A 42,148-nucleotide genomic window follows, 5' to 3' on the forward strand; every position below is an offset into this window, starting at 1 on the left:
CTCCCCCCAGCCATGATCCCCACCTACCTCACCCACCTCACCACCCTCCCCCAACACCCCAACGGCAAGACCAACACCACCCAACTCCCCCCACCTGTAGCGGATTTTGAGGGGCCGGGGGCAGCGGGCGCGGAGCGCGTGGAACCGCGGGACGACGTGGAGCGGGAGCTTGCGCTGATCTGGACCGAGGTGCTCGGGACGCCCGCGTCGGTGGGAGTACGCGACGACTTCTACGCGCTGGGCGGCCACTCGCTGCTCGCGGTGCAGATCGTCTCCCGGGTGCGGGACACCTTCGGGGTGGAGCTGCCGTTGGAGCGGATGATCAGCGGCCGGCCCACGGTCGAGGCGCTCGCGGAGGCCGTCCAGGAGATTCAGCTCTCCGACACCGACGAGGCCGAACTGCTCGCCGCCCTGGCCGCCTTGTAACCATCGGTGCACGTCGAGCGGCCCCGGGTGTGTTCCGTTCCCCACCCGGGGCCGCTCGACGAAGAAGAGGTCCGGAGTCAGCCGCGTACGGTCAGACCCACCGCTGTGACGTCGGTCAGGTTGGCGCCCCAAGTGCCCCACGTCAGGTCCTTGGGAAGGGAGCCGGCGCCTTGCGGGAGGCCGCGCGAGTACGCGGTGACGCGCAGCGGGATCTCTCCCTTGCCGGTGACCTTCACCGTGATGTCGAAGCCGTCGGCGGGGATGCTGTAGAGGGCGAAGCCCCACTTCCATGGTCCGGCGGACGTGGGCCGGTTGGTGCCGCCCTTCACGTGGGCGCCGATGACATCGGCCCCGGCGACGGTGTGCGCGGAGGTGTCGGCGAACAGGCTCACGTACGACGTGCCCGGCTCGGGCTTGATGCGCAGACGTACTGTGCGGGCGCCGCCCTTGCCCGCCTTGCCGGACTTCACGGTGACGGTCGGCGCGGCCGGGCCACTGCCCGATGCGGCCGTCGCGATGTGCGCCTGGGTGGCGAGCCCGCCCGCGAGCGTGGTCGGGAAGGTGGGGAACTCGGCCCGGATGTCGGCGTGTTCGTAACCGGCGAGGGCACTTGTCCACTTCGGCGGGGCGTTGTCGGAGCTGATCCAGTGGCCCGTGCCGCGATCGGCGTCCCACGCGTAGGCCAGGTTGGTGTGGCGCGGGTGGTCCGCGTCGAAGGTGTCGAGGCGTACGCCGGTGAGGACGAGTGCGACTCCGGCCGCCAGGGCGAACCACGTGGTGGCCGGTGCGGTACGGCGCGGCAACAGGCCAAGGAGCGGTACGGACACCGTGGCGAGCAGCGCCATCACGGCCAGCGGCGCCACCGCGAGGGACAGGCCGAGGGTCGGGAAGACCAGCACGATCACCGGAAGGAGCAGCGGCAGTGCGATGAGGGCGCACACCGATACGGCCACCGTGCGCCAGGTGTCCCCGGACCCGGGCTCCGTGGTGCGCAGCGCGACGCACAGGGCCGCGCTGCCGAGGAGTACCGGCCAGGTGAACAGGTAGGCGGCGCCCGGGGCCAGGACGGCGGTGAGCAGTCCGAGGCCGGTGAGCCAGCCCCATCCGCCCAGGGCGAGTTGGGGGGCCGTCACCTTGCGGCGCAGCAGCAGGTACCAACCGAGGACGGCCGCCGCGGTCAGGGTCAGGAACGCGGCGCGGAACCACCCGGGGCGGTAGCTGTCGCCCATCGAGAGGTCGGCGTATCCGGGCCGTATGGCGCAGAGCAGCTGCCAGCCGCCGAAGCCGACCACGGCTGCGGCGAGCAGCGCGAGCGGGAAGGTCAGCGCGGCACGGCCGATGCCGCCGCGGGCCATACCGCGCCGCCCCGCGTACCAGACCGTGCCCGCGTAACCCGCCGCGGCGAGCAGGGCGAGCGGCAGGGCCAGGTAGCGCGGGTAGTGGACGAGCAGGCCGGTCACCGTGAAGTAGGTGTCGTCGCCGCCGTCGCGCAGCTTCGTGAGGTCACGTCCCGACAGGTCACGGGCGGCGGCCAGGGTGTTGTCACCCTGGCTCTGGATGCTCTCCGCGGAGAGGTTCGCGACCGAGTCGCCGGGCGTGTGGTAGCGAGCGGATCCGTCCACGAAGGCGAAGTTGAGGCCGCCGAAGCCCTCCTTCTTGAACTCGGAGAAGTCGGTGTCGTTCGGCAGGTACGTGTAGACCTCGTCGGCGAGGGACGTGGCGATGGGCCGGTCCGCGCCGCTCAGCGCGGACAGCGCGCCGCTGTTGCGGGGGCCCGACTCGAACATGATCGACGGACCGGATGTGCCGCGCGCCTCCAGGTTGAGGACGACCGTGTTCGCCGGGTCGAGCGAGCCGCCCGCCACGAAGGCGTGCGCGCCGAGCAGGCCGGGCTCCTCACCGTCGGTGAACAGTACGTCCACGGTGTTGCGTGCCGCCCCGCCGTCCGCCCGCAGGGCCCGCACCACTTCGAGGACGGCGGCCACGTTGGCGCCGTTGTCGGACGCTCCGGGTCCGGCCGGAACCGAGTCGTAGTGCGCCATCAGGAGCAGATGTCCGGCGTCGGCGCCCGCCGTGCCGGGGAAGACGGCATGGATGTTGGTGACCGTGGCCACCAGCGCGGTGCCCTCCTCGTCGCGGGAGACCGGCTGCGCCTGAGCCTCGACCTTGCCGCCGAGGTCGGTGAGGCGCCGGGTGAGGTGGTCGCGGGCCGAGGCCGACGCGGGGCTGCCGAGCGGGCGCGGTTCCTTGCCGATCACCTTCGCGTCCTTCAGGGCGCGCGCGGCGGAGAACTCGGTGGGCGATGCGTCGGCCGGCTTCGCGTCCGGCGGTTGCAGCGTCCACACGGACGCACCGGTCAACAGCGCGAACAGGGCGAGGACCACGAGCGCGGCCCGGCGCGCTTTCGATGGCGCCTTCGCGTTCGACGGTGCGTTCGTGCGCGCGGGAACGGGGGCACTAGCCCCGGAATTGGGCATGGTGAAGCACCAGTCTCTCCGTGTCTCGGAATGTTCGGCAATTCGGGCGATCGGCTCGGAACGCGTACTTCACCGGAATTATCGAGAGGCTCAAGGTGCCCTGTCGCTCCCATCTGACAAGGTGTTTCGCCGAGTTGACATAGTCCGGGCGGTCCGCAGGGGCGAATTGACAAAGTCCTGCCGCTGTTCTGGCGGCACCTCGTTCGCTGGCTAGCTTTACGTCGGTATTGAACTTCCCCGTCGAATGCAGAAGCCGGAGAAAAACAATGATCAATGCTGCCGTTGAGACCTACTGGGTCGTCGTCAACGACGAGGAGCAGTACTCGGTGTGGCCGACGGGCCGTGAGGTCCCGGAGGGCTGGCGGACCGTCGGGGTGACCGGCCCCAAGGACGAGTGCCTGACCTGGATCGACGCGAACTGGACCGACATGCGGCCGCTGAGCCTGCGCCGTTCCATGGGTGACGCTCCGGCCGCCTCCGCCTGACCTCTCCCGCCGACTCGCCCAACCGACCAACGAGGGGGAACGAGCTGTGATGGCCCATTGGCAGCAACTGCTCGATGAGCTACTGGCCCAGGGTGGATCCGCCCGTGGGCTCGAGATCGCCGGGGACGCCTGGAGCGGCAAAACCCGCCGCCTGGACGGACTCGCCCGCCGTGCCGCCAGCAGCGGCTGGTCCGTCGCCCGTGGCCGTCCGGGCCGACTCCAGGACTCGGCGCCGTTCGGGCTTTTCCTCGATGCCCTGGACGATCTGGTGACCGCGCGGGGCGGGGAGCTGCGCGCCCGGCTCGGCGATGAGGAGCAGGAGCGGCTCGCCGCCCTGTTCCCCTCGATGAGCCAGGGTGTGCCGCACGACCACCCCTCCTGCGACCTGTACCGCGAGTGCCGGGCCATCCGCAGCCTGATCCATGAACTGGCTTCAGAGGGCGGCCTGTTGCTGATGCTCGACGATCTGCACCGGGCGGACGCCGACTCGCTCGACCTGCTCGGCTACCTCCTTGAGCGGCCGCCCGCCGGGCCTGTGCTCATCACGGTCGCCCACCGCCCGCGCCAGCTCGACCACCGCACCCACACCCTGCTCGCCGACGCTGCCGCCCGCGGTTTCGCGCACCGCGTCGAACTGGCCCCGTACGCCCTGGACGACCCCGAGCTCACCGCGCTCGTGCCGCCGGGCGCCGACGACCGCACCCGGCGCACTCTGCTGCGGCGCAGCGGCGGCAATCCCGGGCTGCTGCTCGCGCTCGCCGCGACCGGCACCCAGGCTCCCTCCGCGGTCCCGGCCGAGCCGCCCGCCCGGGTGGCGGCGGCCGCGCTCGGTGACTTCCAGGGGCTCGGGCCTTCGGGGCGGGCCATGGTCGGCGCCGCCGCCGTGCTGGGTGAGGCCTTCGACTTCGCCATCGCCGCCGCCGTCGCGGGACTCGACGAGAGCGCCGCGCGCGCCGGGCTCGACGAGGCGCTCGCCGAGGACCTGGTGCGGCCCGTCGGCGAGGGGGCCGACTACTGCTTCCGGGACGCCGTCGTGCGGGCCGTCGCCTATCACTCGGCGGGCCGCGGCTGGCGCTCCGGCGCCCACGCCCGGGCCGCTGCCGCCCTGCGCTGCCACCAGGGCCCGGCCGAACTCCGTGCCCAACAGCTCCTCCACGCGGTCGAGGTGGCCGATGACGAGGACGTACGGGCCCTGGTGGACGCCGCTGAAGATGCGGCCCCGCGCGATCCCGACGCGGCCGTGCGCTGGGCCCGGCACGCCCTGCGGCCCGCAGTCACCGCCGACGTCGCGCTGCGGGCCCGCGCCCAGAGCGTGCTCGGCAGGGCGCTGCTGCACAGCGGTGAGTTCGAGGAGGGCGCGGCTGTCCTGCAACGCCTCCTCGCCCCCGGTGCGGACGTTCCGGCCGCGCAGCGCGCCGAGGCCGTCGCCTCGCAGGCACTGGCCCACCGCCTGATGGGGCGCCCGGAGGCGGCGCGCCACCTGCTGCACGCGGAATTCCCTTCCCTCACACGGTGCGAGGGCGACTGCGCACCTGCCGCCTCCGACGCCGAGGGCGCCGCCGCCAGGCCCGGTTGCTGCGCGCTCCGCCTCGCCATGACCGCGCTCGTCCTGGAGGCGGGCGGCTCGTGGAGCGGAGCCGACCGGGCCGCTCTCACCGCGCTCGGCGCCGCCGCTCCGCGCGATCCGTCCGCGCTCGCCGCCCTCGCCGCCACCGAGGCGCAGTTCGGGCGTATGTCCGTGGCCGGCGAGCACGCCGAGCAGGCAGCCGCCCTCGTCGACTCGCTCCCCGACGAGACGCTCGCCGCCCACCTGGAAGCCTTCCAGTGGCTGGCCGGGACCGAGCTGTTCCTCGGCCTGCCGCGCGCGGCCGAGACCCACCTGGAGCGGGCGGTCGCACTGGCCCGCCGCTTCGGGCAGGAGCACCTGGCGCCCCGGCTGCTCGTCGGCCTCGGCCAGGCGCGGCTGCGTCTCGGCTACTTCCCCGAGGCGCTCACCTGCGCGGATGAGGCCGAGCGCATCGCACGCGCCACCGGCGCAACGCCGATGCTGGCGCTCGCCGCGGGGCTGCGCGAGGAACTGGACCTGCTGCACGGAGTGGCCAGGCCAGCCCCTCAGGAGCCCGCGCCGCTGCTGCCCGAACTGAGCGGGCGGGAGCGGGAGATATCCGTCCTGGTCAGCCAGGGCCACACCAACCAGCGCATCGCCCACACCCTCGAACTGAGCCCGAAGACCGTCGAGACCTACCTCGCCCGCATCTTCAAGAAGCTGGGCGTGTGCTCACGGGCCGAGGTCGCCGCGATGGTCGGCCGCGCCGCACACCTGGTCACCCAGGAGCCAGTGCCCACCGCAAGGCCCGCCGCGTGAGGCGCCACCCGGTGCGCCTGGGCGGCCGAAACGACCGTGGAGAAGGGACGGCATCATGACAGCCGCGCCCGAGGAAGCCGAGCTGACCGGAGCGGTGACAGCATCCACCCGCCTCGGCGGACCCTTCTGGCGGCTGTGGACCACCACCTTTGTCGCCTCCTGGGGCGACGGACTGCGGCTCGCCGCGCTGCCGCTGACCGCCGCACTGTTCACCCGCGACCCGCTGCTCCTCTCCCTCGTGACCTTCGCGGGCCAGCTCCCCTGGGTGCTCGCCGGGACCTTCGCCGGGGCCTTCGTGGACCGGCACGACCAGCAGCGCGTCATGTTCTGGTCCGACGTCTCGCGCGGCGGGATCGCCGCCCTGTTCACGCTCGCCCTGTTCGCAGGGCACGGTCACATCGCGCTGCTCATGACGTTCGCCCTGGTGATGGGGGTGGTGGAGACCCTGCGCGACAGCGCCGCGCTCGCCCTCCTGCCACGCCTGGTCGCCGAACCCCTGCTCGACAAGGCCAACAGCCTGCTGCAGGGCGGCGCGATGCTCTGCGTGGAACTGGCCGGACCGCCGCTCGCCGCGCTCCTTCTCGTCTCCGGTACGTCCTTCCCGTACGCCGTCGACACGGCCACCTTCGTCCTTTCCGCGTTGCTGATCGCGGGCCTCGCCGGACGCGTGCCGCCGCCGCCCGCCCGTACCGCGAAGACCACGCTGCTCGCCGACGCGGGAGAGGGGATCCGCTGGCTGTGGCGGCACAAGGCGCTGCGGACGGTGTGCGCGCTGGTCGGCGCCTTCAACTTCGCGCTCAGCGCCGTCGTCGCGGTGGCCGTCCTGTACGCCTACGACGTGCTCGGCGTCGACAGCGTCGGCTACGGCCTGCTCATGGCCGTCATCGCGGTCGGCGGGGTGGTCGGCGTCACCGTCACCCCGGCGCTGACCCGCAGGCTCGGCCGCGAGCGCACCGTGCTCCTTTTCTGCGGGCTCGCCCCGCTCTCCTTCGCCGTCGCCGGCGCCACATCGCAGCCGCTGTTCGCCGCCGGCGTGCTGAGCACCGTCGGCATGGCGCTCGCCGTCATCACCATCGTCACCACCTCCCTGCGCCAGGTCCTCGTCCCCGCCCACCTGCTCGGCCGGGTCGGCAGCTCCTACCGGCTCGTCGCGGTCGGCATGTCCCCGCTCGGCGCCGTCGCGGGCGGCGCCACCGCCTCCTTCGCCGGTCTACGGGCCCCCTTCTACCTGGCCGCCGCCGTCCTCGCCGTGGCCTGGGCGTTCAGCCTCCCCGTGCTCTCCCGCACCCCGAAAGGAACCTCATGACCACCCCCAGGACCGCGCGCACCGGCCCGGCCGTGATCGCCATGTGGAGCCCCCCGCGCTGCCGCTCGACCGCCTTCGAGCGCATGATGATCGAGCGCGGAGACCTGACCGTCCTGCACGAGCCGTTCAACGTCCTCGCCAGCAAGGGCAGTTACGAGATCGAGGGCCGCGCCCTGCGGAGCGAGACCGCGCTCCTCGACGCGATCATCGAACTCGCCAGGACCGGCGGCCGCCCGGTCTACTTCAAGGACACCACCGACTTCCGGTACGCCGAACTGCTCGCTGACGCCCGGTTCACCACCGAGATCCAGCACACCTTCATCATCCGCGATCCCGCGGAGGCCATCGCCTCGCACTTCGCCCGGAACCCCGAACTCACCGTCGACCAGGTTGGGTTCGGCCTCTGCCACGAGATCTTCGAGAGCGTCCGCGCCGCCACCGGCACCGTGCCGGCCGTCGTCGACGCCGACGACCTGGTGGCCGACCCGGCAGGCACGGCAGCCGCGTACAGCCTGCACACCGGACTGCCGCACCGGCCCGACGCGCTCAGCTGGCAGGCGGGCGAGCGCGGCGAATGGCAGGTGTTCGAGGAGTGGCACCGCGACGCGGCGGCCAGCACCGGCATCCACACCCGCTCGGGCACGTACGCGGACACCGTGCACAACAACCCGCGCCTGGCCGCCCTGCACGCCGCCCAGCTTCCCTTCTACGAGGAGCTGCGCGCCCATCGCATCGGTGCCGACCGCATCGGTGCCGACCGCATCGGCGCGCGCCGAGGAGCCGCCGTATGACCAGCCGCTTCGAACAGCTCGCCGTGGACTGCCTGGAGCCGCGCAGGCTCGCCGCGTTCTGGTGCGCCGTCCTCGACTACACCGTGCACGAGGACCGTGACGGCGACCTCGTGGAGATCGGCCCCGCCGCACTCGCCCCGCTCGACGAACTGCGCCGCACCCCGGTCGCCCCGCAGATCGTCTTCGCCCGCGGCCACACCACGAAGATCCGCAAGAACCGGCTGCACCTGGACGTCTGTCCCATCGACAGCGATCAGGCGGCCGAGGTGAAGCGCGTCATCGCGCTCGGCGCCCGCCCCATCGACATCGGCACGGCCAAGGAAGCGAGCTGGACGGTGCTCGCCGACCCCGAGGGCAACGAGTTCTGCGTGCTGCGCAGCCTCGCGGCCGGTCACTTCGAGGAATAGAGGAGCGGTACGGGCATGAGCGGTTCATCCATCCCCTCGTCGGCGCGGGACGACCAGCGCCGTGCGGCGGCCGGTTCGCCCTGGCTGCGGACCTGGCACTCCGGCGGCCCGGCCAGGCGGCGTCTGCTGTGCCTGCCGCCGGCCGGTGGCGCCGCGCACGTCTACGGCCGGTGGGCGGCGCGCCTTCCCGCCGGGACCGAGGTGGTCGCCGTCGAGCTGCCGGGCCACGGCACGCGCGTCGGCGAGCGCCCGCTGACGCGGATGGCCGATGTCGTCACCGGCATCGAGACAGCGCTCGACGGCCTCCCCGAACTCCCGCTGGCGATCTTCGGACACAGCATGGGCGCGGTCATCGGCCTGGAACTCGCCCGTTCGCTGCGCCACCGGGGCGGCCACCCGGTGCACGCGGTGATCACCGCCGCATCGCCCGCCCCGTCGACGCCGCCGCCCGACCGCTGGGCGAAAGGCGCGGACACACCCGACGGGGAACTGCTCGCCCTGCTCGACCACTCCGGCAGCCTGCCGGACCAACTGCGCGAGCACACCGAGTTCCTGGACCTCTACCTGCCGGTGCTCCGCGCCGACCTGGAGATCCTCTCCGGCCACCGGGCCCGCCGCGAAGAACCCCTGCCGTGCGCGCTGCGCGTGTACCTGGGCGCCGACGACCCGCTGGTCACCGAGGCCGACGCATGGCCCTGGTCGCCCCGGGACATCGCGGGCGACCGCCGCCTCCGCGTCTTTCCCGGCGGCCACTTCTTCCTGCACGAGCACCCCGGCCCCGTCCTCGACGGTCTCGCCCGCGATCTCGCCCTCGTCACCCCCGGCGCCTGAGCCCAGGAGCAGCAGATGAACCCCCAAGCCCCACTCGCCGACACCCTGGCCGGGCTCACCCCGCAGCAGCGGGCGCGGCTCACGCTCGAACTGGCCCGCCGCAAGGCCGCGAAGAACCCGGCGATCCCCGCTCAGGCGCGCACCGCGGACGGCGAACAGACCTTCCCCGCATCGCCCGGCCAGGAGCGGCTCTGGTACCTCCACGCGCTGGAGCCCGACTCCACGGCGTACGTCCTGCCCATCGTCCTCCGGCTCGGCGGCGCCGTCGACACGGCCGCCCTGCAAGGGGCGCTCAGTAAGCTCGTCCGGCGCCACGAAGTGCTGCGCACCGTGTTCCGCGAGGATGCGGACGGCCTGATCCAGCAGGTGGTTCGGCCCCCGGACGAGGTACCGCTGCCGGTCACCGGGCTCGCGCCGGGAGTGAGCGACGACGCCCTCTGGGAGCGGGTGCGCGGTGAGACCGTCCACCCCTTCGACCTCGCCACCGGGCCCCTGGTGCGGGCCTCGCTGCTGCGCCGCACCCCGACCGAGTGGGTGCTTGTGCTGTGCGTGCACCACATCGTGGTCGACGGCTGGTCGCTCGGCGTCCTGGTCGGTGAAATCGCGGAGACCTACGCGGCCTGCGCCGAGCAGCGAGCCCCGCAGCTCCCTGAACTGAGCGTGCAGTACGCGGACTTCGCCGTCTGGCAGCGCGAGCGCCTTTCGGGCGAGCAGCCGGCGGAGCATCTGACGTACTGGCGTGGCCACCTCGGCGGCGCCCCGGTGCTCGACGTGCCGGGCGACCGGCCGCGCGCCGCCGAGCAGTCCTTCGCCGGTGACTCGGTGCCGCTGGAGCTGCCCGCGGCCCTGGTCGGGCGGCTGACCCGCCTTGCGGAGAGCGAGTCGGCGACCCTGTTCATGGGGCTGCTCGCCGGGTTCTCGGCGGTCCTCGGGCGCTGGGCGGGACAGCCGGACGTCGTCGTGGGCACCCCGGTCGCGGGCCGTACCCGTACCGAACTCGAGCCGTTGGTGGGCTTCTTCGTGAACACCCTCGCCCTGCGCGTCGATGTGGGGGGCGGCGCCTCGTTCCGCGAGGTGGTGCGGCGGGCCCGGCAGACCGCGCTCGACGGCTTCGCCCACCAGGAGGTGCCGTTCGAGCGCGTCGTCCAGGAACTCGGCGTCGAACGCGGCAGCAGCCACCCCCCGGTCGCCCAGGTGATGCTCGCGCTGCGCAACGTCCCCATGAACCCACCCACCCTGGGTGACCTGAACGTCGAAGTAGTCGAACTACCCCGCCCCGTGGCCCAGTTGGACTTGAGTGTCGAATTGGCGCCCACCCCGGAAGGCGGCCTGACCGGCGCCCTTGAGTTCTCCTCCGAGCTGTACGACCGCGCCACCGCCCGGCGTCTGGCGGCGGGCGTCGTCGCGCTCCTGGATGCGGCGGTGGAGGACCCGGAAGCCCCGGTGGCCCACCTCGACACGGTCGGCACGCAGGAGCGCGCGCAGCTGCGGACCTTCGGGGGCCGGGACATTGAGCCGTTCGCGCCCGCGTTGTTGCACGAGTTGATCGAGCGCCGGGTGGATGCGGATCCGGCGGCGGTGGCGGTGTGTGGTGATGGTTCGGGCGACAACTGGTCCTATTCGTATGGCGAGTTGGACGAACGTGCGAACCGGGTCGCGTGGTGGTTGCGGGCGCGTGGAGTGGGTGCCGAGTCGCTTGTGGGGGTGTGCCTGGAGCGCGGTCACGATCTGGTGCCGGTGCTGTTGGGGGTACTGAAGGCGGGCGCGGCGTATCTGCCGCTCGATCCGTCGTATCCGGCGGACCGGATCGGTCAGCTGGTGGCGGACGGGCGTCCGGCTCTGGTGCTGACATCGGCGGGTGCGGACGCGGTCCTGGCGGGTATGGCCGCCACGGATGCCGACATCGTCGTCCGCGTCGAGGACATCGCCGACGACCTCGCGCAGCAGCCCGCCACCCGCCCCGCCGTCCCCCTGCACCCCCTGAACGGGCTCTGCATGCTCTACACCTCCGGCTCGACCGGCCGCCCCAAGGGAACGCTGCTGCACCACCACGCCCTCACCAACCGGCTGCGCGGCATGGTCGACCAGTACCGCTTCCACGCCGGGGACCGGGTCCTCCACAAGTCGCCGCTCGGCTTCGACCCGCACCTGTGGGAGTGCTTCGTCCCGCTGATGACGGGCGCCCGCGTGGTGATGGCGGCGCCCGGCGGCCACCGCGACCCGGGGTATCTGCTCGACCTGTGCGAACGGGCCCGGATCACCTGCGCCGACGTCGTGCCGTCCATGCTGCGCGCGCTGCTCGGCCACGGCGGGCTCGACGCCCGCGCCGCGGGGCTTCGGCTCATGCTGTGCGGCGGCGAGGAACTGCCCCCGGACCTGGCGGCGGAGTTCGTACGCAGGCTGCCGGGTGCCGAGTTGCACAACATGTACGGGCCGAGCGAGACCACCATCGACGCGACCACCCACCACCTCACCGCCCCCGTCCCCGAGGGCCGCGTCTCGATCGGCCGCCCGGTCCCCGGCTCCCGGGTGTACATCCTGGATGCGGCCTTGCACGAACAGCCCGTCGGCGTCCCCGGCGAACTGTGCGTCGGCGGTGTGCCGTTGGCGCGCGGCTACCACGCCCGCCCCGGCCTGACGGCAGACCGCTTCGTGCCCAGCCCCTTCGAGGAGGGGGAGCGGCTCTACCGCACCGGCGACCTGGCCCGCTGGCGGCACGACGGCACGGTGGAGTACCTCGGCCGCCTCGACAACCAGATCAAGATCCGCGGTCAGCGCATCGAACCCGCCGAGGTCGAGGCCGCGCTGCTCGACCACCCCGCGGTCGACCAGGCCCTGGTCACCACGGAACCCGGCGCGGACGGAGCCGCCCAACTGGTCGCCCACCTCACCGGCACGGGCGCACTCGACGCCGCCGAGCTGCGCGGCTTCCTCGCCGAACGGCTGCCCGCCGCCATGCTGCCCGGCTCCCTGGTGCGCCTCGACGCCTTCCCGCTCCTGGCCAACGGCAAGGTCGACCTCAAGGCCCTGCCCACCGCACCGGGCGAGCGCCTCGTCACCGTGACGGCCTACGAGCCGCCCCGCGACGCGCTCGAAGAGGTACTCGCCGGGATCTGGGCCGATGTCCTGAAGGCCGAACGGGTCGGCGCGCAGGACGACTTCTACGACCTCGGCGGACACTCCCTGCTCGCCACGCAGGTGGTCTCCCGCATCACCGCGATGCTGCGCGTCGAGGTCCCGCTGCGCGCCTTCGTCGGGGTGTCCACCGTCCGCAGGCTCGCCGCCGTGGTGCGCCAGACCGCCCGGGGCGAGGGGCTCGACGTAGACCAGATCGCAGGCCTCGTCCTCCAGATCAGCGGCCTCGCAGCGGATGAGATCACGCAGCAGCTCAAGGACTGACCACCCCACGGCTCCACCACTTTGGAGGTACGACACCGATGGCCCTCGCGCCCTTCTCCGCCGAACAGCAGAAACTCCTCGATCAGCTCCTCGACGGCCAGGGAGTGGCCCGCCGGTCAAGCGCCATCGAGCGCCGCCCCGACCCGGCGGCCCCGGCCCCGCTCTCGTACGCGCAGGAGCGCCTGCACTTCTTCGACCGGATGCGGCCAGGATCGCCGCTCTACTCGATGACCGGCCTCGTCCGGCTGCGCGGCGCCGTGGACGTCACGGCCCTGGAAGGCGCGCTCGGCGATGTCGTGGCCCGGCACGAGGTGCTGCGCACCGTGTTCCGCTCGGACCAGGACGGCACGGTCCACCAGGTCGTGCGGCCCGCGACGCCCGTGACGCTGCCCGTCACAGAGGTCCCGGACGGCGGCGAGGACACGGACGCCGGTGAGGACGCGGTGCGCGAGCGGGTGCGGCAGGAGAACGAGCGCGGCTTCGATCTGGCCGAAGGCCCCCTGCTGCGCGGCTCCCTGATCAGGCTCGGCGACACAGAATGGGTGCTCGTACTGTGCGTGCACCACATCGTGGTGGACGGCTGGTCGCTCGGCGTCCTCGTCGACGAACTCGCCGAGACCTACGCGGCCAGGGTGGCGAACCGCCCGGACGAACTCCCCGAACTCCCCGTCCAGTACGCCGACTTCGCCCTCTGGCAGCGCGATTGGCTGTCCGGCGAACGCCTGGAGCGTCAGCTCGCCTACTGGCGCGGACAGCTCGACGGCGCGACGGCCCCGGAGGTCCCCGGCGACCGGCCCCGCCCCGCGGTGGACTCCTTCGCGGGCGACTCCGTACGCGTGGAGGTGCCGGCTCCCGTGGTCGCGGGCCTCACCCGCCTTGTGGAGGACGAGTCGGCGACCCTGTTCATGGGGCTGCTCGGCGCGTTCTCGGCGGTCCTCGGGCGCTGGTCGGGCCGCGGTGACGTGGTGGTCGGCACGGCCGTCGCGGGCCGTACCCGTACCGAACTCGAACCGTTGGTCGGCTTCTTCGTGAACACCCTCGCCCTGCGCGTCGACGTAGGGGGCGGTGCCTCGTTCCGTGAGGTGGTGCGGCGGGCCCGGCAGACCGCGCTCGACGGCTTCGCCCACCAGGATCTGCCGTTCGAGCGGATCGTGCAGGAGCTGAGCCCCGAACGCCACAGCTCGGGCCGCATCCCCTTCGTCAACCACATGCTGGTGCTTCACAACACGCCCTACCCCGAAGTCCGCCTGCCCGAGGTCACGTTCGAGGTGGTGCCGCAGCACACGGGCACCGCCAAGTTCGACCTGGAGCTGGAACTGACGCTCACCGCCGAAGGGTCGCTCGCGGGCGCCCTGGAGTTCTCGTCGGAGCTGTACGACCGGTCCACCGCCGAACGTCTCGTCGAGGGCGTGGTCGCCCTGCTGTCCGCCGCCGTCGAGAACCCCGACGCACCGGTCGACCTGCTCGACGTCATGGGCCGCGAACAGGACGCCCGGATACGTGAGTTCAGCGGACTCGGCGCGGCGCCGTTCGCCCCTGCGCTGTTGCACGAGTTGATCGAGCGCCGGGTGGACGTGGATCCGGCCGCGGTGGCGGTGTGCGGTGACGGTGTGGGTGAGGCGGGTAACTGGTCGTATTCGTATGGCGAGTTGGACGAGCGGGCGAACCGGTTCGCGTGGTGGTTGCGGGAGCGTGGAGTGGGCGCCGAGTCACTGGTGGGAGTGTGCCTGGAGCGCGGTCGTGATCTGATCCCGGTGCTGTTGGGCGTACTGAAGGCGGGCGCGGCGTATCTGCCGCTCGATCCGTCGTATCCGGCGGACCGGATCGGTCAGCTGGTGGCGGACGGGCGTCCGGCCCTGGTGCTGACCTCGGCGGGTGCGGACGCGGTCCTGGCGGGTATGGCCGCCACGGATGCCGACATCGTCGTCCGCGTCGAGGACATCGCCGACGACCTCGCGCAGCGGCCCACGACCCGGCCCGCAGTCACCGTCGACCCGCGCAACCCGGCCTACGTCCTGTTCACCTCCGGCTCCACCGGCCGCCCCAAGGGCGCAGCCAACTCCCACCACGCCATCACCAACAGGCTGCTGTGGATGCAGGACCGCTACCGGCTCGACGCCACCGACCGGGTGCTGCACAAGACGCCGATCGGATTCGACGTATCGGTGTGGGAGCTGACCTGGGCGCTGCTGACCGGCGCCCGGATCGTACTCGCCGACCCGGGCGGCCAGCGCGACCCCGAGTATCTGGCGCGGGCCACCGCGGCCGCCGGCATCACCACCGCCCACTTCGTGCCGTCCATGCTGAAGGTGTTCCTCGACACCGCGGAGGCGCTGGGTACCACCGGGGCCGTGGGCGCCGCGCTGCCGGAGCTACGGCGTGTGGTGTGCAGCGGCGAGGAGCTGACGCCGGAGGTCGCCGCCCGCTTCCAAGCGCTGTTCCCGCACGCCGAGCTGCACAATCTGTACGGGCCGACCGAGGCATCCATCGACGTCACCGCCCACCACGTCACCGCTCCGGTCACCGGCCGGGTTCCGATCGGCACCCCGATCACCGGGGCCCGTATCCACATCCTCGACGCGGCCCTGCGCATGCAGCCGATCGGCGTCGCGGGCGAACTGTGCATCGGCGGCGTGCCGTTGGCGCGCGGCTACCACGGCCGTCCGGGCCTGACGGCAGACCGCTTCGTGCCCGACCCCTTCGAGGCGGGGGAGCGGCTCTACCGTACCGGCGACCTGGTGCGCCGCAGGGCCGATGGCGCGGTGGAGTACCTCGGCCGCCTCGACAACCAGATCAAGATCCGAGGCCAGCGCATCGAACCCGCCGAGGTCGAGGCCGCGCTGCTCGATCACCACGCGGTCGACCAGGCCCTCGTCACCACCGCGCCCGACGCGGACGGCACACCCCAGTTGGTCGCCTACCTCACCAAGTCCGCGAAGCCCGCCGCCGCCGGGCACGATGCGCAGGTCGACCGGTGGAGCGAGGTCTTCGACCAGATCTACCGGGCCGGCGAGCAGCAGACGGCCGACCCGACCTTCGACATCTCCGGCTGGATCAGCTCGTACACCGGGGAGCCGCTCGGCGCGGACGAGATGCACGGGTGGGTCGACTCGATCGTGGACCGCGTGCTCGCGCTGCCGCACCGCCGGGTCCTGGAGATCGGCTGCGGCACGGGTCTGCTGCTCTTCCCCATCGCCCCGCACACCGAGTACTACCGTGCCGTCGACGTCTCCGAGGTCGCCGTGCGCGACCTGGCGGACAAGCTGCGTCTGCTGCCGCCGGGCTCGGGCGAGGTGGAGCTCGTGCACGGTTCGGCCGAGCAGTTCGACGGGGTGGAGGACAACAGCTTCGACACCGTGCTCATCAACTCGGTCGCCCAGTACTTCCCCAACGCCGACTACCTCGCCGACGTGCTGACGCGGGCGTTGCGCGTGGTCAGGCCCGGCGGCGCGGTCATCGTGGGAGACGTCCGCAACCACGCGCTGCTCGACACCTTCCACGCCTCGCTCCAGCGGACCGATGCCGACGGCGAGGAGAGCGAAGAGGGGGAGGAGTTCGAGCGGGCCGTCGCCGATCGGGTCGCGCAGGACGCCGAACTCGTCATCGACCCCCACTTCTTCACCGCCCTGGCCGGTGACCGTCCCGAGATCGAGGGCGTCTCCTTGCTCGCCAAGCGCGGCCACCACCGCAACGAGCTGGTCAAGTACCGCTATGACGCGGTCCTGCACCTCGCGGACGAGCACGACGAGCACGACGAGCACACGGCGGCCCAGTCGGCCCCGCCCGCCGACGCACCGGTCACCTGGCCCGCCGCGCCCGTCGCCGATCTTGCGGCGCGCCTCGACGCCGAACGGCCCGAGAGCGTACTGATCCCGGCCGTCGCGGATCAGCGGCTCGCCGCCGACCTCGAAGCCGCCCGGGGCGGCACCGCGCTCGACCCGGCCGAACTGGCGGTCGCGGTAGCCGACTTCGGGTACGAGGTGGTCCCGGCACTGCATCCAGAACGCCCCGGCCACCTCGACGTCCTGCTCACCCGCTCGGCACGGCGCGCCCTGCGTCCCGTACGCGACCTGCCGCTGCGGGCCCCCGACCGGGGCTGGGCCGCCTACTCCAACAACCCGATGGAGGCCGCCTGGCGCAGCTCGCTCGTACCGGAGCTGCGCGCCCACCTCCAGGACAGGCTCCCCGAGTCGATGGTCCCGCGGCACTTCCTGGTCCTCGACGCCTGGCCGCTGAGCGCCAACGGCAAGCTCGACCGCAAGGCGCTGCCCGAGCCGAGCGCCGGACGCGATGCCACCACCGCCGTGTACGTCGCGCCGCGCACCCCCACCGAGCGGGCCGTCGTCACGGTCTGGTCGGACGTCCTCGGGGTGAGCCGGGTCGGCGCCCTGGACAACTTCTTCGAACTGGGCGGCCATTCGCTGCTCGCCACCCGGGTCACCGCCCGGCTCGCCGACGCGTGCGGCACCGAGGTACGCCTCGGCGCCTTCTTCCAGCACCCGACGGTCGCGGCGCTCGCCGCTCACATCGACGAGGAGGCAACTCGGCAGGTCACCGTCCGCGCCCCCGTCCGCAGGGCCGACCGCAGCCGCTACCGCGGCACCCGTCAGGCCCCCGCTGCCACCCCCGTCCCCACCGAGGCGACGGCCTGAGAACCGGGCCGAACCCACCAGGAGAGTGACCACCACAGTGACGACGACGACCACGGCCGGGCCCGACACCGCGCTCGCCCCCCTGCCTCCACCCACAGTTCCCACTCCCTGCCACTGCACCTGCGGTGCCACGGTCTGGCTGACCGGCCTGCCGAGCGCGGGGAAGAGCACCATCGCGGGACTCCTCGCCGATCGGCTGCGCGCCGCGGGCCGCCGCGTCGAGGTCCTTGACGGCGACGAGATCCGCCGCTTCCTCTCGGCCGAGCTCGGCTTCTCGCGCGCCGACCGGGACACCAACGTACGAAGGATCGGCCTGGTGGCCGAGGTGCTCGCCGCCAACGGTGTGATCGCGCTGGTTCCGGTGATCGCGCCGTACGCCGACAGCCGCGCCGCCGTCCGGGCCCGCCACGCCGCCCGCGACGCCGCGTATCTGGAGGTGCACGTCGCCACCCCGGTCGAGGTGTGCGGCGCCCGCGACGTCAAGGGCCTCTACGCCCGGCAGGCGTCCGGCGAGCTGACAGGACTGACCGGCGTCGACGACCCGTACGAGATCCCCGAGCGCCCCGAACTGCGCCTTGACACCCACCGCAGGAGCGAACGGGAGTCGGCGGACGCGGTCTGGGCATTGCTGGCGGACAGGGGGCTGGTGTGATGACGACCCTGACGAGCGAGATGACGTCTCTGACGACGATCGCACCTCCCGCACCGCTGACCCACCTCGACGACCTGGAGTCCGAGGCGGTGCACATCTTCCGTGAGGTGGCGGGGGAGTTCGAGCGGCCGGTGATCCTCTTCTCCGGCGGCAAGGACTCCATCGTCATGCTGCATCTGGCGCGTAAGGCGTTCGCCCCCGCCGCGGTGCCGTTCTGCCTGCTGCACGTCGACACCGGACACAACTTCCCCGAGGTGCTCGACTACCGAGACCGCGCGGTCCTGCGGTCCGGCCTTCGGCTGCACGTGGCGTCCGTGCAGGAGTACATCGACGCGGGCAAGCTGCGCGAACGCCCCGACGGGACGCGCAACCCGCTCCAGACGGTGCCGCTGACCGAGGCGATACAGGAGCACCGGTTCGACGCGGTGTTCGGCGGCGGGCGCCGCGACGAGGAGAAGGCCCGCGCCAAGGAGCGGGTGTTCTCGCTGCGGGACGAGTTCTCGCAGTGGGACCCGCGCCGCCAGCGCCCCGAGCTGTGGCAGCTCTACAACGGCCGCCACGCGCCGGGCGAGCACGTCCGCGTGTTCCCTCTCAGCAATTGGACCGAGCTCGACGTCTGGCAGTACATCGCCCGCGAGGGAATCGAGCTCCCCGAGATCTACTTCGCGCACGAGCGGGACGTGTTCGCGCGCTCCGGCATGTGGCTGACCGCGGGCGACTGGGGCGGGCCCAGGGAGGGCGAGAAGGTCGAGCGGCGCCTCGTCCGCTACCGCACGGTGGGCGACATGTCCTGCACCGGCGCCGTCGACTCCGACGCCACCACGCTGGACGCCGTCATCACCGAGATCGCCGCGTCCCGGCTCACCGAGCGAGGCGCCACCCGCGCCGACGACAAGATGTCCGAGGCCGCCATGGAAGACCGTAAGCGCGAGGGGTACTTCTGATGACCACGATCGACCTGAGGACAGCCAACGACACCGTGCCGACACCGCCGGTCGCGGTCGCGCCCGCGCCTGCCGTCGACACCCTGCGCCTCGCCACCGCCGGGTCCGTCGACGACGGCAAGTCCACCCTGGTGGGCCGGCTCCTGCACGACTCCAAGTCGGTCTTCACCGACCAGTTGGAGGCCGTGGAGGCGGCCTCTCTCCGGCGCGGCCAGGAAACACCGGACCTCGCGCTGCTCACCGACGGCCTGCGGGCCGAGCGCGAGCAGGGCATCACCATCGACGTCGCCTACCGCTACTTCGCGACCCCGCAGCGCCGGTTCATCCTCGCGGACACCCCGGGCCACGTGCAGTACACCCGGAACATGGTCACCGGCGCCTCCACCGCCGAACTGGCGGTCATCCTGGTCGACGCGCGCAACGGCATCGTCGAGCAGACCCGCAGGCACGCCGCGGTCGCCGCCCTGCTGCGCGTCCCGCAGGTGGTGCTCGCCGTCAACAAGATGGACCTGGTCGGCTTCGAGGAGAGGGCGTTCGCGTCGATCGCCGACGAGTTCACCACGTACGCGGCGTCGCTCGGCATCCACGACGTGACCGCCGTCCCGGTGTCCGCGCTGCTCGGCGACAACGTGGTGGACGCGTCCGCGAACATGGACTGGTACGCGGGCACCACCGTCCTTGAACACCTGGAGACGGTCGCGGTGGGCGGTCGCGCCACCGAGGCCCCGGCCCGCTTCCCGGTCCAGTACGTCGTGCGCCCGCAGAGCCCCGAACACCGCGACTACCGCGGCTACGCGGGCCAGATCGCGTCCGGGGTGCTCCGGGTCGGCGAGCAGGTCACGGTGCTGCCCGCCGGGCGGACCAGCACCATCACCGGCATCGACGTCCTCGGCGAGCCGAGCGCGAGTGCCCGCGCCCCGCAGTCGGTGACCTTGCTGCTCGCCGACGACATCGACATCTCGCGCGGCGACCTGATCGCACCGAGCGCCTGCGCGCCCGCGGTCACCCGGGACGTCGACGCGACCGTCTGCCACCTCGCCGACCGGCCGCTCACGGTGGGGCAGCGGGTACTCCTGAAGCACACCACCCGCACGGTGAAGGCGATCGTCAAGGACATCCCGTCCCGGCTGACCCTGGCCGACCTCGGCCGCAGCCCCGATCCGGGGTCCCTGTCGGCCAACGACATCGGCCGGGTGGTGCTGCGCACCGCGGACCCGATCGCGCTCGACGCGTACGCCGACTCGCGTCGCACGGGCTCGTTCCTCCTGATCGATCCGGCGGACGGCACCACGCTGGCCGCGGGGATGGCGGGGGAGGAGGACCTCTCCACCGGCTGAGGACGAGCCGAGCTGCCTGTGCCCCGCCCGTGCCCTGATCGTGCCCTGACCGGGTTCGGGGCACGGGCAGGCGGCCGTCACTGCATCCGGTACTCCTGCTCGGGCCGCCCCGTCGTCCCGTACCGCAGGGTCATCCGCAGGAGGCCCGAGGAGACGAGCGAGGCGAGGTAGCGCTGCGCGGTGGCGCGTGAGACGCCGATCAGTTCGCCGACCTCCCCCGCGGACAGCGGCTTCGGAGAGTTCCGTACGGCGGTCAGCACCGCGTCGGCCGTCACGGTACGGGTGGTGGGCCGACGGTCGGGGCGGCGGCCGACGGTCTCCCGCAGTGCGCGGTACGTGCTCTCGACGGTGCTCTGGTCCACGGACTCCGCGTCCGTCAGCTGCCGGAACCGGGCGTAGCCCCGCAGCTTCTCCGCGAGCAGCTCCGGCGGGAACGGCTTGACCAGATACGCCAACGCGCCCGCCGACAGCGCGCGCCGCACCACAGGCCCCTCGGCCGCCGCGCTGAGAACGAAGGCGTCACAGTCCAGGCGGCGCAGCAGATCGATGCCGGAACCGTCGGGCAGATAGATGTCGACCAGGGCCAGATCGACGGCCGAACCGGCGGCCGCGAAGGCGTCGACGGCCTCCAGCGCCGCCGTCGCCGTGTGCGTGGTGCCGGCCACCCTGAAGCCGGGCACCTCTTCGACCAGCGAGGCGTGGATCCCGGCGACGCGGAAGTCGTCGTCGACCACGAGGACGGAGTACGGCTCTCGTTCGGCTGCCGCGCGGTCAGTCATCGTTGTCCCGCTTCCATGACATCGGGGAGCCGGGCCACGAACACCGCGCCGCCGGAGACCTGTTCGGGGGGCCGGTCGATATCCACGTCGGCCTCCGCGTCGGCCTGTGGGGGCCCGCCGGGTTCCGCGATGTATACGTCACCACCCCTGGTGCGGGCGATCTGGCGGGCCAGGGCGAGGCCGATGCCGCGTCCGCCGACGACCGAGGCGTGGTTCTTCGTGGACACGCCTTCCCGGAACACGTCGTCCTCATGAGGAACCGGATTGACCGGATTGACCGGGACACCGTCACCGGTGTCGGCGACGGTGATGAGCAAGGTGGTGTCCTCCGTCATGAGTTCCACTTCGACGAACTTCCGGGCCCGCTGCCCGTCCTTGGCGGCTTCGATCGCGTTGTCCACGAGATTGCCGAACACGGTGGTGACGTCGACGGGTGCGTCGAGGGTGCCGTCGACCCAGGTGGCGCCCCCGATGACCAGGGTCACCCCGCTCTCCCGCGCCTGTGCGGCCTTCGCCGACAGGAAGGCGCGCAGATAGGAGTCACGGACCGCGTCGATGCCCGGCAGCGCTTCGCCGAGCGGTCCCGTACCGAGGATCGTGTCGATGTACTCGGTGGTCTCGGTGAGGTGCCCGCCGTGGGCGAGCGCGGAGACGACGTGCAGCCGGTTGGCGAACTCGTGGCGCTGCGCGCGCAGCGCCGAGCTCATGGCCTGCACCGCGTCGAGCTGGCGGGTCAGGGATTCCACGTCGGTGCGGTCCTTGACGGTCAGGAGCGTGCCGAGATCGCGCCCGTCCCGGCGCACTTTGCGGGATGAGATCACCAGTACCCGCTCACCGACGGCGGTCATGACAGGACCGTGAGCGGGTCCGGGGCCGGGACTGCGCAGCGCATCGACCACCCGGGGAGTCAGCCCCAGTTCCTCCAGTTCTCCCAGATCACAGCCGGAGGCGGCGTCGGGCACGAGCAGCAGCCGACGCGCCTCGTCATTGACGACCGTGACCTTGCCCTCCGTGTCCAGGGCGAGGACGCCTTCGCCGATGCCGTGCAGGACCGCCTCCTGTTCCTGTACAAGGCCGGCCAGTTCCTCGGGCTCGAGCCCGAGGGTCAGCCGCTTCCACCGCCTGGCGAGGAGCGCGGACGCGGCGACGCCGAGCAGCAGGGCGACCACGAGCCAGCCGAGGCCACCGAGCAGGACGCGCAGGAACTGGGCCTGTACGGCGGACACGGCGAGCCCCGCGTTCGCCTCGCCGACGACCTCGGTGGTCGAACCGGGCGCGTACACGGGAACCTTCGCGACGACCTCTTCACCGAGGTGGGCGCGGTGCCGCGCAAGCACTTCGTTTCCGGCGAGCGCGCCGGAGGGATCGGTGCTCACCTTCCTGCCCAGCTGTGAGTGTTCCGGGTGGGCGAGCCTGATGCCCCGGTCGTCCGTGACGACGACGAACAGTGACCCGGTCCTGACCCGCGCGGCCTCTGCCACGGTCTGCGCCGTGCCCTTCGCGAGCGTCGCGCGCGAGGTGTGCGCCGCGCCGCTTCCGGGGCGGTCGTTGCCCGCGGAGAACTCGGCGGTGGCGCGCCTGACGGAGGGCTCGGAGGCGATCGTCCGGGCCACCGCGAGCGCACGCAGCTGGTACTCCCGGTCGAGCCGGTGCTCATTGGAGTACGCGAAGGCGGCGAAAGCCGCGGCGAGGGTGACCGCGACCACCGCGCACTGCAGGAGCAGCACCTGGGTCCGCAGCCGCAACCGGGTCCGCAGCCGGGGCCGTACTCGCCCCGGCGGTTCGACGATTCTCACCAGCCGACGGTAACCCCGGCGCGGACCGTGCGCAGAACGCTCAGATCAGGGGTTTCACGGGTTACGAGCACAACCTGGAGGCGCCGGGCGACCGGCCGATACGTTCCCGCCGGGACACAACGAGCCGCATATCAGGAGTTCTTCAATGACGATGGCACTCACTGCATCACGCATGCCCTCATGCCTGGCATCAGGCCTGCCCGCGGGCCCCGAAGACCGGTCGGGACGCCGACTGTGACGGGCCACACGTGGACGCTGTTGATCATCCTGGCGGCAGCCATCGCCGCGCTGATCACGCTGATCAACTCCCGGCTCCGGTTCCACCCCTTCATCGCCCTGATGACCGTCTCGGTCGGGGTCGCCCTGGCGGCGGGACAGCCCGTCGAGAAGATCGCCGAATCCCTGGAGTCGGGTGCGGGCGGCATCCTCGGCGACGTCGGCGTCACGCTCGCGTTCGGCGCGATGCTGGGGCGGCTGCTCTCGGCATCGGGCGCCACGGACAGGATCGCCCGCCTCATCGTCGACCGCGCGAGCGCCCGCTCGCTGCCCTGGTACGTGACGGGCGCGGCCTTCGTCATCGGCATCCCGATGTTCTTCGAGATCGGCCTCATCGTCCTGCTGCCGCTGATCTTCAGCGTGGCCCAGCGCCTGGAACGTACGCACAAGATCAACGGATCCCCGTACGTGTACTTGGCTGCGCCCGCGATCGGCGCCCTGTCCACCCTGCACGGCATGGTGGCCCCGCATCCCGGCCCGCTGGTCGCGGTGGAGGGCCTGCACGCGAATCTCGGCATGACCATCGCCGTCGGCCTGGTCTGCGCGATCCCCACGATCATCGTCGCGGGCCCGGTGTACGGCCGATGGATAGCCCCGCGCCTGGACGTGCGCCCCGACCCGGAGCTGATCGCCAAATTCACCGGCACCGGCACCGGCGAGGAACCGCGAGAGCAGAGTGCGAGCAAGGTCCGCACAGGCTGGGCTCTCGCCGCCGTTCTGGTCCCCGTGGTCCTGATGCTCCTGCGCACCATCGCGGAACTCGCGTACGACGAGTCCAGCGAGGTACGGCACGTACTGACCTTCACCGGTGAGCCGGTGATCGCCATGCTCATCGGCTTCCTCTTCGCACTGTTCGCCCTCGGATACCGCAGCGGCCTGTCGTCGGACTCGATCCGCTCCTCACTCGCGGACAGTCTGAAGGCCGTCGCGGGCATCCTGCTGATCATCGCGGGCGGCGGCGCCTTCAACCAGGTCCTGGAGGACTCCGGGATCGGTCAGGCCGTCGAATCCGCGGCATCCGGCATGCACATCAACGTGATCGTGCTCGGCTGGCTGATGGCCCTGCTCCTGTCCTTCTCCACCGGCTCCGCCACGGTGGGCATCGTCGCCGCGACGGGCATCCTCGCCCCTCTCGCCCAGGGCGGCAGCACTCTGCACACCTCGCTGCTGGTGGTGGCCATCGGCGCGGGTTCGATCGGCCTCAACTACGTGAACCACGCGGGCTTCTGGCTGGTGAAGGAGTCCTTCGGAATGACACTGGGCCAGGCCACGAAGTCACACACGGCCATCCAGACCATCGTGAGCGTCTGCGGACTGCTGATGGCGCTACTGATATCGACGCTGGCCTGACGACGAGAGTCTGGAGCCCGGCGAGGCTGTAGCGGTCCGCCGGAATGCGCCGAGCCCCGAAGAGCGGAACAGTGAAGAGCGTCGTCCATCGGGGGGCCGGAACCGAGGAGCGTGCGGATCGTGGCCAAGGGCAAGAAGCTCGACAAGGGTGACCAGGTCTCCTGGAGCAGCCATGGGCAGACCGTTCCGGGCAAAGTGAAGAAGAAGGTCACGGAACGCGCCGATGTGGCGGGCAGGACCGTCGACGCCTCGAAGGACGAACCGCAGTACGAGGTGGAGAGTGACAAGTCCGGCCGCAGAGCCGTTCACAAGCCTGAGTCCCTGCGCAAGAAGGGCAACGGTTCGTGAGCGGGACGAGCGACTCGAGTCGGCAGGACGTCATCGACGAGTTCGGTGAGGCCGTCAATATGGCGCCCCGCACCCTGAAGAAGTGGCTGACCACGGATGACTCGAAGAGCGTGGGTCAGGCGAAAGGCAACGGGGAGAGCGTGGGGCACGCGTCAGGGCGCCGTATCGTCGAACTGTTGGAGACGAAGAAGGCCGACCTCACGGACGCCGACATCGCGCACATGCGCAAGGTGGTCGGCTATGTGCACCGGCACCTCGAACAGCGGCCATCCGGTGACGTGACGGATACGCCCTGGCGGTACTCCCTCATGAACTGGGGCCACGACCCGGTGGACTGAGAGGCGGCGCTCCCCGTCGCCAGACCCTCGCCGCACCATCGCGACTCCCCGGGCGAGGGAAAGAACAGGCGGAGAGACGGAGAGGAACAGCACGTGGGTCAGACGGCGGGAGAGCCCGCCTCGGGAGAGCCGGAGCAGCAAGCGCTCTTCGGGTGGTCGGACGCCGCACCGGCCCAGGCCGTGCACGGTGCGTTCCGGGACAGCCCGCAGGCACGCCGAATGCTCGACGTACGGGAGGTCTACGCGGAACCGGCGGCCCTCGACTCGCCGCGCGGCCAGCAGATCATGGCCCGGCTGCCGGACGCGCGCGTGACCGAGGTCGCCAGTCACTGGAACATCCCCGCCCTGCACGGCAACGACGGCAACATCGGCCGGTGGGTCCGCATCAAGACCGAGACGCTCGTCCTCGGGGTCAAGCACACGCTCGCGACGCGCCCCAACGGCAGATCGGCCGACTGGATCGCCCCTGGCCCCTCCAACGGCTGCGCGATGGCCTGCGCCTACTGCTACGTCCCCCGCCGCAAGGGTTTCGCCAACCCCATCACGCTGTTCACCAACATCGAGGCGATCGTGGCCCACGTCCGGCGTCACGTACGGGCCCAGGGCCCCAAGACGGAACCCAACCAGTGTGATCCCGAGGCTTGGGTCTACGACATCGGCGAGAACGGTGACTGCTCCGTCGACGCCCTGGTCTGCGACAACACGGCCGATCTCGTCGCCGCGTTCCGCGGCCTTCCGACCGCCAAAGCCTCCTTCGCGACCAAGTTCGTCAACCCCGACCTGCTCGCACTCGACCCGCGGGGGCGCACTCGCGTGCGCTTCTCCCTCATGCCGGCCGACGACGCCCGCCTCCTCGACATCCGCACCAGCCCGATCGACGAGCGGATCGCCGCGGCAGCCGACTTCCTCGATGCCGGATACGAGGTCCACTTCAACCTCTCGCCCGTCGTCCTCCGCCCCGGGTGGCAGCGGGACTGGGCCGACCTGCTCACCCACCTCGACGACGTCCTGCCCGCCCGAGTGAAGGAGCAGGCGGCGGCCGAGGTCATCATGCTGACCCACAACGAGCAGCTCCACGAGGTCAACCTGGGCTGGCACCCCCGCGCCGAGGACGTGCTGTGGCAGCCGGCGGCACAGGAGACCAAGCGCTCCCAGAACGGCGCTGCCAACGTTCGCTACTCCCTGGAGATCAAGCAGCAGGCCCTGACGCGAATCCAGCAGCTCCTTGCGGCGCACACACCGTGGCTGCGTGTCAGGTACGCCTTTTGAGGTGAGGGCGCTCCCGACCGCGGCGGCGGGCCGGAGGCAGAGGGAGCGGGGCAGGTCCGGGCACCACCGTGTTGGTGAGCGTGCCGATCCCCTCCACCGTGAGGGTGACCGTGTCCCCGGGCTTCAGCGGGGGTGGCGTCTGTTCGCCTCGTACGCCCCATAGTTCCGCCAGGCAGCCGCCGTTGCCGCACGTGCCGGAGCCGAGGATGTCGCCGGGGCGGACGACCGTGCCGCGTGAGGCGTACGCGGTCATCTCCTCGAAGGTCCAGCTCATGTTGGAGAGGAGATCCTCGCCGATCACCTGGCCGTTGACCTCTGCGGTCAGGGCCAGGCGCAGGAAGCCGTCGGTGTCGCGGTACGGCTCCAGTTCGTCGGCGGTGACGAGGTACGGGCCGAGCGTGGTCGCTGTGTCCTTGCCCTTGCAGGGACCGAGGCCGACCTTCATCTCGGCCGACTGGAGGTCGCGTGCGGACCAGTCGTTGAAGACGGTGTAGCCGACGATGTGATCGCGGGCCTGGGCCGGGGTGAGGTCACGGCCCTCGCGGCCGACGACCGCGGCCACCTCCAGCTCGTAGTCGAGGACGGTCGAGCCCGGCGGCATCGGGATGTCGTCGTGCGGGCCGAAGACCGCGTGGGGGTTGGCGAAGTAGAACGTCGGTGCCGCGTACCACCGCTCGGGAACGCCGCTCAGGCCGTCCACGGAGCGGCGTACTCCCTCGACGTGCTCCTCGAACGTGACGAAGTCCCGGATGGATGTGGGTCGGAGCGGGGGCAGTAGCCGCACTTGGGACAGGTGCGGGACTGGTCGTCGTCCGCCCAACGCGGTGGCCCCGGCGTCGAGCAGGGCCGGCAGGCCGCCTGTGGCGTCGATCAGCTCGGTCAGCGTCAGCGAGTCCGCACCGGGCACGGGGTAGAGGGTGCCGGTCTCATCGACCACGGCGACCCCCGTGCGGTGCTGCTGTTCGTAGGTGGCGAAACGCATGAGGTCGCCTCTCAGACCGGCGGGGCGATGAACACGCCTCGGTCGGGGTCGTTGAACGACTCCTTGGCGATGAGTTCGTTCATGGGGTTGGCGGTGCCCCACTGGTCGGTGACCTCGGGCCGGGAGAAGTCGTAGACATGCGGGTGCCAGGTGTCCTCGTCCAGCTCCTCCAACTCCGTCGTGTACTCGACGGTGTTGCCGTGCGGATCGAGGAAGTACGTGAATGTGTTGTCGCCCGCCATGTGTCGGCCAGGCCCCCAGATCTTCTTGAACCCGGCGCGCATGACACGGCCCGAGCCGCGCATGTACTCGTCCAGGCCGCGCATCTCGAAGGAGACGTGGTGCAGGGCGGTGTGCGGGCCCTGGGCGATGGCCATGGAGTGGTGCTGGTTGCTGATCCGCATGAAGTGCATGACCTCGCCCATGTGGGGAGAGCTCAGCGTGTCCGACAGGGCGAAGCCGAGGTGACGTTCGTACCACTCCCGAGTCCGGTTCAGATCAGGGGAGTTGAGGACCACGTGCGACAGCTTGACCGGGATCGCCTCCTTCTCCTCGATCTTGCGGTGCTGCCGGACCTCGACGTCCGTGGAGACCTCGATGGTGCGGCCGTCGACATCGAAGAAGCGGAAGCCGTAGCCGCCTCCGGGGGTGTCGACCTGGCCCGGCTGCGTGACCAACTGCACTTCGCCCACTGCGAGTTCCTCGGCAAGCGTGTCGACGTCCGCCCGGGATGCCGCGCCGTACGAGACGAGGTCGAGGCGCTTCTCGTCCGCCTTCCGCAGGCGCACGACGTACTGCTCGGGTGAGCCCTCCGCGGCAAGGAAGGAGATGCCGGAGTCCTCGGCGACCTTGGTCAGGCCCCAGACGCCGGAGTAGAAGTCGAGCTGCTTGTCGTAGTCGGGGACGGCCAGGTCTACGTGCCTGAGGTGGGTGAGCAGGCGCATGGTGTCAGGCCTTTCGCTGAAGTTGCAGGAGGGCGGCTGCGTTGCCGCCGCGTACGGCGTCGAGGTCGGCGTCGGTCAGCCGCGCGGCCCGCAGCGCACCGACCGGATCCTCACTGCCCATGTCGAAGGGGAAGTCCGAGCCGAGGAGCACCCGGTCCGCACCGGCCGCCCGCACCAACTCGCGCAGCACATGGGGGTCGTGGACCAGCGAGTCGAAGTAGAGGCGTTTGAGATAGCTGCTCGGCGGGTGGGCGCAGGACGCGCCCGCGTCGGTCCTGGCCGACCAGGCGTGGTCGGAGCGCCCGATGTGCGTGGGCAGATAGCCGCCTCCGTGCGCGGCTATCAGCCGCAGGCCCGGATGCCGGTCGAGGACGCCGGAGAAGATGAGGTGGGAGAGCGCGACGGCGTTCTCGGTGGGCTGTCCGACGGTGTTGGACAGGTACCACTGGTCGAGGCGGTCGTCGAGCGTGCAGCCGAAGGGGTGCAGGAAGATGAGCGCGCCCGTCTCGTCGGCGCGGGTCCAGAGCGGCTCGTAGGCCGGGTCGGACAGTTCGCGCGCTTCGTGCAGTTCGCTTCCCGGGGCGTGGCTCGATATCTCTATGCCCAATAGGCCTTCTTCCAGGGCGTGTTCGAGGGCTTGAACTGCCTGTTGGGGGTGCTGGAGCGGCGCGAGGCCGAGGCCCTTGAGGCGGGCGGGGGCCGCCGAACAGTGCGCCGCCGTCGCCTCGTTGGCCAGCCGGTACACCTTCTCGGCCGTCTCCTCGTCGGCCCAGTAGTGGTAGTGCGAAGGGGATGGGCTGACCAGTTGTACGTCCACACCCTGGGCGTCCATCGCGGCCAGGCGTACGGAGACGTCCGTGAGCCGGGGGATGCGCTCGCGCACCATGGGGCCGCTGACGGCGAGGGCGGCTCGGCCGTTGCGGCGGGCGTCCAGCGCCTTCGCCTCCGCGTGGCCGGGCAGCCCGGCCACGAGCGCATCGACCTCGGGCAGCAGGACGTGCGCGTGCACATCGACGGTGGGAGCTGTGGGAACGGTGGGAACGGTCGGGTGACTCACGGGCGCTCCTTGAGCAGGGCCATGGTGCGGCCCATCAGGCCGGGCACGTCGGCGTCGCGCACCCCGTCCAGCTGCCACCGGCCGATCTGCACGGATGCCTCCACGACGGGACGTACCCGCTGGATGCGCCGCTCGTAGTACGCCTGGAACAAGGCGTCGTCCCACTCATCGGCGCCGGTGAGGAGCTCGGTGAGGACGAGCGCGTCCTCCAGGGAGAGCGCCGCACCCTGCGCCAGGGTGGGCGGGCAGCAGTGGGCGGAGTCACCGGCCAGGACCACCCGCCCCCGGTGCCAGGAGCCCTCCACCAGCATCTGGTCGAACCAGGTGTAGTTGACCTTCGCCGGGTCGGTGATGTGCGGGGTGATCTCCGGCCAGAAGCCGCCGTAGTGCCGTGCGAGGGAGCGCATCTCGTCGGCGTACGACTCCGGCGGGATCGAGGCACGGTCCCGGTTGGCCTCGGCGACGTACGCGTAGAGCGTGAACTCGCCGGTCGGACAGTAACCGGCGATGTAGGCCGGACCGCCGTAGGTCAGGTCCGTGCGGACGACGCCTTCGGGGCGGGGGGCGGCGATGCGCCAGATGGCCATGCCGGTGGGTTCAGGCTCGGCGGTGATGCCGATCGCGGCGCGGGTGGCGGAGCTGACACCGTCGGCGGCGATCACCAGGTCGTAGCGCCCGGTCGTACCGTCGGTGAAGTCCACCGTCACACCGTCCCGGTCCCGGTCCTGGTCCCGGTCCTGGTCCCGCTCCCGCTCCCGCTCCTGGTCCTGGTCCAGGGACGCGGCCCGGACGCCCAGGCGCACGGTGGCCCCCGACGCACGGACGGCGTCGATGAGGATCTGCTGGAGCCGCGGGCGCTGAATGCCGACGGTGGCGGGCAGGTCGTCGCCGCCGGTACGGACGTCCTCGGCGACGTGCAGGACGGTGCCGTCCGGTGCGGTGATGCCGACCGTTCCGAAGCCGTGGCCGGATGCCCGCACCCGCTCCCACACGCCGAGCTCACGCAGGACGCGCAGCGCGTTGCCCTGCAAGGTGATGCCGGAGCCCGCGGTGGCGTTCCAGTCGTCCTTGGCCTCGATCAGGTCCACGGCGATGTCCGCCCGGCGCAGCAGGATCGCGGCCGCGTTGCCGGCCGCGCCGCCGCCTATGACGAGAACCGATCGGGTGGGTGTGCTCATTGGGGGTAACTCCTCTGCTGCGCTGCCTACTTGACGGCGACGGGATTGACCGGCGAGCCTACGGCGCCGGTGATGGGCAGGGGAGCGGCGGTGAGCCAGAACTCGTACACGCCGTCCGTCGCGCAGTCGGCGGCCAGCGACTCCAGGTCCCACATCTCGCCGATGAGCAGCCCCATGTTGGGGATGACGACCTGGTGGAGCGGTTGGAAGGCGTGCTCGAACTCGTTCGGACGGACCTCGAAGCCCCAGGTGTCGGTGGCGATCGCGGCGATCTCGGTGCGGTGCAGCCAGCCCGCCGTGGTGAAGGAGAGGCCCGGCGCGGGGCCGCCTGCGTAGTCGCCCCAGCCCTCGCGTCGTGCTCGGCTCAGTTGTCCGGTGCGCACGACGACGATGTCGCCGCGGCCGATCACCACACCGTGCGCCTCGGCGGTCGCGGTCAGATGCGCCTCGGTGACGGCGAACGCGTCGGGCAGCTCGCCGTCCTCGCCCACGACCCGGCCCACGTCCAGCAGGACACCGCGTCCTGCGACGTGCGGGGCCATGTGCTCGATGCCGGTGACCAAATCGCCGTCGGAGGTCACGACCTGGTCCGAGGGCCGCCCGTTCCAGGCCTTGCCGTGGTCGAAGATGTGCCCGAGCCCGTCCCACTGCGTGGAGCACTGCAGTGGCATGGCTACCACGTCGTCGGCGCCGCCGAGCCCGTGCGGGAAGCCCTGGTTGCCGAGCGCCGCGTCGGTTCCGGTGTCCAGCATGGTGTGCACCGGGTTGGTGCGCCGCCGCCAGCCCTTCTGCGGACCATCCATGTCGAACCGCTGCGACAGCGAGAAGCTGGCGCCTCGTCGCACGAGCGCGGAACCTTCGCGGCGCTTGGCCTCGTCGAGGAAGTTGAGGGTGCCGAGTACGTCGTCCTCACCCCAACGGCCCCAGTTGGAGTACGCCTTGGCGGCGCGGGCGATGGCGCCCTCCGGGTCGGTGCGGTCCGGCGGCGTCACGGCGCCGGCTCCTCGGCCACGCAACGGGTGCGCTGAGCGCCGAGACCCGTGAGGGAGCCGTCCATGACGTCCCCGTCGCGCAGCAGACGCCCCCAGTGCATGCCGTTCCCGGCCGGTGAACCCGTCAACACCAAGTCGCCGGGCAGGAGTTGAGCCGTCTGGGAAGCGTAGGAGATCATGCGTGCGACGTCGAAGATCATGTCCTTGGTGGACTCGTCCTGCATGGTCTCGCCGTTGAGTTTCAGGGTGACCCGCAGATCGCCGGGCTCGGCGATCGATTCGGCGGGCACGATCCACGGGCCGAGCGGGGTGAAGCCTGGCGCGTTCTTGCTGCGCAGCCAGTCGGTGCCGATCTGCGGCATGTCCCGGCGGAACACGCTCGCCCGGTCGGTGAGGTCATTGGCGATCGTGTATCCGGCGACGTACTTCAGCGCTTCGTCCACCGGCACCCGATGGGCGGCCCGGCCGATGACCGCGGCCAACTCCAGCTCCCAGTCGGGTTGCCGGGCCCACGCGGGCAGCACGACATCGTCGTACGGACCCGTGATCGCGCTCGGCAGACCGATGAACACGTACGGCAGATCCTCGGCCGCCCGCCGGTCCATGAGCGCGGCGGCCTCCTCGCGCCGCTCCTCGTCGGATCGCTCGTCCGACGGGGCGCGGTGGGCGACATGAAGGTCGATGACGTGCTTGCGGTAGTTGGCGCCGGACTGGAAGACCTGCCGCGGCTCGACCGGAGCGTGCACCCGGAACTCCGCCAGCGGCCGTCGCGCCGCACCGGCATCGGCGGCCAGCGCGCGCAGCCGGGGAAGGAACTCGTCCCAGCGCTCAAGCAGTCCACGCACGGTCAGCGCGGGTTCTCCGAAAGACGTGTGCTCTGCGAAAGCCGCGCGTACGTCGATCGCCTGCCCGTCGGGAGTCACGAGGGCGGGGAACCCTGCAAGGGCCGTCTGATCCGGGGCGGAGAGGGTGCCGAGGGCGAAGGGCCCGGCAAATAGCGCGGATGCGGATGCGGATGCGGATGCGGAAGCGGGTGAGGCTACGGATGCGGGTTCGGCCTTCACGAACATGTCCTCCTGATTGCGGTGTGACCAATCTGAACCCGACACCACGGATCAGGGAAATCGATTCTGTGGATACCCGGAATCCACCACGTTTATGGTGGACGGATTGCCGTGCCACATTTCGTGCCACATTTCGTGCCACATACACAGGGAAACGTCATGAATCTGGCCCGTCTCGACCTCAACCTCGTCGTCGCGCTGCGCGCCCTGCTCGAAGAGCGCAACGTGACCCGCGCCGGGGAGCGGGTCGGGCTCAGTCAGCCCGCGATGAGTGCGGCCCTGGCCCGGCTGCGCCGGCACTTCGACGACGAACTGCTCGCCAGAAACGGCGGACACTACTCACTCACCGCTCTCGGCCAGGTCCTCCTCGACCGCACCTCCACCGTCTACGACCTGCTCGACCGCCTCTTCAGCAGCCAGGCGAGCTTCGATCCGGCCCATGAACAGCGGGAGTTCAGACTCCTCGCGTCGGACTACGCCGTCGCCGTCTTCGGCGCCGAACTGGCCCGCACGGTGCACGAGTCGGCGCCCGGCATCCGGCTGCGCTTCACCCAGACCCCGACCACCGTGGTCGACGACACCGGCGTACTGCTCAGCGCCGCCGACGGACTGCTCATGCCGCACGGCGTCGTCAGCGACTTCCCCGCCACCGACCTCTACGAGGACCGATGGGTCTTCCTCGTCGCGGACGACCATCCCGACGTCGGCGATCGTCTCACCCGCGAGGACCTGGCCCGGCTGCCGTGGGTGACCTACCAGCGGACCTACGACGCCCCCGCCGTACGGCAGTTGGGCATGCTCGGTATCGAGCCCCGCGTCGAGGTGTCCGTGGACAGCTTCCAGGCGCTGCCGCTCCTGGTGGCCGGAACACGGCGGATCGCCCTGGTCCAGGAGCGGCTCGCCCGGCTGCTCGCCCCGGTCGCCCCGGTCAGGACCCTCGCGCCGCCCTATGAGGCCGTTCCGCTGCGGGAGGCCCTGTGGTGGCACCCGGTGCACACGCACGACGCGGCGCACATCTGGCTGCGGGAGACAGCCGCCGAGGTCGGCGGCCGGATCAGGGAGAAGGCGGAATGAGGGCGCGGCTCCGAGATCAGTGGGCACGCGCTCTCGGTCGACAGGAGCCGCATCACCGACGACACGGCTCCCGCCAGAGCCCTTCGTGGGTGGGAGGATCCCGCATCTCACCTCTGGAGGGCACCGCGCGAGGAAGCGACGAGGGGGAGCCTCGCTCCTCGCGTCCCGGGTGGCCGTCGCCACCCAGTGCGCGGCGGCCGCCATCAACCAGCCGCTCCGATCGCACCACCACGACGTTACTCCGTCTTTGCTCTCGCGTCCGTACACATGTGCGGATTTGGTACGAACCGTTGCACCCTGTCGGTCTCCTACCGGCTGGGTAGTGCTCTCAGCTGGTCGGCGCGTGTGTCGGCGATGCGGGCGGCGAGGCGACGGACCTCGTTGCTGCCCGCCGAGCGCGCGGCGGAGCGGGAGACGCGCTGCGAGTGGCTGAGGTGGTCACGGAGCTCCTGGAGTACGAAGCGGTCGAAGGCGGCGCCGGTCAGCCGACGACCCCGGTCGAGGTCGCTCTCGGTGACCATGCCGGGCATGTCGTGGCCCTGGTGCACGTTGGTGTCGGGCAGGCCCATGCGGTGCAACAGGGGGCGTAGGCGGGCGAGTTCGGCCCGGTGCTCCTTGGCGAGTCCGGTCGCCCAAGTCGCCAGATCCGACTCTGAAGTGCGGGCGTGGGCGCGGTCCTTGGTGAGGTCGAGAAGCTCTTCGGCCTGATCGTCCATCGGGATCACCAGCTGGATCCAGCCGCTGTCGGTGGCGGTCGCCCCTGGGAGGGAGGGGCCGGTGGAGGCGGAGGTGGAGGTGGTGGGGGTTGCCGGAGGTGCGGGCGGTGCAGAGCAGCCGCCGAGCAACAAGAGCAGGGACAGGAACAGGGACAGGGCGAGCGCGGGTGCCGACTTCATGAGGGCTTCCGGTGGACGGGCCCATGCCCGGCCGGAGGGGAGTCCGGCCGGGCATGGGGCTTGATGGGGGTGGATGTGGGTGAGTCAGCCAGGCGGCCAGACGTTCAGGAGGGACGGCCGTCCGCACCGCACTTGATGATGGGGTTGATGCAGTCGCGCACCCGGCGTTCCATCTCCGCCTCGGGCCATACGTTGATGAAGTCGCCGTGCATCGTGTACCCCGCCCCCGAAGCGAGCCGAAGGTTCGACGGGTCGCCGTTGACGGGATAGCGCAGGACCTGACGGAGCTTGGGCACCGGAACCGGGTGGGAAGTGGGGCAGGCGCCGTTCACCGGGTAGGACATGTGGCTCTTGTGGTCCGCGGAGTCGAGGTCCTTGCCGTTCCAGCACTGCGGGAAGTCGAGGTAGGACTCCAGCATCGACCCGGCCGGGCAGTTGACGAAGTCGTGCGACGAGCCGACCTCGCCGTGGTGCAGACAGGACCAGCGGGAGATGGTGTTGTCGTTCGGTCCTGTGGCCTTGGCGTTGCCCGCCACGATGCGCAGGCCGCGGGGAATGGGCTTGGTCTTGGCGATGATGTCGTCCCTGACCCCCTCGCCCAGGTAGTAGAAGGTGGTTCCGGTCGGCTCCACCGGGGTGTTGCCCTTGTACAGGGTCGGCACCCAGTAGGCGGAGAGATCGGTGTCGGGGGCGCAGGTGCTCGCGGAACCGTTGAGGCTGCCCAGGTCGGAGTGGGCGTCGGTCGAGGTGTTGCCGAAGAAGCTGTGCATGTGGGAGGCGCCGGGCAGCCCGGGAAAGATGATCGGGTCGTCCGGTGCGCGGTGGCTCGCGGGGCACTCGGCCAGGAACTCGGCCACGCGTACGACGTCTGCCTTCGGAGGGGTTGCCGCCTGCGCGCCGCTCTCGGGGAGCGTGACGCCCAGCAAGGGCAGCACCAGGGCCAACAGGGCGATGGGCAGGGGCAGCCGACGCCGCCGGTTACGGGGTGGTTCCGGCTTCGGGGGAGAGGGGTGTCCGGACATGGGGGCTCCAATCTGTTTGGTGTGAAGGGGGAAGTTCGCGCCGGGCGCCAGGCTTCGGGCGCCAGGCGCCAGGCGCCAGGCGCCAGGCGTCAGGCTTCAGGCTTCGGGCTTCGGACTTCGAGCGTCGGGCGATGGGTGGCGGAGCCGAGAACCGAGCCCCCGCTCCCCACCCGGCAGGGAGTCTCACCCCTTCTGTTCCGCCCGCACCCAGTCGATCTCCGCCTTGACCCCGCCCGCCGCGACCTTGTCGACGCTGGACTGCGGCAGACCCCAGTACGGCTGGGCGACCTTGTTCCAGCCGGCCGGGTAGGCGCCGCCCAGGGCGAGGTTGAGGATCACGTACTGGTTGTGGTCGAAGACCCACTCGCCCCGCGTGGACTCCAGCTTGTTGCGGGTCGTCTCCTGGACGACGCGGTCGTCGACGTAGAAGCGCATGCCTGTCGGCGTCCACTCCACCGCGTACGTGTGCCACTGGTCGGCGGTGCCGCCGTTCGGATAGGTCTGGCGTGCGCCGATGTTGCCGTCCGCCGAGTAACCGGGGCCGTGCAGGGCGGAGCTCGTCCAGTCCGCGTAGCCGATGTTCTCCATGATGTCGGTCTCGCCGGAGGCGGGCCACGAGACGTTCGGGTCGTCCACGTCGCTGCCCAGCATCCAGAAGGCGGGCCAGAATCCGTCGCCGACCGGCAGTTTCATGCGGGCGCTGACCTTGCCGTACGTGAAGTCGAACTTGGTGTTGGTGTCGATGCGGCCCGAGGTGAAGTCATAGGTGCCGCCGCCCGCGGTGGTGCAGTTGTCGCAGTATTTGGCCTGTAGGACCAGACTGCCGTTCTCCGTGCGGATGTTGTTCGTGGAGTCGACGTACGCCTGCGACTCGCCGTTGACCGACCCCATCTCCTGACCGGTCCTGACGACACGCCACTTGGAGCGGTCCAGGCCCGCTGCGGTGAAGTCGTCGAAGAACGTCGTCTTGTACGTCCCCGACTGGTCACCCGGAAGCGCCGGATACGCGGCGGACGCGCTGCCGCCCGTGCCCCACACCTGGAACTCGTAGAGGGAGTAGCCGAATTGTGCCGTGGAGGGGGCCGGGTTGTAGAAGGACCGGCGTTCCTTGCCGAGCATCCGCACGTAGCGGCCGGTCGCGGGCTGTGAGAGCTTCACGCTGTCGTGCCGTCCCACCGCGTCGGCGGGAGACTTGACGTCCGCCCGGCGCGCGGCGACCTCCGCGGCGGAGGGCTTGTGGATCGTGCGCCAGGTCTGGTTGTCGTCGGAGACCTGGACTTCGAAGTCGACCGCGTAGGCCGCTTCCCAGTACAGGTCCACGGTGTCGATGGTGGAGCGTGCGCCCAGGTCGACCGAGATCCAGCGGTTGGCGTTCCAGTCGCTGGACCAGCGGGTCTGGTCGGCCTTCAGGTCGGCGGGCCAGCCGCCGTCGGTCACGAAGGCCGGTGAATTGCCCGCGTGCTGGTAGCGGTTGGAGCGGGCGGGGTGGTTCAGGGCGAGGTTCGCGCGGGTCGTCGAGGCCGGGGCGGGTGCGCCGCCGTAGACCTTGAAGGCGTGCAGTGAGTAGCCCCAGGGCGTGGCCCGTTCGACGCCGCGCATCCTGACGTAGCGGCCCGTCACTTCCTGGGGGTAGGTGTGGGCGGTGACGGAGCCGCCCGTGCCCGCCGTCTCGGTGTAGAAGGAGGTCCAGTCGGTGCCGTTCTTGGACACCTCCAGGACGTACTTCTTGCCGTAGGCGGCTTCCCAGTCCAGGACTACGCGATCGACGCGGAGGGTCGCGCCGAGGTCGAGGCGTATCCACGCGTCGTCGGCGAACTGGCTGGACCACCGGGTCGACGCGTTGCCGTCGAAGGCGGCGCCAGGACCGGGGGTGCCCGCTTCGTTGCCGGACGCGGTCGCCGATGCCGGGTTCGCGGTGTACGCCTCGGCGGCGCGGTCGGTGTCCCAGGCCGCTGCGGCGACCGCGCCGGGAGGGTCGGCCGGCGCGGCGGACGCGAGGCCGGTAAGGAGGGTCAGGGCACAGGCCGTCGCCAGCGCGAGGACAGGGGTGAGTCTGGAGGTGAGTCCGGGGGTGAGTCTCTTTCTTCGGGAGGTGCCGGAGCGCATGGTGCTCTCCTTGCGGGTGTGGGGACGACTCGGGACGGAGGGGTGCGGTCAGGGGAAGGAGACCACCGTGGACGGCACCGTGTCGGAGCCCGACGTGGGACTGCCGGTCGAGTTGATGACGTGCGCGTACTGCCCCTTGCCGCCGAGCGAGACCACGAGCAGGTGGTGGAACTTCACGCCCGGCTTGTTCGGGGCCTGGAAACCGTGCTCCTGCACGATGTTCGGAGCGACGTTGTAGAAGCAGTAGCTGCCGAGTCCCCATCCCTCGTGCGTGGTGACGGAGTCGGCGACCTTGTACGAGGCGAAGCCCCGGATGCTGCCGTTCTGGATGGCCGCCTGGTTGGGCGCGTCGTACGCCTTCTCGTTCTGGTAGAAGATCGTGCGCCCGCGCTCGCCGTTCCACTGCACGTCGTACTTGTTGAAGTGCTCCACGAACAGGCCGGTGGCGAGCACGTCGGCGCCGTTGACGACGACGCCGTAGTCGGCCCGGTTGGTCTCCCAGCCGACGCCGTCGCCGTGGTCGGCGCGCCAGACCCAGGTGTGGTCGACGATGGTGTGGCGGCTGTTGACCACCATGCTGGTGGTCGCCTTGCCCGCGCCCGCGCCGCCGATGCGGATGAACACGTCCTGGACGGTGGTCGGGTTGCCGACGTGCGAGCCGCTCGCGCCCGCGGGGCCGACCTCGACGAGCGTCTTGGAGTTCTGCGGACCGGCGTCGACCAGGAACCCGGCCAGGCGCACCCCGTCCACGTCGGCGGTCTTCACCGCGGTCACTCCGTTGTCCGGTATGAGGGTGGCGTAACCGATGCCGAGGACGACGGTGTTCGCCTTCTTGACCTCGATCGCCCGGTCGAGGTGGTAGATGCCGGGGGTGAGCAGGAGGTGGAGTCCACGGTCGAGGGCGGCGTTGAGGGTGGCCGCGCTGTCCCCCTCCTTGGCGACGTAGAAGGCAGAGAGCGAGAGGGACTGGCCCTGCGGGGTGCCGTGGCCCCAGCTGGTGCCTCGGGCGTTGGTGCGCAGGGCGGGGAGGAAGACCTTGTACTCGCCGCCGTCGAGGTAGAGGAAGGGCTTCTCCCGGGAGTACGGGGTGTTGTTCAGGGTGGTGTAGGGCGGGTTGGGGAAGGAGTCGCCGGGGGCGCCCTCCACCCCGGAGAAGACCATGTTCCACACCGCGTTCAGCCAGCCGCCGATCGAGCTGTCGCGGGTGTACCACTGCTGCTGGGAGTACGGCTGTACGGTGCCGTCGATCCGGCTGTCGGCGATGTAGCCGCCGCTGGCCCAGCCGTAGCCGTTGGGCGCGAGGTTCAGGTCGCCGCGCACGTGCATGCGGCGGAACGGGGCGGCCTGGGAGACCGCCCAGCGGTTGCCTCCGCTGACCGGGGAGAGGGAGAGGTTCTCCGCCGAACGCCAGAAGTTCTGCGTGGCGTTGCCGTTGAACCAGCCCGCGTCGACGGTGACGTCACCGTTGAAGTGCGTGTCGTCGGGGGACAGGCCCAGGCCCATGATCGAGGTGTAGAAGCCGATCTGGGCGTTGAGGCCGCCGTAGGTGCCGGGCTTGAACAGCAGGGCGTAGCGGGCCTTGCCGAACTGCGCCGACTCCTGCTTCTTGAAGACCTCGTCCAGCTTCGCCTGGATACCCCCGGTGGAGGGGTCGAAGATGATGACGTTCGGACCGAAGTCGGGAGCCGCGGCGTTCGCGGGCCGGGGGCCGCGGGCGGCGGGGGCCTGCGCCGGGGGCGAGTCGGGAGCGGCGACCGCTTGGGAGGCGAGCAGACCGGTGGCCGGGACGGCCAGAGCGGCGGCCAGGGCGGTGCGGCGGGAGAGGGTGGACCTCGCGGCGGACGCAGGCAGATGCTCAGACATGGCAAGTCCCTCTGGTTGCGGGTGATTGGTGCGCTGGAGTGCTGGTGGTGGGGGCGGTACCGCTCCGGGTGATGGGGGCAGAGCGGTGCCGCAGGTATTCGATCCGAGTTCAGAACATGAACGGAGATCGCTGAGAGAGCGCTCTCTCGCGTTGGATAGTTGTGTCTGCGACAAGGCGCGTCAAGGGGGTGCGCACGATGTCGTACGGACTCGGTGGAGAGAAGTCAACTAGGTGCCTGTGTGGGCAAGTTGGCGTCAATCGCTCACGCGTGGGTGGTATGTCCTATGGTGCTGGACGGTGCGCGACGGGGCGGTGATCGGACGGAGTTGATGCCCCATCAGGGGCGGAGTCCTGAATGCCCGCCCACTTGATTGCTATAAAGACCCCGTGGAGGACCCCGTGACTGCCGATGCCCTGCGCCCCGTCCGCCCGGTGACCCTGGAGGACGTGGCCCGGACGGCGGGGGTGTCGCGCGCCACCGTCTCCCGGGTCGTCAACGGCGCGCCCACCGTCGACCCGGTGCTGCGCCGCAAGGTGGAGGAGGCCGTCGAGGCCACCGGGTACGTACCCAACCAGGCCGCCCGCTCCCTGGTGACCCAACGGACCGACTCCATAGCCCTGGTGGTCTCCGAGCGGGCACGGCGACCGATCGCGGCTCCCTTCGTCGGCCGGATGTTCTCCGACCCCCACTTCGGGCGGGTGGTCGGCGGGCTGCTCGACGTGCTGCGACCGGCCGGGGTCCAGATGGTCCTGATGCTGGTGGACGACGACACCTCGCGCCGGCAGTTCCTTTCGTATCTGCGGCAGGGCCACGTGGACGGCACGGTGCTCGTCTCCTCGCACGCCTCCGATCCGCTGCCCCGGCTGCTCGCGGAGACCGGCCTGCCCGCCGTACTCGCCGGGCGCCCCGCCGAGCCGGTTCCGCTGCCGTACGTGGAGGTGGACCAGCGGGCCGGGGCGCGGATGGCCGTCGACCGACTGGTCCGCGGAGGCCGCCGCAGGATCGGCACCATCGCCGGGCCGCAGGACATGCCCGCCGCTCAGGAACGCCTCGAAGGCTTCCGTGACGCGCTGGCCGCGCACGGCATCACCGGTGCGCCCTGGGCGGAGGCGGACTTCACGCGGGTGGGCGGCGCCGAGGCGACGCGGCGGCTCCTGGCCGAACACCCGGACCTTGACGGCATGTTCGTCGCGTCGGACCTGATGGCGCAAGGGGTGCTGCAGACGCTGCTGCGGGCGGGCAGGCGGCTGCCGCAGGACGTGGCGGTGGTCGGCTTCGACGACAGCGAGGCCGCCGGGGCCTGCGAGCCCGCGCTGACCACGGTCCGGCAGCCGGTGGAGGAGATGGCCGCCGAGCTGGCCCGGCTGCTCCTTGGGCGGATCAAGCAGCCGGGCGACTCGCCGCTGTCGATGGTGTTCTGCCCGACGCTGGTGGGGCGGGCATCGGCGTAGTCCTGGTCGGCGGTAGCCGTCGCGGTCGGTCGGGGGTCGGTCGGCGGCAGCGGTTCACGGCGGTTACTGCGTCGCTCAAGTTCCGGTGAGAGTGCGCGGGTTGGAGATGCGCCGCCCGTCCGGAGGGTGTGGTCGGTGGGGTGCGCCAGGACCTCAGGACGCCGTGACGGACCATGTCCGGTTCGGGGCCTGATGTGTAGTGTGGTTAGACATGAAGGCGGAGACCCTGAGAGGGAACCTGGAAGGGATGCTGCTGTCCGTGCTGGAGCCTGAGCAGCTGCATGGGTATGCGGTGATCGAGGAGCTCAAGCGGCGCAGCGGCGATGCCATCAACCTCCCGACCGGCACGGTGTATCCAGCATTGCACCGGCTGGAGGCCGCGGGCCTCGTCGGCAGCGAGTGGGCGCGCCACAACGGCCGCCGCCGTCGCAACTACCACCTCACCACGGCGGGACGCCGCGCCCTTGCCGACAAGCGCATGGACTGGCAGGAGGTCTCCTCGGTCATCTCGGTCGTGATGGGAGGGGGGATGTGATGGAAGCGACGGTGCTGCGGCGGTACACCGATCACCTGGCTCGGCACCTCGTCGGTCCTGACTCCAGACGGAGCGCGATCATCGACGAGGTGCTCGACGGCCTCGAGTGCGCGACCGAGGGCAATCTCGAGGAGTGTCCGGATGCCGAGGAGGCCGCCCACCGGGCCGTCCAGGAGTGGGGCCCGCCCAACGAGGTCGCCCGTGCCTACAACGACGCCACTGTGCGCATCAGTGCCAACCGGCTCTCCATGCGCGCGGTGATCGTGCTGCCGTTACTTGCGGCGGCCTGGGCGTGCGCGCTGCTGGGCGGCCCAGCCGGTCCCTGGGCGGTCCGCCATCCGCCGCTGCTCCTGACGGGCCTTTCGCTCGTGGCGTTCGGCTGTGTGCTCTCCCTGGCCGGAGCGCTGTCCGGGCTGCGCAAGGGCAGTGGCTTCGAGGCGGCGGCGGCCGAGCGGGACCAGGCGGTCACCACCAGCACGCTCGCTGCCTTGATCGGCCTGCTCTGCGCGGTCAGTGCGCTCGTCCTGCTGCTGCTCAACCGAGGTCTGAGCCATCCCGAGTCCCTGGACTGGCCGATGGTCTCCATGGCGGCCACCATCACGGTCGTCGCGGGCGCCTACTTCGGGATGTCCCTGATGCGCTTCCTCTCCGTCGTGCGGGGTGCGGGCCCGCCGTTGTAGCCCTCCTCCCGCCCTCGCGCTGGCGCCGACGGTCCTTGACCAGAGCCCCCGGCGGGAGCGACACCTTCTTCGGG

33 protein-coding genes are annotated in these 42,148 nt (G+C 71.1%); 20 read left to right on the top strand and 13 right to left on the bottom strand.

Annotation, left to right across the window (positions count from 1 at the left end; all coding sequences use genetic code 11):
• A partial coding sequence (locus ACFQ7F_RS27230; protein WP_383275324.1) for a phosphopantetheine-binding protein occupies window positions 1–426 on the top strand: 426 nt, incomplete at its 5' end.
• Between the two features lie 77 nt (window positions 427–503).
• On the opposite strand, the gene ACFQ7F_RS27235 is transcribed toward ACFQ7F_RS27230, so the two are convergent.
• A complete protein-coding gene (locus ACFQ7F_RS27235; protein WP_383275326.1) occupies window positions 504–2,903 on the bottom strand; it encodes a M20/M25/M40 family metallo-hydrolase in 2,400 nt (799 codons plus the stop codon).
• Between the two features lie 266 nt (window positions 2,904–3,169).
• On the opposite strand from ACFQ7F_RS27235, the gene ACFQ7F_RS27240 reads away from it, so the two are divergent.
• The 11 genes from ACFQ7F_RS27240 to ACFQ7F_RS27290 all read left to right on the top strand — a co-directional run bounded on the left by ACFQ7F_RS27240 (window position 3,170) and on the right by ACFQ7F_RS27290 (window position 20,072).
• Window positions 3,170–3,388 (top strand): MbtH family protein, encoded by a 219-nt coding sequence (locus ACFQ7F_RS27240; protein ID WP_383275329.1) that lies wholly within the window; start codon window positions 3,170–3,172, stop codon window positions 3,386–3,388.
• Window positions 3,389–3,437: 49 nt separating this feature from the next.
• A complete protein-coding gene (locus ACFQ7F_RS27245; protein WP_383275332.1) occupies window positions 3,438–5,753 on the top strand; it encodes an AAA family ATPase in 2,316 nt (771 codons plus the stop codon).
• 55 nt (window positions 5,754–5,808) lie between these two features.
• A complete protein-coding gene (locus ACFQ7F_RS27250; protein ID WP_383275335.1) occupies window positions 5,809–7,059 on the top strand; it encodes an MFS transporter in 1,251 nt (416 codons plus the stop codon).
• The gene (locus ACFQ7F_RS27255; RefSeq protein ID WP_383275338.1) at window positions 7,056–7,850 is read left to right on the top strand and encodes a sulfotransferase family protein; all 795 of its coding nucleotides are present in this window, start codon (window positions 7,056–7,058) and stop codon (window positions 7,848–7,850) included. Before ACFQ7F_RS27250 ends, ACFQ7F_RS27255 begins: the two co-directional genes overlap by 4 nt.
• Window positions 7,847–8,257 (top strand): VOC family protein, encoded by a 411-nt coding sequence (locus tag ACFQ7F_RS27260; RefSeq protein WP_383275341.1) that lies wholly within the window; start codon window positions 7,847–7,849, stop codon window positions 8,255–8,257. The genes ACFQ7F_RS27255 and ACFQ7F_RS27260 overlap by 4 nt, the downstream gene beginning before the upstream one ends.
• 15 nt (window positions 8,258–8,272) lie before the next feature.
• Window positions 8,273–9,088: a thioesterase II family protein gene (locus tag ACFQ7F_RS27265; RefSeq protein ID WP_383275344.1), complete on the top strand. Its 816-nt coding sequence runs from the start codon at window positions 8,273–8,275 to the stop codon at window positions 9,086–9,088.
• Window positions 9,089–9,103: 15 nt separating this feature from the next.
• Window positions 9,104–12,487 carry an amino acid adenylation domain-containing protein gene (locus tag ACFQ7F_RS27270; protein WP_383275347.1) on the top strand — a complete coding sequence of 1,128 codons (3,384 nt, stop codon included), beginning with the start codon at window positions 9,104–9,106 and terminating at the stop codon, window positions 12,485–12,487.
• 38 nt (window positions 12,488–12,525) lie between these two features.
• Window positions 12,526–17,139, top strand: a complete 4,614-nt coding sequence (locus ACFQ7F_RS27275) for an amino acid adenylation domain-containing protein (RefSeq protein WP_383275350.1) — start codon at window positions 12,526–12,528, stop codon at window positions 17,137–17,139.
• 82 nt (window positions 17,140–17,221) lie between these two features.
• Complete coding sequence (gene cysC, locus ACFQ7F_RS27280) at window positions 17,222–17,791, top strand: adenylyl-sulfate kinase (protein ID WP_383275415.1); 570 nt, start codon at window positions 17,222–17,224, stop codon at window positions 17,789–17,791.
• A gap of 20 nt (window positions 17,792–17,811) precedes the next feature.
• Window positions 17,812–18,735 (top strand): sulfate adenylyltransferase subunit CysD, encoded by a 924-nt coding sequence (gene cysD, locus ACFQ7F_RS27285; protein WP_383275418.1) that lies wholly within the window; start codon window positions 17,812–17,814, stop codon window positions 18,733–18,735.
• Entirely contained in the window at window positions 18,735–20,072 is a 1,338-nt protein-coding gene (locus ACFQ7F_RS27290) for a sulfate adenylyltransferase subunit 1 (protein ID WP_383275353.1), read from the top strand. Before cysD ends, ACFQ7F_RS27290 begins: the two co-directional genes overlap by 1 nt.
• Before the next feature lie 77 nt (window positions 20,073–20,149).
• Here ACFQ7F_RS27290 and ACFQ7F_RS27295 read toward each other — a convergent pair whose 3' ends face one another.
• Both ACFQ7F_RS27295 and ACFQ7F_RS27300 read right to left on the bottom strand, forming a co-directional pair.
• Window positions 20,150–20,851: a response regulator gene (locus tag ACFQ7F_RS27295; protein ID WP_383275356.1), complete on the bottom strand. Its 702-nt coding sequence runs from the start codon at window positions 20,849–20,851 to the stop codon at window positions 20,150–20,152.
• On the bottom strand, window positions 20,848–22,647 hold the full coding sequence (locus tag ACFQ7F_RS27300) for an ATP-binding protein (RefSeq protein WP_383275359.1): 1,800 nt from the start codon (window positions 22,645–22,647) through the stop codon (window positions 20,848–20,850). The genes ACFQ7F_RS27295 and ACFQ7F_RS27300 overlap by 4 nt, the downstream gene beginning before the upstream one ends.
• Before the next feature lie 234 nt (window positions 22,648–22,881).
• Here ACFQ7F_RS27300 and ACFQ7F_RS27305 point away from each other — a divergent pair, with 234 nt between their 5' ends.
• The 4 genes from ACFQ7F_RS27305 (at window position 22,882) to ACFQ7F_RS27320 (ending at window position 26,228) form a co-directional block, all read left to right on the top strand.
• The gene (locus tag ACFQ7F_RS27305; protein ID WP_383275362.1) at window positions 22,882–24,273 is read left to right on the top strand and encodes a GntP family permease; all 1,392 of its coding nucleotides are present in this window, start codon (window positions 22,882–22,884) and stop codon (window positions 24,271–24,273) included.
• A 120-nt stretch (window positions 24,274–24,393) separates the two neighbouring features.
• Window positions 24,394–24,621 carry a DUF2945 domain-containing protein gene (locus ACFQ7F_RS27310; RefSeq protein ID WP_383275365.1) on the top strand — a complete coding sequence of 76 codons (228 nt, stop codon included), beginning with the start codon at window positions 24,394–24,396 and terminating at the stop codon, window positions 24,619–24,621.
• A complete protein-coding gene (locus tag ACFQ7F_RS27315; RefSeq protein WP_383275368.1) occupies window positions 24,618–24,959 on the top strand; it encodes a DUF3140 domain-containing protein in 342 nt (113 codons plus the stop codon). Before ACFQ7F_RS27310 ends, ACFQ7F_RS27315 begins: the two co-directional genes overlap by 4 nt.
• A gap of 93 nt (window positions 24,960–25,052) precedes the next feature.
• Entirely contained in the window at window positions 25,053–26,228 is a 1,176-nt protein-coding gene (locus tag ACFQ7F_RS27320; protein ID WP_383275371.1) for a spore photoproduct lyase family protein, read from the top strand.
• Here ACFQ7F_RS27320 and ACFQ7F_RS27325 read toward each other — a convergent pair.
• The 6 genes from ACFQ7F_RS27325 to ACFQ7F_RS27350 are packed head-to-tail and all read right to left on the bottom strand — an operon-like array spanning window position 26,212 to window position 32,445.
• Window positions 26,212–27,210, bottom strand: coding sequence for a fumarylacetoacetate hydrolase family protein (locus ACFQ7F_RS27325; protein WP_383275374.1), 999 nt, complete (start codon window positions 27,208–27,210; stop codon window positions 26,212–26,214). The genes ACFQ7F_RS27320 and ACFQ7F_RS27325 overlap by 17 nt on opposite strands.
• 11 nt (window positions 27,211–27,221) lie before the next feature.
• Window positions 27,222–28,154 (bottom strand): VOC family protein, encoded by a 933-nt coding sequence (locus ACFQ7F_RS27330; RefSeq protein ID WP_383275377.1) that lies wholly within the window; start codon window positions 28,152–28,154, stop codon window positions 27,222–27,224.
• A gap of 4 nt (window positions 28,155–28,158) precedes the next feature.
• Complete coding sequence (locus ACFQ7F_RS27335) at window positions 28,159–29,211, bottom strand: amidohydrolase family protein (protein ID WP_383275380.1); 1,053 nt, start codon at window positions 29,209–29,211, stop codon at window positions 28,159–28,161.
• Entirely contained in the window at window positions 29,208–30,389 is a 1,182-nt protein-coding gene (locus tag ACFQ7F_RS27340) for an FAD-dependent oxidoreductase (RefSeq protein ID WP_383275382.1), read from the bottom strand. Before ACFQ7F_RS27340 ends, ACFQ7F_RS27335 begins: the two co-directional genes overlap by 4 nt.
• Window positions 30,390–30,415: 26 nt before the next feature.
• The gene (locus tag ACFQ7F_RS27345; RefSeq protein ID WP_383275385.1) at window positions 30,416–31,381 is read right to left on the bottom strand and encodes a cyclase family protein; all 966 of its coding nucleotides are present in this window, start codon (window positions 31,379–31,381) and stop codon (window positions 30,416–30,418) included.
• On the bottom strand, window positions 31,378–32,445 hold the full coding sequence (locus tag ACFQ7F_RS27350; protein WP_383275388.1) for a fumarylacetoacetate hydrolase family protein: 1,068 nt from the start codon (window positions 32,443–32,445) through the stop codon (window positions 31,378–31,380). Before ACFQ7F_RS27350 ends, ACFQ7F_RS27345 begins: the two co-directional genes overlap by 4 nt.
• A 159-nt stretch (window positions 32,446–32,604) precedes the next feature.
• Between ACFQ7F_RS27350 and ACFQ7F_RS27355 the strand changes: the two genes are divergently transcribed.
• Window positions 32,605–33,519 carry a LysR family transcriptional regulator gene (locus tag ACFQ7F_RS27355; RefSeq protein WP_383275391.1) on the top strand — a complete coding sequence of 305 codons (915 nt, stop codon included), beginning with the start codon at window positions 32,605–32,607 and terminating at the stop codon, window positions 33,517–33,519.
• Window positions 33,520–33,827: 308 nt separating this feature from the next.
• Here the strand turns inward: ACFQ7F_RS27355 and ACFQ7F_RS27360 are convergent, their stop codons facing one another.
• The 4 genes from ACFQ7F_RS27360 to ACFQ7F_RS27375 all read right to left on the bottom strand — a co-directional run bounded on the left by ACFQ7F_RS27360 (window position 33,828) and on the right by ACFQ7F_RS27375 (window position 39,406).
• A complete protein-coding gene (locus ACFQ7F_RS27360; RefSeq protein WP_383275394.1) occupies window positions 33,828–34,415 on the bottom strand; it encodes a DUF305 domain-containing protein in 588 nt (195 codons plus the stop codon).
• A 104-nt stretch (window positions 34,416–34,519) separates the two neighbouring features.
• Window positions 34,520–35,437, bottom strand: coding sequence for a DUF1996 domain-containing protein (locus ACFQ7F_RS27365; protein WP_383275397.1), 918 nt, complete (start codon window positions 35,435–35,437; stop codon window positions 34,520–34,522).
• A gap of 183 nt (window positions 35,438–35,620) precedes the next feature.
• Window positions 35,621–37,543 (bottom strand): discoidin domain-containing protein, encoded by a 1,923-nt coding sequence (locus tag ACFQ7F_RS27370; protein WP_383275400.1) that lies wholly within the window; start codon window positions 37,541–37,543, stop codon window positions 35,621–35,623.
• Window positions 37,544–37,591: 48 nt separating this feature from the next.
• Complete coding sequence (locus ACFQ7F_RS27375) at window positions 37,592–39,406, bottom strand: coagulation factor 5/8 type domain-containing protein (RefSeq protein WP_383275403.1); 1,815 nt, start codon at window positions 39,404–39,406, stop codon at window positions 37,592–37,594.
• 400 nt (window positions 39,407–39,806) lie between these two features.
• On the opposite strand from ACFQ7F_RS27375, the gene ACFQ7F_RS27380 reads away from it, so the two are divergent.
• From ACFQ7F_RS27380 to ACFQ7F_RS27390, 3 genes are all read left to right on the top strand, one after another.
• Entirely contained in the window at window positions 39,807–40,859 is a 1,053-nt protein-coding gene (locus tag ACFQ7F_RS27380; RefSeq protein ID WP_383275406.1) for a LacI family DNA-binding transcriptional regulator, read from the top strand.
• Window positions 40,860–41,070: 211 nt separating this feature from the next.
• On the top strand, window positions 41,071–41,394 hold the full coding sequence (locus tag ACFQ7F_RS27385) for a PadR family transcriptional regulator (RefSeq protein WP_383275409.1): 324 nt from the start codon (window positions 41,071–41,073) through the stop codon (window positions 41,392–41,394).
• On the top strand, window positions 41,394–42,074 hold the full coding sequence (locus tag ACFQ7F_RS27390) for a hypothetical protein (RefSeq protein WP_383275412.1): 681 nt from the start codon (window positions 41,394–41,396) through the stop codon (window positions 42,072–42,074). The genes ACFQ7F_RS27385 and ACFQ7F_RS27390 overlap by 1 nt, the downstream gene beginning before the upstream one ends.
• Window positions 42,075–42,148 lie beyond the last annotated feature (74 nt).

The sequence above is a fragment of the Streptomyces sp. NPDC056486 genome (genome assembly GCF_042795295.1).
Taxonomy (GTDB): domain Bacteria; phylum Actinomycetota; class Actinomycetes; order Streptomycetales; family Streptomycetaceae; genus Streptomyces.

Coding starts and splice junctions, on each gene's coding strand:
- ACFQ7F_RS27235 (WP_383275326.1), bottom strand. CDS start 2,903: ATGCCCAATTCCGGGGCTAGTGCCCCCGTTCCCGCGCGCACGAACGCA.
- ACFQ7F_RS27255 (WP_383275338.1), top strand. CDS start 7,056: ATGACCACCCCCAGGACCGCGCGCACCGGCCCGGCCGTGATCGCCATG.
- ACFQ7F_RS27260 (WP_383275341.1), top strand. CDS start 7,847: ATGACCAGCCGCTTCGAACAGCTCGCCGTGGACTGCCTGGAGCCGCGC.
- ACFQ7F_RS27265 (WP_383275344.1), top strand. CDS start 8,273: ATGAGCGGTTCATCCATCCCCTCGTCGGCGCGGGACGACCAGCGCCGT.
- ACFQ7F_RS27330 (WP_383275377.1), bottom strand. CDS start 28,154: ATGCGCCTGCTCACCCACCTCAGGCACGTAGACCTGGCCGTCCCCGAC.
- ACFQ7F_RS27325 (WP_383275374.1), bottom strand. CDS start 27,210: ATGCGTTTCGCCACCTACGAACAGCAGCACCGCACGGGGGTCGCCGTG.
- ACFQ7F_RS27365 (WP_383275397.1), bottom strand. CDS start 35,437: ATGTCCGGACACCCCTCTCCCCCGAAGCCGGAACCACCCCGTAACCGG.
- ACFQ7F_RS27240 (WP_383275329.1), top strand. CDS start 3,170: ATGATCAATGCTGCCGTTGAGACCTACTGGGTCGTCGTCAACGACGAG.
- ACFQ7F_RS27250 (WP_383275335.1), top strand. CDS start 5,809: ATGACAGCCGCGCCCGAGGAAGCCGAGCTGACCGGAGCGGTGACAGCA.
- ACFQ7F_RS27270 (WP_383275347.1), top strand. CDS start 9,104: ATGAACCCCCAAGCCCCACTCGCCGACACCCTGGCCGGGCTCACCCCG.
- ACFQ7F_RS27390 (WP_383275412.1), top strand. CDS start 41,394: ATGGAAGCGACGGTGCTGCGGCGGTACACCGATCACCTGGCTCGGCAC.
- ACFQ7F_RS27245 (WP_383275332.1), top strand. CDS start 3,438: ATGGCCCATTGGCAGCAACTGCTCGATGAGCTACTGGCCCAGGGTGGA.
- ACFQ7F_RS27370 (WP_383275400.1), bottom strand. CDS start 37,543: ATGCGCTCCGGCACCTCCCGAAGAAAGAGACTCACCCCCGGACTCACC.
- cysD (WP_383275418.1), top strand. CDS start 17,812: ATGACGTCTCTGACGACGATCGCACCTCCCGCACCGCTGACCCACCTC.
- ACFQ7F_RS27375 (WP_383275403.1), bottom strand. CDS start 39,406: ATGTCTGAGCATCTGCCTGCGTCCGCCGCGAGGTCCACCCTCTCCCGC.
- ACFQ7F_RS27355 (WP_383275391.1), top strand. CDS start 32,605: ATGAATCTGGCCCGTCTCGACCTCAACCTCGTCGTCGCGCTGCGCGCC.
- ACFQ7F_RS27275 (WP_383275350.1), top strand. CDS start 12,526: ATGGCCCTCGCGCCCTTCTCCGCCGAACAGCAGAAACTCCTCGATCAG.
- ACFQ7F_RS27385 (WP_383275409.1), top strand. CDS start 41,071: ATGAAGGCGGAGACCCTGAGAGGGAACCTGGAAGGGATGCTGCTGTCC.
- ACFQ7F_RS27290 (WP_383275353.1), top strand. CDS start 18,735: ATGACCACGATCGACCTGAGGACAGCCAACGACACCGTGCCGACACCG.
- ACFQ7F_RS27295 (WP_383275356.1), bottom strand. CDS start 20,851: ATGACTGACCGCGCGGCAGCCGAACGAGAGCCGTACTCCGTCCTCGTG.
- ACFQ7F_RS27340 (WP_383275382.1), bottom strand. CDS start 30,389: ATGAGCACACCCACCCGATCGGTTCTCGTCATAGGCGGCGGCGCGGCC.
- ACFQ7F_RS27360 (WP_383275394.1), bottom strand. CDS start 34,415: ATGAAGTCGGCACCCGCGCTCGCCCTGTCCCTGTTCCTGTCCCTGCTC.